This is a genomic window from Chromobacterium subtsugae (assembly GCF_035919665.1).
Taxonomy (GTDB): Bacteria; Pseudomonadota; Gammaproteobacteria; order Burkholderiales; family Chromobacteriaceae; genus Chromobacterium; species Chromobacterium subtsugae.
Genome location: NZ_CP142381.1, coordinates 1,855,644 through 1,911,725, shown reverse-complemented (window position 1 = coordinate 1,911,725; position 56,082 = coordinate 1,855,644). Strand labels below are relative to the sequence as shown.

Genomic DNA, 56,082 nt, shown 5'->3' with positions numbered 1-56,082 from the left:
CTCCAGCACTGCGGCGATCTCCTTGAGACTCAGTTCAAATTCGTAATACAGCTGGATCACCTGCTGCTCGCGCTCGTTCAGCGCGGTCAGCGCGCGCGCCAGCTCGCTCTGCCGCTCCAGCCGCGCCTCCGGCGAATCCTCCGCCGCCAATTCCATGCCGGATGCCACCAATTCGTCGAAGCTGGCCATCGCCTCGGCGTTTTCCGCCAGCAGCGCTTCGCGGTAGGCGTCGGCGTCCAGGCTCAGCAGCGTCATCGCCTCGGCCTCGGACGGTTCGCGCCTGAGCTTGCGCCGCAGCTCGCGCAGGCCGTCACGCACCCGGTGCGCCTCCTGCCTGACCGAACGCGGCCGCCAGTCCAGCCGTCGCAACTCATCCAGGATGGCGCCGCGGATGCGCAGCATGGCGAAGCCGGCGAAGCGCTCGTCCGGCTCGCCGCCGTAGCGGCGCAGGCAATCGAGCAGCGCCATCAGGCCGATCTGCTCCATGTCCTCGCGGTCGAACACCCCGCCGGCCTGGCTGGCCAGCTGGCGCGCCGCCCGCTTCACCAAGGGCGCGTACAAGGCCAGCTGCCGGCTTTCGTCGGCGGCATGGGGAGCGGGTGCGTAGCTTTCGGCGTACATCGGGCTTATTCGATGATCAGCTTGCTGACCATCACTTCGCTGAACGGCAATTCGTTTTGCTCTCGCGCGGCGCTTGCGCGGTAGGCCTTGTCCAGCAGGCGCTGGTAGTCGTCTATGCCCAGCGCGTTGGCGCGCTCGCGCGACAATTGCGACAAGGCGCGCACCGCCACGCTCTTGAGCAGCGGCAGCTGCTCCTTGACCTTGGGCTCGCTCTCCGGGCTGCTGCGGAACACCAGGTCCACCGCCATGTAGCGCGGGTCGCCGCCGGCTTCGCTGCGCAGCATCACCACGATCTTGTCCAGGCTGACGAAACGGTAGTCCATCGGCTTGGGCTTGGCCGGCGCCGCATGGGCGGATTGCTGGTAGTACCACCAGCCGCCGACGCCGGCGCTCGCCGCCAGCGCGGCGACCAGCGCCGCGACGATCAGAGTCTTGCTATTCATTCACTTCCTTCCTTGTCCGGCTTTCAGCCCTGATCCAGCTCAAAGGCTTCCGCCGTCTGCCAGCCCTGCTCGCGCAAGGCGCGGCCCGGATTCTGCTGCGGCTGCTGCTCGCGGTTCTGTCTGCCGCCCTGGCCGTAGCCGGAAGGCGCGCCCTCCTTCACCTCCACCGCCACCTGGGTGTACTGGCGGTTGCCCAGGTCCTGGCGCAGGCTGTCGCCTATGGTTTGCAGCTGCTTGACCACCTCGCTGTGCGAAGCCGTCAGCTCCACCGTCAGCGCGCCGGCCTGATGGCGGATGGCGATCTCCAGCGTGCCCAGCGCCGGCGGGTCCAGGCGCAGGGTGGCGCGGTCCTGGTTCTGGCTGGACAGCACCTGCAGGCGCTCGCCCAGCGCCGCCTGCAGCTTGCCGCTCCAGCTGTCCGGCTGCGACGCCGGCAGTTGCAGGCTGAACGTGTCCGCCGGCTTGGCATTGTCCGCCGCGTGCGGGGCCGGCAACGGCAACGCCGCCAGCAGCGCCGTTTGCTGCGCGTCGGCCCGCGGCGCGGCGACGTCTGCCGTCAACGCGGCCAGCGCCTTGGCGTCAAGCAAGCTCGGCGCCGCCGCCGCGATGGCGCGCGGCGCGGGCTCCGATGGCTGCGGCTGCGCGTCCGCCGCCACCGCCGGGAGCGGCGCCGGCTGCAATTGCGGCCAGACCAGCGGCGGCTGCATCGCCGGGCTGAGCGCGGCAACATCGACCTGAGCCACTCCGCCCTCGTCTTGGTCCTGCTTGCCGTCGCTCGGCTTGGCCTCGTCGGCCACGGCGGCGGCAAGCGCCGGCGCGGCAGGCTGCGCGGCTTGGCTTGGCGCCAGTTGCGGCTGCGCAGCGTCCGCCGGCGGCGCTTGCCGCAGCGCCAGCAGCGCGCTGGCGAAATCCTGCGCCGGCTGGCCGGCCGGCAGCGACAGGCTGTCGATATCCAGCGCCTGGCCTACGACATCGTCAGCCATCGCTGGCAAGGCATTGCCGGCTTGCGGCGGGGCCACTCTGCTCATGCTTGTTCCCATTCACTGAATTGCGCGTAGGCCATCTGGCCTTCGCGCTGTTGGCCCATCGCGGCGAGCTTGTGCCGCAGCGCGTCGATTTCGGCCTGGCTGCAATCCAGCGCAGCGCGGTAGGCGTCGGTCAGCAAGCGGCGCTGGCCGGCGTCCAACGCTGGCTCGCCCTCCGACAGCAGCCGGCGCAGCGCCTGGTCGAGCTGCGCCAGCTTCCGCCAGTCTTGCTCGCGCCCGGCCTGGCTGATCGCCTGGCTCCAGGCGGCGGCGTCAAACGGCGGCATCTTGGTCCCGCACGCCTATCCAGCCGCCCTTGAGCTTGACCAGCAGCGCCTCGGCCTCATCCAGCGCCGCCACGTCCATCTCCACGCTGGCCTGGTACAGCTTGTGCGCGCAGTAGTCGTACAAGCGCGCCAGGCTGGTCACCACCTCGCCGCCGTTGTCGAAGTCCAGCGCGCTGGACAGGCCGTTGAGGATATTGATGCACTTGTTGATGCTCTCGCCCTTCTGCTCGAAACGGCGGTGCTGCAGATGGCCGCGCGCGCGCGCGATTTCCTCCAGCAGGCCGTCGAACAGCACCAGCACCAGGTCGACCTGGCTGGCGGAGTGGGTCTGGGCTTCCAGGTTCACCGCGTGGTAGCTGCGATAGGCTTCGTAATCCACTGTCTAGATCCTGCTTTCTTGCTCAGTTGTAACCCAGCATGCCCATGGTCTGGGTCATTTGGGTCTGCATGTTCTGCAGTTGGGTGAATTGGGCCAGATAGCGCTGGTAGGTCTGCTGATACTGCTGCTGCAGTGCGTCCTGGCGGCGGTTCAGATCCTGCTGCGCGCGGTCGGCGCTGTCCTTGCGCTGCTTGATCAGGCCATTGCTGTAGTTCAGCCACTTATCCAGGTAATCGCTGCTTTGCTTGAGCGCGCCGCTCTGGCCGACGCCGTTGAAATAGCGGTCCAGCGCGTCCGGCGTGTTCTTCAGCGCGTCGCCCAGCTTCTTGCTGTCCAGCGTCAGGCTGCCGTCGCGGCTGGCGCTGATGCCCAGCTGGCCCAGCGTGATGCCGTCGAAAGACTGGCGCAGGATGGCGTTGAGCTGGCTTTTCAGTCCGCGGATGCTGGAGTCGTCGGCGAAGGGGCCGGCGGTGGCGCCGTTGATGCCCGGCTGCGACAGGTCGGAAATCGCCTTGTAGATCTTGTTGTAGCCGTCGACGAAGGCCTGCACGTTGGCGGTGGTGTCGTTGTCGCTGCGGCTGACCGCCAGTTGCAGCGGCGCGTCGCCGTCCTTCATCGCCTTGTTGACGGTGAAGCTGACGCCGTCGATGTTGTCGAAGGTATTGGAGGCCTGCTGCATGCGCACGCCGCTGGCCTTGCCGCCCAGCCATACCACCGCGTCCTGCGCCTGGGTCAGCTGGCGCGAAGCGGACAGGCCGGTTTTCAGGCCGGCGTCGCTCACTTGCGACAGGTCCAGCGAGATGGCGCCGTTCAGGCCGGTCTTGCCGGCGGACAGCACCAGCTGGCTCGCGCCGTTGTTGTTCAGCACCATGGCGTTGACTTTGCCGCCGTTGCCGCTGGCGCGGTTGATCGCCAGCGCCAGTTCGCTGGCGGACAGCTTGCCGTCGCCGTCGCGGTCGGCCCCGGACATCGAGACGTCGAAAGTGTCGCCACCGGCCAGTTTGACGGTGAACTTGTCGCCGGCCTGCGCGGTGGCGCCGGACAGATCGCCCATCGCCAGTTGCTGCGCGCTGGCCAGCTGCTCGACGAACAGGCTGTAGTTGCCGGGCTGGGCATTGCCCTTGGCGGTGACCGTGGCCGCACCGTCGGGCAGCGCCGTGGCGTTCATCGCCACCAGGCTCTTCTTGTTGGTCAGCGCGCCCAGGCTGGTCTTGTAGTCCTGCAGCGCCTTTTGCAGCTGGCCCAGCGCGTCGCTGCGCGCCTTGGCGGCCTTGGTCTGGTTGTCCAGCTGGGTCTGCATATTGCCCAGGCTGTTCTTGGCCAGGTTGTCGGCCCAGGTGCTGGGAGGCATCGCATTGAAATCAATCGCCATCGCTATTCCTTTCGTCGGCTAACGGTATCCATCACTCAATGGCGACCGCGCGCGGCCATCCCTGAAACGCCGTGAATATTCACCACCCCGCCGCTCCCCGCAGCCAGGCTTGGCCGGCGGCTTCGTCGGTGCGCTTTTGCTCTGCCCGCGTCTGTTCGTCGCGCCAGGCCTGCAGGCTTTGGTCGCGCAGCAGTTCCGCCTGCTCCTGGCGCTGGCGCGCGGCCAGCAGCTGGCGCTGGCTGACCGCGGCGTCGGCCTCCGCCAGCTGCAGATCCTGCCGCTGCGACTGGCTCAGCCCCGCCAGATGGCTCTTGTAGCCGGCGCAATTGAGCGCCAGGGCCGGGTGTCCGGCGGCGGCGCTGGCGCCGCTGGCGGCGTTCAGTTCCTCCAGCCGCGCGATATTGCGGCGGTAGCGCTCCTGCAGCCGGCGCTTGCCGGCCAGCTCGGTTTCCAACTGCCGGCTGTCGCGCTCGCGCAGCTGCAGCAGCAGATTCAGTTGCTGGATGGCGGTATTCATGCGCGCGCCAGCTCCTGCATTCGGCCGCGCGTATCCGCAAACGAGGCCGCCTCGGCGGCATCCTGGCGCAGCAGCGCTTCGATGCCGGGCTGCAGGCGCAGCGCGCGGTCGGTGGCGGGGTCGGCGCCGGGCACGTAGGCGCCCAGCGGCAGCAGGCCGCGCACTTCCTGATAACGGCCCCAGGCGGCGCGCAGCTCGCGCGCGGCGGCGGCGTGCTCGGCGTCCACCAGCTGGCTCATGCAGCGGCTGACCGAGCGGGAGATGTCTATCGCCGGATAGTGGCCGCGTTCGGCCAGTTCGCGGCTCAATACGATGTGGCCGTCCAGAATGGCCCGGGCGGTGTCTGCCACCGGGTCTTGCTGGTCGTCGCCTTCGGCCAGCACAGTGTAGATGGCGCTCATGCTGCCCTCGCCCTTCTCGCCGTTGCCGGCGCTCTCGGCCAGGCTGGGCAGCAGGCCGAACACCGACGGCGGATAGCCGCGGGTGGCCGGCGGCTCGCCCAGCGCCAGCGCCATTTCGCGCTGCGCCATCGCGTAGCGGGTCAGCGAATCGACCAACAGCAGCACGTTGCGGCCCTGGTCGCGGAAATGGGCGGCGATGGCGTGGCACAGCTCGGTGGCCTTCAACCGCATCAGCGGCGATTCATCGGCCGGCGCCACCACCAGCACCGCCTTGGCCAGGCCCTGCGGCCCCAGCGCGTGCTCGACGAATTCGCGCACTTCGCGGCCGCGCTCACCTATCAGGCCGACCACCACCACTTCGGCCTCGGTATGGCGGGTGATCATGCCCAGCAGCACGCTCTTGCCGACGCCGGAGCCGGCAAACAAGCCGACGCGCTGGCCGCGGCCTATGGTCAGCATGCCGTTGATGGCGCGCACGCCGACGTCCAGCGGCATGTCGACCGGTTTTTTCCTGAGCGGGTTGATCTGCGGCGGATGCGCGGCCAGCGGCGCGTCGCCGCCTAGCCTGCCCTTGTCGTCCAGCGGCTCGCCCAGGCCGTTGACGATGCGGCCCAGCCAGCCATCGCCTATGCTGAGGCCGCCGCTTTCCGGCGCCGGCAGCACCCGCGCGCCGGTGGCGAGGCCGACAGGCTTCTTGAACGGCATCAGGAAGGAAACTTCGCGCTTGAAGCCCACCACCTGCGCCTGCAGCCAGCCGCCGGAGGCGGTTTCCACCAGGCAGCGCTGGCCGGTTTCCAGCGGGCAGCCGACGCTCTCGAGCAGCAGGCCGCTCACGCCCACCAGCCGGCCGCTGACGGTGGCGACAGGCGCGTCCGGCACCGACAGCTGGCTGAGCGCCTGGCGCAGCATCGCTTAAGCCTCGCCCTGCGCGGCCGGCTCGGCCTGCAGTTGCTCGCGCAGGCTGTCCACGCAATGCGCCAGCCGCTGCTGGCAGCCGGCGTCGGCCTCGAATTCGGCGCCGCGCACCCGGCACTCGCCCGGCGCCAGACCGGAATCGGCCAGCAGCCGCCACTTGGCGGCGCGCTCCGGCGCCAGCTCGCGGATGCGCTGGCATTCTTCGGGGTTGAGCAGCACTTCCACCTCGCCCTGGCTGTGGGAGGCGGCAGGCAGCGCGGCCAGCGTCTCCTCCACCAGGTCGAGGATCTGCACCGGCTTCAAGGTCAGCTCGCAGCGGATCACCTGGCGCGCCACCTTGGCCACCAGTTCCACCACCTCGTCGCGCTGGGCAGCCTGGTAGTCGCGACACAAGCGCCGCAATTGCTCGATGGCGGCGTCCAGCGGCTCGGCCAGGCTGGAGAAGCGCGCCAGCTCCTCGGCGCGCGCAGCGGCCACGCCCTCCTGCCGGCCCAGCGCGACGCCTGCCTGGTAGCCGGCGTCGCGGCCGGCGGCTTCGCCGCTGTCAAAACCTTCGCGGTAGCCGGCGTCCATGCCCTGGCGGAAACCGTCGGCGGCGGAGGCCTGCGCCTCGGCCGCCGCCAGCGGCTCCAGCGGCGCGCCGTCGATCAACGGCGGAAAACGGAAGGGGCGCCAGTGTTTCACTCGACCACTTCCTCGGGGAACAGCTGCAGGTCGATCTCGCCGCCGTCGGCCAATTGCCGCACCTGGGCCATGATCTCGCGCCGCGCCTCTTCCACCCGGCTTTTCGGCACCGGGCCGGAGCGGCGCATGGTGGCGTCGAAGTTTTGCGCCTGGCGGCGCGGCATGGTCTGGGTGATGGCGTCGCGCACCGCGGGCTCGGCGCCCTTCAGCGCGATCGCCCACTGCTCCAGCGACACGTCTTCGCAGATGCGGGTCAGCACGGTTTCGGTCTGGCGCGACAGGATGAAGAAGTCGTACATCCTCACCTCGATCTCGTCGACGATTTCCGGGTCGTGCGCGCGCAGCAGCTCCATCATGCGGCTGCGGTCGCCCGGCAGGCGGTTGATGATGTCGGCGGTCTGCTGCATGCCCTGCACCGCGGTGCTTTGCGTGTGCAGGCTTTCCAGGCAGCGGTTGACCAGCTCTTCCAATTCCTGCAGCAGCTCGCGGTCCACATCGGTGAGGCGGGCCACGTTGACCAGCACGCTGTCGCGGCTGGCGGCCGGCAAGGCGTCCACCACCTGGCCGGCCAGCGCCGGCGGCAGGAAGGCGAGGAACACCGCCTGCATCCGCACGTGTTCGGCGGCGATGCGGTCGGCCAGCCATTGCGGCGACACCCACTGCAAACGCGCCATCTTGGGACGGATGGCGTCGCCGTAGATGGTGTCCAGCACGCTGCCGGCGATGTCGCCACCCAGCGCCAGCTCCAGCGAACGCTTGAGGAAGCTGCGGCTGGCGCCGTGCACGCCGCTTTGCTCGCGGTATTCGTCGAAGAATTTCTGCATGGTGGTCTTGACCGCGTCCACCTTGATGCCGCTCATGCCGCTCATCGCCTGGGTCACCTGCAGCAGCTCTTCGCGGCTGAGGCAGCGCAGCACCGCCGCCGCCGGCTCTTCGCCCATGCACAGCAGCAGCACCGCCGCCTGCTCGATGGCGCTCATCTGGCCGTTGCCGGCTGCCGCCGCGGGGACGTAAGGCGCCGCTTCCGGCGCGAAATTATTGCTTGCGTCCATTGTTCTGCACCCATTGTTTGACCACTTCCGCCACCCGCTCCGGCTCCTTGGCCGCCAGCACCTTCAGGTGGTCCACCAGCACGTCCACCGGCGAACCGGCGGGCGGCAGGTCGTAATTTTCCAGCAGCGGCACCACCGGGCTGTCGCCCGGCGCGGCCGCCAGCGCGGCCTGGCGCTGGCCGGCCGCCTCGCGCAGCGGACGGTTGTCCAGCAGCGGATCTTCCGGCGTCACGTCCACCTCGCCCGGCGCGTAGTCGCCCAGCTTGCGCTCCGCCAACTGGCGGGCGATCTTCAAAAGCGGACGGGCCAGCAACAGGTAAGCCAGCAACAGCGCGATCGCGTAGCCCAGCCAGCGCGCGCCCTCGAACCAGGTTTCCGGCTGCTGCCAGAACGCTTCTTCCGCTACCGGGGCGGCGAAGTTCAGCGTGGACACCGCCAGCACGTCGCCGCGCTCGGCGCTGATGCCCAGGCCGTTGCGCAGCAGCTTGTCGATATTGGCCAGCTCGGTCGGCTGCCATCCCTTCTTGGTCGGCGCGGCGGCCTGGTTCAGCACCACCGCCACGCTGAGGCGGCGCAGCGTGCCGCGCGCCTTCTTGATGTTCATGATGTTGCGGTCGTAGGCGTACTGGCGGGTGACCGCGTTCTTGCTGTTGCCGGACTTTTCATTGGCCGGGCCGGAGGAGTCGGTGTTGACCGGCCGGTTGCTCAGCGAGCCGGGCACGCCCAGCGCCATCCGCTCGGTGCTGGTTTCCTCGCGCGAGGCCTCGTTGGTGACCTTGGGCGCCTCGCCGTATTTCTCGCGGGTTTCCTCGACGCGGTCATTGTCGACGTCGGCGGTGACGCTCACCTTGAAGTTGCCCGCGCCCAGCGCTGGCGACAGCAGGTCGCGCGCGTTCTGCAGCGCCTGCTCGCGGAAGCGGCGCGCCGCCTCGTTGTCGGAACCCACCATGCCGCCGTCGGACAGGTCGACATGGGCGGACAGCAGATTGCCGGCCTGGTCCACCAGGGTCACCTGCGCCGGGTCCAGCGTGGAGACGCTGCCGGCCACCAGCTTGACCACCGCGGCGATCTGCTCGCTGGACAGCTGCTGGCCGGGCTTTAGCGTCACCACCACCGATGCCGAGCCCTTGTCGGTGCCGGCGGTGACGAAGGAAGTGCTGCGCGGCAAGGACAGATGCACGCGGGCGGCGCGCACCGGATCCAGCGCCAGGATGCTCTGCACCAGCTCGCCTTCCAGGCCGCGGCGGAAGCGCACGTCCTGCACGAACTGGCTGACGCCCAGCGGGTCGTTCTTGTCCAGCAGCTCCAAGCCGGCCGGCAGCTGCGCCACCACGCCTTTGGCCGCCAGCTGCATGCGCACGCGGCCCAGCTGGTCTTCTGGCACCAATACCTGGCCGGTTTGCGGATGGATGCGGTAGGGAGTCTTGTCGGCGTCGAGCGCCGCCATCATATCGGCGCTGTTGACCTTTTCCTGCGCGCCGAACACCGGCTTGTAGCTGGCGTCGTCGCGCCACAGCCACAGGGTCAGCGCCAGGCTCAGGCCGATGGCCAGGATCACCATCGGCAGCAGGTAGCGCCAGGCGTTCGCCGGCAGCAGACGGCGGCCGGCCATTTTTTCTTGTACGGCGGCAAAGCCGCTCCGCAATTGCTTGACCACGTCGCCTCCCGGCTTACAGCTGCATCTTGATCAGGTCGTCGACGGCGCCGACCACCTTGTTGCGCACCTGCATCAGCATCGAGAAGGACAGGCTGGCCTCCTGGCTCATCAGCATCGCGCCGACCAGATCGTCGCTCTGGCCGCTGTCCACCTCGGTCATCTTGTCCGAGGCCAGGCGGTTCTGCTGGTCGACATCGCGCACCGCCGACACCAGGGCCTGGCTGAAGCTTTGCGCGGCCGGCGCGTCGTCCGCGGCCGGACGGGGGGCCGCCACGGCGCCCTGGCCCAGCTTGGCCATCTCGCCCAGCAATTGGCTGCGATCGGCGTGGATCATCAAACCCAGATTGGCCATCACTACATCCTTAAATCAACAGGTATCAAAACGCGGCGCGCCCAGCGCAGGCATCCACCAGCAATGCTTACATGCAAGCTGGCGGATTTTAAACTCAACGCTTTATTACTCAGTTGGTATTTTTCACATTCGCAACCGTGAATTTTCCCCCTTTACCACTGGCGGACAGCCAGTAAGATGCACACTCCCAGCAATTGCCGGGGGCTGTCCGACCGCCTCCGGCCACGAACGAAAATCGCCATGCCCAAAGCCAAAATCGTTGCGCCGCAGGAAGGCGCCCGCCTGCAGGCCTTGGATCTGCGAACCCTGGGGCGCCCGATACACCTGCTGCCGCTGTTCGCCCGCGCATTGCAGCAAGAGCTGGGCGACTTCCTGGAGCGGGAACTCAACCGCCGCTACCACGCCGCTTTCCGCATCACCGCCCTGCGCCAAAACCTGCCCGCCGCCGACGAGCTGCGCTGGCAATGGCACGCGCTGGGCGACTGGCAGCTGGGCAGCCATTTCGACCGCAGCCTGCTGCTGGGCATCCTGGATTACCGCTTCGGCGCCAGCGCCGCGCCGATCGCCAAAGACTTGCCGGCGGAAACCGAAACCGAGCGCCGGCTGGCCCGCAACCTGGCCGAACGGCTGCTGCCGCGCCTGGCCGCCGCCATCCTCCAGCTGGAACAGGCGCCGGGCGCCTACGGCGACAAGCCGCGCCCGCAGCCCTTCGCCGGCCAGCCTGCCTGGCAGCTGGAAATCGAACTCTCCGACGGCGACGCGCCGCGCGGCGCGCTGCGCCTGCGCCTGGGCGAGTCAGCCTTCGAAACCCTGCTGCAAAACCTGTCCGGCCAGCGCCGCAAGCTGGCCGGCGACCGCGCCCCGGGCAGCTTCCGCGACCGGCTGACGCTGCGGCTGGACGCGCGCCTGCTGCAGCAGGAGCTGCCGCTGGGCGCCATCCTCGACTTGAAGCCCGGTTCGGTGCTGCCGGTGACGCTGCCGCCGCAAGCCGAAGTGTGCGTGCGCGGCGCGGCCTTGTTCCGCGCCCACGTGGCGGAGCGCCAGGGCAAGCTGTGCCTGAGCGGCTTCGCCGATACCGAATGACCCCCATCGCACTGGACGACTACGCATGGACCTGAAACAAGATTTCGACCTGGACGGCATCCTGGACAGCCTGGAGCCGGAAGCCGCCGCCGCGCCCGCTCCCGCGCCGCGCGACATGACGCCCTTTCTGCGCAAGATACCCGTCAAGCTGACGCTGGAAGTGGGCAGCGCCGACGTCAGCCTGGCCGACCTGTGCCAGATCGGCGCGGGCTCGGTGATCGAGCTGGACAAGCTCGCCGGCGAGCCGCTGGACATCAAGGTGAACGGCACCGTGATCGGCCGCGCCGAAGTGGTGGTGTCCGGCGAAAACTACGGCCTGAGGGTGGTGGAATTGAACGACCTGGAACTGGACAGCCTGGCCTGATGAAACGGTACAAGCTTTACGCCCCGCTGCTGGCCGGCCTGCTGCTGGCCAGCCCCTGCGGCTGGGCCGATTCGCTGAAGCTGCTGACCGCCACCTCCGGCGGCGCGGCGGTGGACTTCACCGTCAAGACCCAGATCCTGATCCTGATGACGGCGCTGGGCCTGTTGCCGGTGCTGGCGCTGATGATGACCAGCTTCACCCGCTTCGTCATCGTGCTGTCGCTGCTCAGGCAGGCGCTGGGCCTGCAGCAGGGCCTGCCCAACCGCCTGATCACCGGCGTGGCGCTGATCCTGACCCTGCTGGTGATGCGGCCGGTGGGGCTGCAAGTATGGAACGAGGCGATGGTGCCCTTCGACCAGGACAAGATCACCATGCCGCAGGCGCTGGAGATCGCCTCCAAGCCGGTCAGCCGCTTCATGCTGGCGCAAACCAGCAAAACCGCGCTGTCCCAGGTGGCCCGGCTGTCCGGCGAAGGCGACGTCGCCCGCCCGGAAGACCACGCCTTCACCGTCAAGCTGGCAGCCTTCGTGCTGTCCGAATTGAAAACGGCGTTTCAGATCGGCTGCATGCTGTTCATCCCCTTCCTGGTGATAGACCTGGTGGTGTCCAGCGTGCTGATGGCGATGGGCATGATGATGCTGTCGCCGCTGGTGATCTCGCTGCCCTTGAAGCTGCTGTTGTTCGTGCTGGTGGACGGCTGGTCGCTGACCGTCAACACGCTGGTCACGTCGATCCAGGCCTATTAGAAGGACGGGAAGCATGCTGACTCCGGACATCGCGGTAGACATCGTCAACGACAGCCTGCGGGTGGTGGTGACGCTGGTGACGCTGCTGGTGCTGCCCAGCCTGATCGTCGGCGTGGTGGTCAGCCTGATCCAGGCCGCCACCCAGATCAACGAGCAGACGCTGTCCTTCCTGCCCCGGTTGCTGATCGTGCTCTTGACCATCGCGCTGGCCGGCCACTGGATCACCGGCTACCTGATGGACTTCTGCGTCGCCATGTTCCAGCGCGCCGCCAGCCAGGTGGGCTAGGCGATGAGCCAGGGCCTGTTCGCCCAGTTGCTGCAGCTGCTGCCGGCCATCTGGTGGCCGTTCTGCCGGCTGATGGCCGCCTTCAGCGTCGCGCCCTTCATCGGCGACGCCATGGTGCCGCTGCGCGCCCGCATCGCCCTGGCGCTGCTGCTGGCGGTGGCCTGCGTGCCCGGCATGCCGGCCCACTCCCCGATCGACCCCTTTTCGCTGCACGGCGTCGCCGCCAGCCTGGAGCAGGCGGTGATAGGCTTGTTGTTCGGCTTCGCCTTCCAGCTGACCATGTCCATCCTGTCGCTGCTGGGCTTTTTGCTGTCCTCGCAAATGGGCTTGTCGATGGCGGTGATGAACGACCCCGGCAGCGGCAATACTTCCGACGTGGTGTCCAACCTGCTCTACCTGCTGGCGGCGCTGCTGTTCTTCGCCATGGACGGCCACCTGGTGCTGGTGCAGGTGGTGTACGCCAGCTTCCGCGCCTGGCCGCTGGGCGGCGGCATTCCGCAGGCGGCGCTGCCGGTGCTGGCGGGCAGCGTGGCCTGGGTGATGGCCGCCGCGGTCGCGCTGGCGCTGCCGGTGGTGTTCGCCACCTTCCTGGTGCAGGCCGGCTTCGGCATGATCAACCGGGTGGCGCCGGCGCTGAACCTGTTTTCCTTGGGTTTTCCGGTGGTGACGCTGTTCGGCCTGTCCACGCTGACCCTGCTGATGCAGGTGCTGCCGCCGCAATACCTGAGCCTGAGCGAACAGACGCTGCGGCTATTGAACCGCCTGCTGGAGCTGGGCCATGGCTGAGACGCGGCAGGGCGACAAGACCGAAAAAGCCACCCCGCAGCGGCTGCGCAAGGCGCGCGAGCAAGGCCAGGTGCCGCGCTCCAAGGACCTGGCCGCCGCGCTGGGCCTGATCCTGGCGCTGAAGCTGATGTTCTGGCTGGCGCCGGACTGGCTGGATGATTTCCGCGAGCTGTTCGCGCTGGCCTTCGCCCCGCTTGCCGGCCAGGGCGCGCTGGAGAACAGCTGGTCCAAGCTGTTCGGCGGCACCTTGCTGCTGTTGCTGAAAATGCTGGCGCCGCTGGCCGTCATCCCGATCACCATGCTGCTGATCAGCCTGTTTCCCGGCGGCTGGGTGTTCGTGCTGTCCCAGCTCAGCCCCAAGTTCGAGCGGATGAACCCGCTGGCCCACCTGTCCCGGCTGGCCTCGCCCAAGCACGCCAGCGAAATCGGCAAATCCATCGCCAAGGCGCTGCTTTTGGGCTGGCTGCTGTACCGCATCGCCTCGTCCGCGCTGCAGGACTTCTTCGCGCTGCACGGCATGCCGCTGCTGCCCACGCTGGCCGGCGCGGCCGACCTGCTCTTGTCCTGCCTGCTCAAGCTGTCCGCGGTGTTCCTGCTGTTCGCGCTGGCCGACCTGCCGCTGCAGGTCTACCTGTTCATGAAACAGCAAAAGATGAGCAAGCAGGAAATCAAGGAAGAATACAAGAATACCGAAGGCCGGCCCGAAGTGCGCCAGCGCATCCGCCAGCTGCAGCAGCAGATCGCGCAGCGCGGCGTGCGCAAGGTCCTGCCCGGCGCCGACGTCATCATCGTCAACCCCAGCCACTACGCGGTGGCGCTGAAATACGACGAGAACCGCGCCGAAGCGCCGTTCATCATCGCCAAGGGCGTGGATGAGATGGCGCTGTACATCCGCCGGCAGGCGGAAGAACTGGAAATCGCCGTGCTGCCGCTGCCGCCCCTGGCCCGCGCGGTCTACCACACTACACAGGTCAACCAGCAGATCCCCGCGCCGCTGTACCGCGCGGTGGCCCAGGTGTTGACTTATGTCTTGCAACTCAAGGCTTTCCAGACGGGCAGCCGCGCCAACCGGCCGATATTGCCGGAACTGGCCGTGCCCCAGGAATTGTCCGATCCCAAGCCCGCATCATGAACTCGCTGACCAAACTGCTCGCCGACATCGGCCGCCACAAGCTGGCCGCCCCGCTCTTCCTCTTGGCCATCCTGGCCATGGTGATGCTGCCCCTGCCGCCTCTGGCGCTGGACATGCTGTTCACCTTCAACATCGTGCTGGCCATCATCGTGATCCTGGTCAGCGTGTCGGCGCGGCGGCCGCTGGATTTCTCGGTGTTCCCCACCATCATCCTCGCCACCACGCTGATGCGCTTGTCGCTGAACGTGGCGTCGACGCGGGTGGTGCTGCTGCACGGCCATGAGGGGACGCACGCCGCCGGCCGGGTGATCGAGGCCTTCGGCAATGTGGTGATAGGCGGCAACTTCGTGGTCGGCATGGTGGTGTTCGTCATCCTGATGATCATCAACTTCATGGTGGTGACCAAGGGCGCCGAGCGCATCTCCGAAGTGTCGGCCCGCTTCACGCTGGACGCGCTGCCGGGCAAGCAAATGGCGATCGACGCCGACCTCAACGCCGGCCTGATCAACCAGGAGCAGGCGCAGCAGCGCCGCCGCGACATCGCCACCGAAGCCGATTTCTACGGCGCGATGGACGGCGCCTCCAAGTTCGTCCGCGGCGACGCCATCGCCGGCATCCTGATCCTGATCATCAACCTGTTCGGCGGCGTGGCCATCGGCGCGCTGATGCACAATCTGTCGATGGGCGACGCCTTCCGCCAGTACGCGCTGATGACCATAGGCGACGGCCTGGTGGCGCAGATTCCGGCGTTGCTGCTGTCGTCCGCCGCCGCCATCATCGTCACCCGCATCAGCGACGACGGCGACATGCAGCAGCAGGTGGGCAGCCAGATGCTGGCCTCGCCGGTGGTGCTGATGAGCGCGGCCGGCATGATGCTGGTGCTGGCCATCATCCCCGGCATGCCGTGGCCGACTTTCCTCGGCTTCGCCGCGCTGCTGGCCTATGTGGCCTGGCGCATGCACGCGCGCCGGCCGGTCGCCGCCAGCGCGCTCAACCAGACCGCGATCAAGGCGGCGCTGCAGGGCGAGGCGGAAATCGAGCTGGAATGGAGCACTCTGCCCTATTCCGATGTGCTGGGCATCACGCTGGGCTACCGGCTGGTGGCCCTGCTGGACCAAGGCCAGGGCGCGCCGCTGCTCAAACGCGTCAAGGGCGTGCGCCAGAGCCTGTCCGAGCAGATGGGCCTGTTGCTGCCGATGGTGAGCCTGCGCGACGACCTCAGGCTCAAGCCTTCGCAATACGCGATCCAGCTGTCCGGCAACACCGTGGCCGAGGCCGAAGTCTACGCCGACCGGCTGATGGCCATTCCTTCGCCGGAAGTTTACGGCGACATCGACGGCATTCCCGGCATCGACCCGGCCTTCAACATGCCGGTCACCTGGATCGCCCAAGCCGACAAGAGCAAGGCGCTGGGCCTGGGCTACCAGGTGGTGGATTGCGCCAGCGTGATGGCCACCCACCTGAACAAGGTGATGCGCGAGCACCTGTCCGAGCTGTTCCGCCACGACGACGTGGCGGCGCTGGGCGAGCGGCTGACCGCGCTGTCGCCCAAGCTGGGCGCGGCGCTGGCCGCCGCGCTGCCGCCGGTGCAGCAATTGAAGGTCTATCGCCAGCTGTTGCAGGACCACGTATCGCTGAAGGACATCGTGCCGGTGGCCAGCGCGCTCTTGGAAGCCAGCGAAACCACCAAGGACCCGATCATGCTGGCGGCCGAGGTGCGCTGCGCGCTGAAGCGCCAGATCGTGCAGGCCATCGCCGGCCCGCGCGACGAGATCCGCGCCTTCAATCTGTCAGCGGAACTGGAAAACCTGCTGCTGGCGGCGCTGAGCCAGGCGCAGCAAACCGGCAAGCCGCAGCTGGACAGCTTCCCGATCGACCCCAACGTGCTGCAGCAGCTGCAGGCCAATATGCCGGTGGTGCGCGATCAGATGAAACAGATGGGCCAGCCGCCGGTGCTGCTGGTGATGCCGCAGATCCGCCCGCTGCTGGCGCGCTACGGCCGGCTGTTCGCTCCCGGCCTCAACGTGCTGTCCTACAACGAAGTGCCGGAAAACCGCCAGGTCAGCCTGACCGGCACTTTAGGCTGAACCAGTCGCATTTCTTGCGCCGGATCACGATATCCGGCGCGGCTCCCTCGCTTTGCGCCAAGCGGCACCCCCGCGTAAAAAGCTTGCCGCACGGTCTTTTCCGCGTGCCGACTATACGCGCAGGGTAGAATCTTTCTCGGATAAAATGCCAATGTTATTTTTCGCATGTTGTGAAAATGCAAACGCATGATTTGCAAATTAAGAAAATGCGCAAAATCTGACACTTTGGCCACCCATGTCGGCCGCATGAGTGATAGCATCCCATATATGAATATCATGTGACGGCATAAGCCCATGGCAAACCTGAAAACCGCCAACCAGATCATCTGCGACAATATCCGCATCCAGCTGGAGCAATTCCGCTGGCCGGAAGCGCAACAGGCCGGCCTGATCGAGCAGATCCTCGGCCTGAGCACCTCGCAGGCCTACCGCAAGCTCAACGGCAGCAGCCCGTGGCAGCTGTCCCAGGTGGAAAGGCTGGCGCAGTACCTGAACGTGCCGACTTCCAACCTGCTGGTCGACCACAGCCAGCAGGACAGCCAGACTCCGGTGGACAATGAGCTGATCCCGGCCATCCTGCATCTGAACAATCAAAGCGGCGAAGCCCATTGCTGGATCCAGCTCGGCGAACCGCTGGCCGACGACTCCTGCGCGCCGCTGCTGCTGGCCAAGCGCCTTCACGACTGCTGGCATGTATTCCCCGGCACCCAATTCGACGCCGAGGACGGCTACGAAGTCACCTACCTGACCATCCGCCCGCCCAAACGCGCCAACACCAAGCGCCTGCTGGTGGCGGTGCTGGACGACAATGACGCTGATCTGCTGTCCGCCATCCTGGTGCAGCAAGGCCTATTCTCCCTGCCCTACCACCACCCGAAAGATTTGCTGGAAGCGCTGCCGCGCGAGGATTTCGATGCCTTCGTGCTGGACTGGGTGCTGGGCGAGCCGACCAGCTGCATGGACGTGATCGAGGCCATCCGCCGCCACAACCCCAATGTCCCCATCGTGGTGCTGACCGGCTACGCGCTGGAGCATGAGAGCGAGCTATCCAAAGCCTTGCAGATGCGCGGCGTCTACTACATCGGCAAGCCGACGCCCGGCTCCATCCTGGCGCTGCAGATCAAGAACATGGTCACCAACGGGCTGGAGCACGCATAAGCGGAGCGAGCCGCGGCCGCATGGGAAACAGGCGCCCGAGCTTATATGCGCTTGCATGCCCATGACTTTCATCTGTTTGAAGCCCGCCTTGCTGACTCGAGGCGGGCTTTTTGCTGCCGTCTTGCCGGGGGATAGAACGCCCTAAGATGGCCGCCCGGCGCTTCTGCCGCGCAATAAGCTGTCACCTTCTCGACGTCCCGCATGCCCGCTGCTGATGCGGCCGCCGGCAGGCCGGCGACGCCTTCGCGCGCGCGGGAAAGACGCCGCCCGCAAACCATAAGCTTGCAGGCGGCATGAGGCGTGCGCTTAAGCTTCCGCCGCTTCCGCCTGGGCGGCGCGCGCCGTTTCCCGCGGCATGGCCAGGTCGCGGCGGACTTCCTCCGCGCTCATCACATGATGGCCGCGCCGCTCAAGCTCTTCGCGCAAGGCTTTCACCTGTTCGGCGCTGCGGGCCTTGCGAATGCCGCCGGGCGCTTGGGGATCGATCAGGTTCAACCCATCTTCAAGGCCGACGCGGATGCCATCCAGGTCCAGAGCGACGGCGACGTCGACCAGGATGGCGTGCAACGCGCCCGGCAGCAGCAAGGAAATCCGGCAGTCGCGGAAATGCTGGCGCAATTGCTTGACGGTGGGACGCAAACATTCCGCGGCAAGCTTGGCGGCGGCGACGGTGTCCTGCTGCTGCAGAAACGCCTGTATCTGTTTGCGGGAAGCGGTGTCGATCAGCGAGTCGTCATCCATTTCGCCGCTGACCGGATCGCGCCTATGCTGGTCCACGCCGGCCACCAGCATGAACAAGACCGGCGCCCCGCTGGCCAGCAGAGGCTGGCGGTATAAGGTGACCGCGTTTTCGGTGATGATGTGGTTGAACACTTCGATTTCCGGACGAACACCGGCATGTTGGAAATGCTCGAGCTGCGCCTGAAGAAAACCATTCGGATTGTCATAGCCGCCGCCGGTCTGGAAAACCACGGGGCCTGGGCTGAGGGAGGCGATCTCCGGCGCCGCGTAGCCGGCATAGTGCTTCAGGTGGGCGCGCCGCAAGGCGCTTTGCGAAGCCGCGCGGTCGCCGCGAGCGCTGGTGGACAAATTCAGCAGGACCGAGGGGGCGGACAGGCGCAGGGCCGGCACGATGTTCTCGTATTGGTCCAGCACGATTTGATTGCGTTGCTGGCCGGCGCTGATCGGCGCGCCCAGGCCGGGGATCGTCAGCTTGGCCTGGTCTGCGAGATCGCGCGTATGCAGGTGGATGACCGCGGCGCCTTCGCGCGCGCAGTGCAGCGATTCTGCGACGATGCGCTCCGCGGTGATCGGCAGGTGCGGGCTGCGCGCCTTGCCCGGTTGCCACATGCCGGCCTCGCTCGCATGCCACCCGCAAGCGAGGAAGCGGGAGGCGGCCTCGGACGATTGCGCCTCGATTTCCGCCGCCATTTCCGGCGGGAGATAGCTGCTCAGACGCGGATGCGTCCAAACCAGATCGCCTCGCTCATCGCACTCCCAGCCATGCGTGGTCAATTGCTGCACCAATTGGCGAACCAGCGCCTGTGAGGGCAAGAGATCGAACAGCGCGCGGGGCAGGCGGCGGGCGGAGGCAGCATGGCCGGAGGGCTGCGGCCGCCAGACGCCATTGTCCAGCCGCCATCCCGCGGCCAGCAGCGCCTTGATGCTTTGCGCCTGCTGAGTCGCGCTAAGCGCGCAGATATCTTCTCGGCTCGCCGCTTGCTCATAGCCGTCCTGCAATAGCCAGCCGCCGGCGGCTACGGATTCCCACCCTTCGCGTTTCAACAATTGCAGCGCTTCAGGCAGCGCATCGTTGGGAACCAGATTATCCAGCAACAGGCCAGGAATGAATTTTGGCTCTTGCGGGTCCAGATACTTGGGCACGGCGCCAACCGGAGCCGCCGTGATGTAAAAAGCTTTACTCATGAATCGCTCCCTGGGTTTGGCATGCGGACATTTCCTGGCATGCTCAACCGCGTATCGTTGATGGTGTGTCAATCACTAGCTTGTTTCGCCCAAAGGCGAAACAGCCTTGCGCCATGTCTTGGTCTTCTTGGTTTCATCGCAAGCGAAGGAAGGGTATAAATTCTTGCCTGTTCAGAATGGCATTGTGAGTCGCGATCTTTTAATCCAATAACAAGAATTGTCGATATCGGCATGGATTGTTTTTTGAAAATCCATGTCAGTATTTTCTGCAATAGACTCTGATTGACTGACAGAAATGCCGCGCCACCGTGTTTTCAGGCTTAGGCGGAAAATCGTCGTTTGGCGGATGGGATTATGAGGGGGCGCGAGCGAGGAAGCGACAATAAAATGCAAATAGCATATCAATGCCAACTCAAGTGTGTTTTTTATCCAAATGGAAATATTTAATGTTTGCCGCAGTTTAATATGATTGAGTAATTTTATTTATTTGACTGTCTTGGTTGCTTCACCAAGCTTGGCAATAAAAATAGAATGGTGTTTGTTTTTTTGGCAGTTTCCATAGATTGAAAATGAATTTTTCGCCTCCAATGGAGAATATATTTTCTTTATCTGGATTATTCAATTCAGAATGATATTGAAAAGTATAATTGCAATATCAATTAAATCAGCATCGATTCACATCATGAAAATCGACACCCCGGTCAGTTGGCTTTCTGGCGGACAGTGCGTCCAAGCAAGCAGCGGAAGGGAGTAAAAGCAAAAGAAGGATATAATTTCGCGCGGACAATTAAAAAACACATGGCGATGAAAGCTTGCCCGATGCCATTGCTCCCACGCATTGCGTCTGCTTTTTCCGTGCAGATTCTGCCTGTTCTGGGCGCCTTGATAACAGGACACAGCCATTGGGCTGGGCGGGAGGCGAGCGGAACCGCCGTGCAAGCAAGCAGGGACGATCAATCTACCCGGCGGGCTTCATGACAGCATTGCGGAAGGCGCTTGAGGCTCGTGGCGAGGCTTAGCCGCTGACAATACAACCCACCTTGCGTCACAAGGTGGGCTGCCATGCCACTATTACATCTGACAAGTAGGCCTGTAGCGGCAAACCGCGCTGCGGCTCACCCGCATCCTAATTTGTCAGGACTTCCACTCCGAACGACATCCGGAGCCTGTTTTGTTTTCCGCGCGGCGCTGAGGCCGGATCACAAAGGCAGGTCGGCCAACGCGGCCCTGAGGGTGTCGCCGTCGAAGGGCTTGTCCAGCCGGGCGGCGAACCAGGCGGCGCGCACATCGGCGAATTCCTCGGGGTCGGCGCTCATCGCCAGCATCAGCGGCCGCTGCGGCTGCTTGCGCGCCAGCTCCGCCAGCCGGTAGCCGCTATCCTCGCCCAATTGCATGTCCAACAGCAGGATGTCGAAACGCTGCCGGGCCAGGCAGTCGGCCGCCTGGCTCAGCGTGGACGCGCAGGCGATCTGAAAACCGTCCTGCGCCAGCAACTGCGCCACCGACGCCCGGATCACCTCGTCGTCGTCTACCAGCAGCAGGCTGCGGCTGGCGCTCGCCTCCTGCACTTCCCGCAGCGGCAGCCGCACGGTGAAGACGCTGCCGACGCCGACCGCGCTTTCCAGCTCGATGCTGCCGCCGAACAGCCGCACCAGCTCCTTGACGATGGACAGGCCCAGGCCGCTGCTGCCCGGACGGCGGTTGCGCCCCTGGCTGAACGGCTGGAACACCCGCTGCTTGTCCTCCTCGGCGATGCCGATGCCGCTATCGCTGATCTGCAGCCACAATTCGAGATGCTCCTGGCACATCTGGCCGCGCGCCTTCACCGCCACCGCGCCCTGATCGGTGTAGCGTATCGCGTTGGACACCAGGTTGCCGACGATCTGGCGCAGGCGGATCTCGTCCATCAGCACCATCTCCGGCAGTCCCTCGCTCTCATAGCGCAGCGCCAGCCCCTTGGCGTCGGCCAAGGGCTGCATCACGTCGACCACGGTGCGCAGCGCGCCGGCCAGCCGCACCCGTCCCGGATTGAGGCGCAGCTGCATGTTCTTGATCGCCGACACGTCCATGATGTCGTGCACCTGGGAGGTCAGCTGGGCCATACCCGCCTTCAGGCGCTTGAGCGCCAGCTGCGCCGGGCCGTGCGGCGACACCGCCGGCTCCACCAGTTCCAGGCACATCTGCATCGATTGCAGCGGCGAGCGTATCTCGTGCCCCAGCGTGCCGAGGAAAGTGGTGCGATCCAGCTCCAGCGCCACCGTGGCCTGGTGCGCCAGCCTCTCCTGCTCCAGCAGCGACTGGCGCGCCTTGGCCAGATCGCTGACCTCGCGGTAGCGCATCAGCATCAGCAGCACGCCGCAGATGCCGCCGCACAGCACCAGCTGCAGAATCAGCATCTGCGAGCGCTGGCTGGCCAGCGCGCTGCTGCGCGCCACCCGCGCCGTCACTTCGGCCTCGCGGGTCTGCACCGCGAAATTGGCCAGCACCGGCCGCAATGCGTCGATGCGCACCACCATCTTGCGCGCCTGCGCCTGCGTCAGATGCGGCCAGGCCTTGTCGCCCAGCAACGGGCCCAGCGCGCCGACCAGCGCGTCGAAACCGCTGACCCGGCTGAGCAGCCGGTGCACCAGCACGCTGTCCGGCGCCTCGAACACCTGGTAACGGCTTTGCAACACCTGCAGCTGCTGCTGCAAGTCGGGAAATTGCTTTTCATCGGCCGCGTAGCCGATCAGCTCGGCGCGCGTCCGCTCCAGCTCCACGTGCAGTTGGGCGACAGTCCAATATTGCTGCTCGCTCTTGCCGTTGCCTATCAGCGCTTCGCTGGCGCGGTCCATCCGGTAGAAATTCCAGCCGGCGGCCAGCAACAGCAACAGCAGCGAGGCGACCAGCCACCACGGCGCCTGCACGCATTTTCGGATCCGGGCGAGCGTCACATCACCTCCATCGCTTCCACCTGCCACACCAGCTTGGCGTCCAGCGGCGGCCCCTTGTCGGCGTCGGGCATGTCCGGCAGCGGATACATCAGCCACAGCGGCCCGTAGTGAGCGACGTCAAACGGCTTGTTGTCGATGCGCCGCGCCAGCACCACCTTGCCGCGCACCAGCTCCGCCACGGAAATGTCGTAACGGTAATAGTTGATCGCCAGCACCCTCACCGTGGCGCCTTTGGCCTCCACCTTGGCCAGGATGTCCCGCACCAGAGGACCGCTGAAAGTCACCGACGGCGTCCAGCTGGTGGCCGTGGTGAAACTCATCTGCCGCAGGCGGGCCAGGTCGCTGTCGCGAAACTGGTAGACGCCGCGCTTGGCGTCGGTGAACCGCCCTATCTTGCCGGACACCGTCAGCACCACCGGGTCCGAATCGGCCAAAACGCAGGCGCTCAAACACAGGCCTATCCATGCCAACCAGGCCTTTCGCATAGCCATCCTCATCGTCACGCGTAAAAAATGGCCAATTATATTCATCCAGCGGGGCCGACAACCAGCCTTGTATGGACAAATCGACGCGCGCGCCAGCTGCGCAGCGCGTTTTAGCCAACGTCAAAAGCAAAAAAGCCAGTGGGATGCCCACTGGCTTGCATGGTGGCGGCGCGCGGCCGCCGGCTGCGGTTACTGCAGCAAGGACATGGCCAGGCTGTTCATGCTGCCGCTTTGCTTCAGCATCGAGGTGCTGGCTTGCATCAGCATCTGCTTGGCGGTCATGGTGGAGCTTTCGCTGGCGTAGTCGGTGTCCATGATGCGGCCCTTGGCTGCCAGCGTGTTGTTGTTCACGTTGTTCAGGTTGTTGACCACGTGGTCCAGACGGTTGGAGTTGGCGCCCAGGGCGGAGCGCACGGCGCCGACGCTGTCCAGAGCGGTATTCAGCAGGTCAATCGTGGCGGCCGAACCGATTTCGCCGCCGGCAGTGGCGCTCGGAGTCTTGTACTGGGCGGAAGCGGCTTGCAGCGCGGTATCCAGCCCGGTGATCTGGGTGGATACGTCGGTGGACATCACTTCGGAAGAGCTGGCGCCGATCTGGAAGTTCACCGCCGCGGCCAGCTTGCCGCCGGTCTTGGCCAGCAGCTTCTCGCCGCCGAAAGTGGTGTTGCTGACGATGTTGTTCAGTTCCTTGCCCAGCGCGTCGTACTCGGACTGCATCGCGGTCTTGTCGTTGGCGGTGGCGGTGCCGTTGGCGCCTTCGGTGGACAGGTCCTTCATCCGTTGCAGGATGTTGGTCACTTCGTTCAGCGCGCCTTCCGCGGTCTGCATCATGGAGATGCCGTTTTGGGCGTTCTTCATCGCTACGGTCATGCCGCGGCTTTGCGCGTCCAGACGGGTGGCGATCTGCAGGCCGGCGGCGTCGTCCATCGCGGAGTTGATGCGCTGGCCGGTGCCCAGACGCGTCATCGAAGTCGACAGCGCGTTCTGGGTGGAGTTCATGTTGGACTTGGTGTTCAGTGCGGCGATATTGGTGTACAGGCTCAGCATGGAAATGCTCCGTCTAGGTTGGTCGAAACCGGCATCGTCTGCCGTTACCCACACAAGGCGGCACGCCGCGCGCGCAACTTAAGCTCCAACAATTTGTGAATAATCACAGCGCTTTTCTTAAACTAAACATCTCTGCCAGTTTGTTCGCCGCCGTCTATAACTGATGAATACAGAATGACCCCGTGATATTTCCCCGCCAGGGAGGGCACAGGCCATGAACGCTCAATCGAATCCCTTTCTGTTTGAAAGCGCGGCGCTCACTCACCTTCCCAACTACGGCGTCGTCAAGACCACCCAGTTGGCCGGCTATCTGTCGGTCGGCGACGCCGCCGGCGGCTGGCTGTATTTCTGCTTCAGCGAAGCCAGCGCCAACCCTGCCCAGGCGCCGCTGCTGCTGTGGGTCAACAGCCACCCGCGGGACAGCGCGCCGGCCAGCCTGTTCGACGAGCACGGCCCCTATCTGCTGGACGGCAACGGCCGCGTCTACGGCAATCCGTTCAGCTGGCACCACCATGTCAATTACCTGGTCATCGATCAGCCGCTGGGCCGCGGCCTGTCGTTTTCGATTCACCCGCGCTACCTGCCGGAAAGCCACGACGAGGCCTGCCAGCAGCTGTACCACGCGCTGCAGGAATTCCTGTTGCGCTGGCCCGCCTACCGCCAGCAGGATTTCTACCTGTTCGGCAGCGGCGCGGCCGGCCACACCATCGCGCGCCTGGCCAACTGCATCCTGGACGGCAACGGCTGCGGCCAGCCGGAAATCCGGCTGAAGGGGCTGGGCCTGGGCAATGGGCAGGTGTCGCCGAAAATCCAGCTGCCCAGCCACATCGAATACGCCCGTCAGCACCGGCTGATCAATGCCGAGGAAGAAAAACGCGCGCTGGAAATGCTGGCGGACTTCCACGACGCCCACGCCTCGCCGATACCGCTGCGGCGCAGCCAGGCCAGCCGCAGCGCGCGGGAAATCGAGGACTACATCCAGCAATGCTCGGGGCGCGACAAGCACGATATCCGCCATCCGCCGGGCGATGGCCGCCAGCGCGTGGACGAGTACCTGGCCAAGCCTTCCGCCCATCAGGCGCTGCACATCGATCCGCGTTCGCGCAACGAGCTGCAGCCGGCGCCGCAGCAACTGAGCGAGGCGGCATGGCTGGACGACTCCTCCCACTTGTTCCCCCGCTTGCTGGATCAGCTCAAGGTACTGCTCTATCACGGCGAATGCTGCATGGAAGGCAATTACCTGGGCATGGACGCCTGGCTGAACACGCTGCTGTGGCAGCAGGCGCCGGACTTCCGCGAACAGAAACGCCAGCCCTGGCGGCCATACGGGCTGCCGGCCGGCCTGATCCGCCGCCACCGGCGCTTGTCGCAGGTCATCATCCAGAACGCCGGGTTGCGGGTGGCGCGCGACCAGCCCGCCATCGCGCTGGCGATGCTGAAGAACTTTCTTGGCGAGGAAACGGACGACGCCGAGCCCTGAGCCGCGTTAACCGGCCAAGCGCCGCAGGTTCAGGCTGGCCGGAATGCGGATATCGGCCGCCGGCAAAGGCTCGCCATGCAGCAATGCCAGCGTTTGGCGCAGGCTGGCGTCGGCCAGCGCCTGACTGTCCTGGCGGATGGCGTCCACCGCCAGCGGCAGGCAGTCCAGCAAGGGATGATCGTCGAAAGTGAGCAGGTAGCGCGGCGCCTCGCGCATGCGGTGGCGTTCGCGGATGAAGGACAACACGCCTTCCAGCAGGGTGATGGAGGCGGTGAACAAGGCCTGCGGATAACGGCCGTGGCGCTGATGCCAGTCAGCCATCAGCCGATAGCCGGATTCGCGCTGGAAGTCGCGCTCCGCCACCCAGCCTGGCTGCGGCGCCATGCCTTGCGCCCGCAACGCCTGGTGATAGCCCGCCAGGCGTTCGCGGCTGGCCGACAGGTCGGGCTGGCCGCCGAAATAGGCCAGCTCGGCCACATCACGCTCCAGCAGCGGCGCCAGCAATCTGGCCACGCTGTCGGCGGCGTCGGTGACCGTGGATGGGATGCCGCTGCCGGGAATATGGCGGTCGGCGAAAACCAGCGGCAAGCGCCGGGTCCACGGCTGGTAGCGGCCGGCGTCGCCGCTGCACGGCACCACGATCATGCCGTCCACCTGGCGCGCCGCCAGTTGGCCGATGCCGGCGCTTTCCCGTTCCGGGTCCTCGTCGCTGGTCACCATCAACAGCTGGTAGCCCAGCGCGCGGCAGCCGTTTTCCAGCGCCTGCGCCAGCGCCGCGTGGGTGGAGTTGGTCAGATCGGGAATCACCAGGCCTATGCTGCTGCTGCGCCGGCTGCGCAGGCTGCGCGCCTGTTGCGAGGGATTGAAGTGGTGCTCGCGCGCCACCGCTTCCACCCGGTCCACCGTGGCTTGGGAGATGCGGTAGCGGCCGGCATGGCCGTTGAGCACCATGCTGGCGGTAGTGCGCGATACGCCGGCCAGCGCGGCGATATCGTCTATGGTGAGGCGTTTGAAGCTGCTCATGGAAACCTGCCGCGAAACGCGAGGGGGGACATGATAAACGCGATAGGGAAAAACGGGGCCGGCTTGCCGCCGGCCCGCGCCCGTCCGAAGCTTATTGCTTGACCAGATTGAGCGGCACCGGGATGAACTTGTCCACCTTCTGGCCGTCCAGCAGCCGCTTGGCGGTCTGCACGCCGTACTGGCCGATCAGCGCCGGCTGCTGCTGCACCGTGGCCGACAGCGTGCCGGCCTTGACCGAAGCCACCGCGTCCGGGGTGGCGTCGAAGCCGACCACCACCACGTTCTTCAGGCCGGCCGCCTGGATCGCCTTCAGCGCGCCCAGCGCCATTTCGTCATTGTGCGCAAACACGCCCTGGATGTCCTTGTTGCCCTGGATGATGTTCTCCATCACCGACAAGCCCTTGGCGCGGTCGAAATCGGCCGGCTGCTTGGCCAGCAGCTCCACGCCCGCCTTCTTGTCCACCACGTGGTGGAAGCCTTCGCCGCGCTCGCGGGCGGCGGAAGAGCCGGCGATGCCTTCCAGTTCGACGATGCGGCCCTTGCCGCCCAGCTTGCCCAGCAGGTACTGGCCGGCCATCATGCCGCCGGCGATGTTGTCGGAGGCGATGTGGGAGCTGACTTCCGCGCCGTTGACGCTGCGGTCCAGCGACACCACCTTGATGCCCTTGGCGGTCGCCTCCTTCACCACATTGGCCACCGCGGCGGAATCGGTGGGGTTGATCAGGATCACGCCCACTTTTTTCTGGATCAGGTCTTCCACGCTGGCCTGCTGCTTGGCCGGATCGTCCTGGGCGTCCACGGTGATCAGGTTGATGCCTTCCTTGCCGGCTTCGGCGGCCGCGCCGTCGCGCAGCGCCACGAAGAAGGGATTGTTGAGCGTGGACACCGCCAGGCCGACGGTGGCCTTGCCGGCGGCCGCCGGCGCGCTGGCTTCGCCGCCGCTTGCGCCGGGCCCCTGCTTGGAGCAGGCGGCGATGCCGAACGCCAGCATGCCGGCCATCAACGGGGTGAGAATGCGTTTCATGCCAAAACTCCTTGAGAATATAGACAGATTGCACTGCGGATGGCGGCTGCCGCCGCCGGATTCATTTCTTGCCGCTGCGGTCCAGCAGCACCGCCAGCAGGATCACCGCGCCCTTGATCACCTGCTGGTAGAACGACGACACCCCCAGCAGATTCAGGCCGTTGTTGAGCACGCCGATCAGTAGCGCGCCGATCAGGGTGCCGAAGATCCAGCCGCGGCCGCCGGTCAGGCTGGTGCCGCCCAGCACCACCGCGGCGATGGCGTCCAGTTCGTAGCCGGCGCCGGCGGTGGGCTGCGCCGAATTGAGGCGCGAGGTCAGCACCACGCCGGCCATCGCCGACATCGCGCCGGAAGCGGTGTACACCCACAACTTGACCCTGTCGACCTTGACGCCGGACAGCCGCGCCGCCTCCTCGTTGCCGCCGGTGGCGTACAGGTGGCGGCCGAACACGGTTTTCTTCAGCAGGAACCAGAAGCCGGCGAACAGGATCAGCATCCACGCCACCGGCACCGGCACCAGGCCGGCGATGTAGCCGCCGCCCAGCATCGAGAACAGTTCGCTGTCGAAGCCGGTGATCGGGCTGCCGTTGGAAAACACCAGCGCCAGGCCGCGCAGAATGGTCATCGTCGCCAGCGTGGCGATGAACGGCGCCACCTTGCCCTTGCTGATCACCAGGCCGTTGAACAGGCCCATCGCCGCGCCGGCCAGGATGCCCAGCAAGGTCGCCAGCATAGGGTCGACGCCGGCTTGCAGCAAGCTGGCCGTCAACACCGACGACAGCGCCAGGATGGAGCCCACCGACAGATCGATGCCGCCCAGCAGGATCACCAGCGTCATGCCGAAGGCGATCAGCGCGTTGATCGACACCTGGCGCATCACGTTCAGCAGGTTGTTGACGGTGAGAAAGTCCGGGCTCATCACGGACAGGCCGATGGCCACCAGCACCAGCGCGATGAAGGGGCCCAGGCGTTGCAGATTGGCTTTTTGTTGCGGGGTCATGCTTGTTTCCTGATTTCGGTGGGAACGGCGCCGCCGGTCGCGGCCGCCATCAAGATTTCCTGCGTGCAGCCGGCGGCGTCGAAGATGCCGGCCTGCCGGCCTTCGTGCAGCACCAGGATGCGGTTGCTCAGCGCCAGCACTTCCGGCAATTCGGACGACACCATCACGATGGCGGCGCCGGCGGCGGCCAGCTGGTTGACGATGTGGTAGATCTCGGCCTTGCCGCCGACATCGACGCCGCGCGTCGGCTCGTCCAGCAGCAGCACCTTGGGCGGATTGGCCAGCCATTTGGCGAACACCACCTTCTGCTGGTTGCCGCCGGACAAGGACTTGACGTCCAGCTCGGCGTCGCGGGCGCGGATGTGCAGCTGCGCGATCAAGCCGTCCACCGCCCGCTTCTCGTCGGCAGCCTGCACCACGCCCAGGCGCGCGTACTGGTCCAAATGCACCAGCGTGGCGTTTTCGCGCAGCGACATGCCCAGCACCAGGCCCTTGCTCTTGCGGTCTTCCGGCACGAAGCCGAGGCCGGCGGCGATGGCGTCGCCCGGCGCGGCCACTTTCAATTCCTCGCCATCCAGCTCGACGCGGCCGGCGGTGCGGCGCTTGGCGCCGAACAGCGTCTTCAGGATGTCGCTGCGGCCCGAGCCCATCAGCCCGGCGATGCCCAGCACCTCGCCGGCGCGCACCTCGAAACGGATACCGGCGATCATGTTCTCGTCGGCCAGGTTTTCCACCTTCAGCCGCACCGCGCCCGGAACGGCTTCACGCTTGGGATAGCGGTCGCCGATCTCGCGGCCCACCATCATCCGCACCACCTCGTCGAAATCGGTGCCGGCGATCTCGCGCTCACCGACGAAGCGGCCGTCGCGCAGCACGCTGATGCGGTCGCAAATGCGGAAGATCTCCTCCATCCGGTGCGAGACGTAGACTATGGCCACGCCGTTCGCCTTCAGTTGCGCCATCAGCGCGAACAGCGCGTCGATCTCGCGCTCGGTCAGCGCCGCCGTCGGCTCGTCCATGATCAGCACGCGGGCGTTCAGCGCCAGCGCCTTGGCGATTTCCACCATCTGCTGCTGGCCGATGGACAGGCTGCCGGCCTCTTGCTCGGGGTCGATGCCCTCGGCGCCCAGCGCCGACAGCTGCGCCCTCGCCTCGCGCCGCATGCGGCCGTAGTCGATCAGGCCGAAGCGCGACGGCTCGCGGCCGAGAAACAGGTTTTCCATCACCGACAGTTGCGGGATCAGGTTCAATTCCTGGTGAATGATGGCGATGCCGGCCGCTTCCGCCGCCGCGGTGTCGCGCAGCTCGGCCTGGCGGCCGTCCAGCAGAATCTCGCCGGCATCGGCGCGGTGCACGCCGCTGAGTATCTTCATCAGCGTCGACTTGCCGGCGCCGTTTTCGCCCATCAACGCGTGGATCTCGCCGCCGCGCAGCGTGAATTCCACATTTTCCAGCACCGTCACCGGCCCGAAGGCCTTGCGGATGCCGCGCATGGTCACTTGCATGGTCCTGCTCCTCAGAAAATCACGCCGGAGTGCAGGATCACGTTGGCGTACGGCGCGCATTCGCCAGTGCGTATCACCGCCCGCGCCGCCTGGCAGCGCTGCTTGAATTCCTCGTGGCTGACGAAATCCAGCGCCACGCCGGACTGCGCCATTTCCTCGGCCTTGTCTTGCACCGCCTGGTTATGCCGACGGCATTCTATGGCAAATACCGCCCGCTCGCACTGGAAGTCGGCCAGAACGCTGTCCAGCACCGCGGCAAAACCCGGCTCTCCCAGCCGCAACGCCAGATCGACGCACTCCACGCCGGGCGGAATCGGCAGGCCGCAGTCGGCGATCACCAGGCTGTCGGTATGGCCCATGCCGGCCAGGATGCGGGCGATGTCGCGGTTCAAATGGCCATGCTTCTTCATGCCCGCGCCTCCAGAAAAGCGTCCAGCTCGGCCAGCGTCGGCATGCCGCCCTGCGCGCCCGGACGAGTGACCGACAAGGCGCCCGCGGCGGCGGCGCGGCGCACCGCCTCTTCCAGCCCCAGCGGCAAAAACGCCGCCAGCGCGCCGTTGAAGGTATCGCCGGCGCCGGTGCTGTCCACCGCCTTGACCTCAAAGCCCGGCTGATGGCGCAACTGGCCGCGGGCCAGCGCGAAATAGGCGCCATGCTCGCCATGGGTCATCACCAGCTTGCCGGGCCGCTCGGCCAGCAGCGCGCGCCAGTCGGCGTCAGGCTGGGCCAGCATGGTCAGGAATTCGTGCTCGTTCGGGGTCAGCAAGGCCACCCGCTGCAGCAGCTCTTCCGGCAGCGGCACCGCCGGCGCAGGGTTCAACAGCAGCGGCTTCTTGTGGCGGGCGGCCAGTTCTGCGGCGCGGCGCACCGTCGCCAGCGGAATCTCCAGCTGGGTCAACACCACATCGGCGTCGATGAAGGCCTGTTCGGCGGCGTCCAGATCCGCGGGCGTCAACTGGTGATTGGCGCCGGGCGCCACCAGGATGGCGTTGTCGCCGCCGCTGACAGTGATGGCGGCGATGCCGGTGGAGCCAGCCACGCTTCGCACGCGGCGGCAATCCACGCCCTCGCTTGCCAGGTGGGCAAGCAGCTCGCGGCCGAAGGCGTCGTCGCCGACGCAGCCCAGCAGCGCCACGCTGGCGCCCAGCCGCGCGGCGGCCACCGCCTGGTTGGCGCCCTTGCCGCCCGGGTAGGTGGCGAAGCCGTCGCCCAGCAGGGTTTCACCCAGCTGCGGCATGCGCTTGGCTGTCACCACCAGATCCATATTGATACTGCCGACCACCAGCACCCGAGTCATGCACCCTCCTTGTATCTTCGCTACATTGCAGTGCGAAAACGGAAAATATTTAGCTAAAACGTAATCAGCACCCAGTTATAACAGAGTTTTCGCCCGAATTGAAAGGGGCAACCGGCAAGAATGTAGTGAATCGACTACATATTTCCACTTGAAAATATCTGCAAAAAACAATCCATCTCCGCCTCTCCGGCTCCAGGATCGCGCCATGGCGCTGGGTTGGCCGCCGCCGATATGGGATGATGTCCGCACATCGCTCCCTAGCGCGAAAAATTCCAATAGCATACACGGAGATAGCTTGAAAATGGACTGGCAACAACTGTTCGATCTTTACTGGAGCGCGGTGAAGTGGCAGGTCAATCTGCTGGTGGTGGGCAATCTGCTGGGCGGGCTTTGCCTGGGCAGCCTGCTGGGCTATGAGCGCTGGTACAACGGCCGCGCCGCCGGCATGCGCACCTACGGCCTGGTCTGCATGGCGTCCGCCGCGGCCATCACCATCATCGGCTACGCCGGCTACTGGTACGGCGGCGCCGCGCCGGCCGCCGCGCCGCCGGACATGACCCGGGTGGCGCAAGGCGTGCTGACCGGCATCGGTTTTCTCGGCGCCGGCATGATCATGAAGGAAGGCCTGAGCATCAGCGGCCTGACCTCCGCCGCCTCGGTGTGGATGTCGTCGGTGATAGGCATCCTGATCGGCGTCGGCTTCTACGCCGCGGCCATCGCGCTGACGCTGATGTGCATGATCTTCGTCACCGTGGTCAACCGCATAGAAAACGTGCTGCCGCGCCGGGTCAGCCTGTTCGTCACCGTGCGGCTGCACCCCGAGCACAACTGGACGGTGGAGGCGCTGTCCGACCGGCTGACGCCTTTCGGCCTGCAACTGCACGACGAAAGCATCAGCATCAAGGCCGGCCCCGACTGTACCGAGTGGAATTTCATGATTTCGGCGCAGAACCGCCGCACCTTCATCAACGTGGTGGACCTGGCGCGCGACATCATGGCCGCCGACCACATCCTGGAGTTGGATGTGCAGCCGGCGCGCAACTAAGCGCTTACAGCGCCACGCCCGGCGGCGGCTGGTCGTGGCTTTGCGCCATCGACTGGTGCGGCAGCTCCAGATAGCTCTTCGACTGCATCTCGGTCAGGCGGCTGGCGGTGCGGAAGAATTCCCCGGCCTGCACGCCGTCGGTGTAGATCTCCTCCGGCGCGGCGGCGGCCGAGGCGATCAACTTGACGCGATTGTCGTAGAACACGTCCACCAGCCAGGTGAAGCGGCGCGCCACCGAGGCCTGCTTGGCCGTGAGCCTGGGAATGCCGGACAAGAACACCGTGTGGTATTCGCTGGCGATTTCCAGGTAGTCGGTCTGCGCGCGCGGGCCATCGCACAGCGCGGCGAAGTCGAACCAGATCACGCCGGGCGACATCCGCTTCACCGCGATCTCGCGGCCCAGCACCTGGATGGATTTTTGCGGCAGCTCGGCGCCGGTGGCGACGCGCTTGAACAGCTGCGCCATCCGGCGCTCGCTGTCGGCGTCGGCCGGCACCATGAACAGCGGCTCGCGCGTCAGCTCGCGCAGCCGGTAATCGTTGCCGCCATCCACGTTGAGCACGTCCAGCTCGCGCTTGATCAACTCTATCGTCGGCAGGAAGTTCTGCCGTTGCAAGCCGTTCGGGTACAGGCCGTCCGGCTCGTAATTGGAGGTGGTCACCACCACCACGCCGCGCTCCAGCAACGCCGACAGCAGCCTCCCCAGCATCATCGCGTCGGCGATGTCGGACACGTGGAATTCATCGAAGCACAGCAGCCGGGTGGCCCTGGCGATCTGGTCGGCGTAAGCCAGCAACGGGTCCGGGCTGCCGGCCAGCTTGCGCAGCTCGCGATGGGTTTCGGCCATGAAGTTGTGGAAATGGATGCGGCGCTTGCGGCGATACGGCACGCAGGCGTAGAAGGCGTCCATCAGGAAGCTCTTGCCGCGCCCCACCCCGCCCCAGAAATACAGGCCGCGCGGCACTTGCGGGCTGCGCAGGCTGCGGCCGAGGAAACGGTTGCGTTTGGATTTGAAATCCACCAGCTGGTGCCACAGGCTGTCCAGCCGCTCTATCGCCGCCGCCTGGGCCTCGTCGTGGATGAAGCCCGGCTTTTCGCTGGCCATCCGATACCAGTCCTTGGGGCTGCAGTGGACGTTCTCGTCCGGAGAGAATGTGTGTTGCGACATGGTTATGCTTGTTCTGCGCTGCGTTTGGCGCCGCCGCCGGGCGGCAAGGGAATGTCTGCATGATAACCGCTTTGACCGCCCCTTGCCGCATTCAGCGGCAAGTCGCCAGCCGGATGCCGGACGGCGCGGCCAGCCGCGCCAGGCTGCCGTCGCGGCACATGTCGTCCAGCACGCGGTTGAAGGTTTCCAGCATGCCGGGCTTCAACCGGCTGCGGGTGAAGCCGTAAAGATAGGCCAGCGGCTTCACCTCGGCCAGCTTGCGCACATTCCCCAAGCCGTCGCGCTTGATCCAGTAGCGGGCTACGTCGTCATTGGAGAACGCCACCGCGTCCGCGCCGTAGCGGCCCGCCGCCAACTTGCGCAGCACCGTTTCCGGGTCCAGCTCCACCGCCAGGCTGACGCCGGACACGCCCTGGACCAGCCGCTCGCTACTGGCCTGCGACAATGACGGGCCATACACCGCCATGGTCTTGCCGGCCAGATCGCCGGGCTGGCGGTAGCGCAGCGCGCTGCCGGACTGCACGTAGAGGCCGTAGCTGCTGGCCAGCACCGGCTTGGACAACTCCATCACCGCCCGCCGCTCCGGCGCGTCCTGCGCCAGCACCAGGCCGTCGGCGCCGCCCTGGCCGACGGTGAGCAAAGCGCGCTTCCACACCATCGCCTGCACCTTGCAGTTCCAGTCCGCCCGCCGGCAGGCCTCGCGCAGAATGGCGATCAAAGCGCCATCCAGCTTGCCATCGGCGCTATCGGTAATGAAGGGGGGAAACAGCTGGGTGACGAAATACAGATCGCGCGGCGCCGCCTGAGCCTGCGCGCCGGCGCAGGCCAGCAGCAGGCCGGCCCACAGCCTGGCGCCCGTTTTCGCAACGCTCATCGCATCCGCCCCCGCCCACTTTTTGCCAGTATAGAGCGCGAGGCCGCGGCGCAGCGAGCCCGCCCGGCGCGCGATAAACCGGCTCAGCCAAACAAACCGGTGGACAGGTAACGGTCGCCGCGATCGCATACCACCGACACGATCACCGCGCCGGTCAACTGCGCGTCCAGCCGCAGCGCCACCGCCAGCGCGCCGCCGGACGACGGCCCGGCCAGAATGCCCTCGCGCCGCGCCAGCAGGCGGGCGGTGTCTTCCGCGTCCTGCTGGTTGACATGCTGAATCTCGTCTATGCGCTCGAAATCGCAGATCTTGGGCACATACGGGTCTTCCCATTTGCGGATGCCGGCGATCTGGCTGCCCGGCTCCGGGTGGACGCCGATGATGCGGATGGCAGGATTTCTTTCCTTCAGGAAACGGCCGGTGCCCATGATGGTGCCGGTGGTGCCCATGCTGGAAACGAAGTGGGTGATCTTGCCGCCGGTCTGCTCCCAGATTTCCGGGCCGGTGGTTTCATAATGCGCCAGCGGATTGTCCGGGTTGGAGAACTGGTCGAGGATGCGGCCCTCGCCTGCCGCCTCCATGCTGCGCGCCAAGTCTATCGCCGCCGGCATCGAACCCGCGGCCGGCGTCAGGATCACTTCCGCGCCGTAGGCGCGCATCGCCTGCACCCGCTCGGCGCTGGAGTTCTCCGGCATGATCAGCACCATGCGGTAGCCCATCATCGCCGCCGCCATCGCCAGCGCGATGCCGGTGTTGCCGCTGGTGGGCTCGATCAAAGTGTCGCCGGGCCGGATGTCGCCGCGCCGCTCGGCGCGGCGGATCATCGACAGCGCCGGCCGGTCTTTCACCGACCCGGCCGGATTGTTGCCTTCCAGCTTCAGCAGAATCACATTGCCGTTGTCGCCCGGCAGGCGCTTGAGACGGACCAGCGGCGTGCCGCCGACGAAATCTTCCAGATGCTTGTACACAAAGAATCTCCCTGAACTGGCCCCATTATATCGATTGGCTATCAGCAGATGCGAAATCGTTATTTCTAATCTAATAACCGGCGGTAAGGGCGGGGGCAGGCGCGGGATGGCTGAATACATTTTCCTCTCTCGCCCTCTCCCTTCCGGGAAAGGGCTAGGCGAGATGTAAGCGCCGTAACGCGGGCTGGCCGCTAGGCCATGCCCGCGAAGGGCGCGACAATGCGCCACTCGGCGGATCGCCCCGCCAGCGGGGCATCCGCCCTACCCCATATGCGCCATCAGCCAGGTCATGGCGCCGACGAAGCTGCAGAAGATCAGGCTGTGCTTCAGCGTGAAGCGGAACAGATCCGCCTCCTTGCCTATCAGCCCCACCGCCGCGCAAGCGACCGCGATGGACTGCGGCGAAATCATCTTGCCGGTGACGCCGCCGGTGGTGTTGGCCGCCACCAGGAGCACATCCGACACGCCCAGCTGGTGCGCGGTGGCCGCCTGCAGGGCCGAGAACAGCGCGTTAGACGAGGTGTCGGAGCCGGTCAGGAACACGCCCAGCCAACCCAAAAACGGCGAGAAGAACGGAAAAGCCTGGCCGGTGCCGGCCAGACACAGCGCCAGCGTGCTGGACATGCCCGAATAGTTGGCGACGAAGGCGAAGGCCAGCACCATGCCTATCGACAATATCGGCCGGCGCAGCTCGGCCAGGGTCTCGGCGAAGGCGCGCGCGCCTTCGGCCGGACGGAATTTCAACAAGGCCATGGACAGCAGCGCGGCCAGGAAGATGGCGCTGCCGACAGCGGAGACGATGTCGAACTTATACAGCGCCTCGTAAGGCGTGTCATGCGCGACGATGGGCGCCGTCTTCAACACTAGCTTGTCCAGCCCCGGCACATGCAGCTTCCAGATCCAGCCTTCCAGCGCGCCGCCCTTGGCGAACATGGCCTTGAACGGTTTGACGCTCCACACCGTCACCAACGCGGTCAGGATCAGAAACGGGCTCCAGGCGCGGATGACCTGGCCCAGGCTGAAGCCGCTGGCCTGGCGCGCGGACGGCGCGCGGCGGCCGTCGAACGTGAAGATTTCACTTGGCTGCCATACCTTCAGGAACAGCGTCAGGCACACCAGGCTGACCAGGGCCGAAGTGATGTCCGGCAGCTCCGGCCCGATATAGTTGGACGTGAAAAACTGGGTGACGGCGAACGAGACGCCGGCCACCAGGATGGCGGGCCAGGTCTGGCGCACGCCCTTGAGGCCATCCATCATCATCACCAGCCAGAACGGCACGATCACCGACAAGATGGGCAGCTGATGGCCGGCCTTGGCGCCGATCAGGAACGGATCCAGCCCGGTCACCTGCCCGGCGACGATGATCGGTATCCCCATCGCGCCGAACGCCACCGGCGCGGTGTTGGCGATCAAGCACAGCCCGGCCGCGTACAGCGGATTGAAGCCCAACCCCACCAGCAGCGCGGCGGTGATGGCCACCGGCGCGCCGAAACCGGCCGCGCCTTCCAGAAAGGCGCCGAAGGAGAAGCCCACCAGCAGCATCTGCAGCCGCTGGTCCTCGGTCACCGACAACACCGAAGCGCGGATGATGTCGAACTGCCCGGTCTTGACGGTGATCTTGTACAGGAACACCGCGGCGATGATGATCCAGGCGATGGGCCACAAGCCATAGCCGAAGCCGAAGGCCGCCGCCGCCAGCGCCATCTTGGCGGGCATACCGTAAAACAATATGGCCACCGCCAGCGCGATCAGCACCGTCAAGGTGCCGGCGACGTGCCCCTTCAGCCGCAGCACCGCCAGCGCGACGAAGAAAAAGACGATGGGCAGCGCGGCCATCAATGCCGACAGCGCGGGGCCGCCGGCCGGGAAATACTGCTGGGTCCAGATTTCATGCATGTTCAGCTTCTCCTCATTCGGGTTTCGCCGGCGCAGCCGCTCCCCTGCCGGTCAACGGAACCGTTGCGGCATGGCGGGGCTGGCTGGCGTTTCTTAGGTTGACTTCAGCGTTGAAAAGGCGGCCTTCATGACGGGCCGTTGATGGGGGTGGAGCAGAAATCCAGCAACGCCTCGATGCTGGCATAGGGAATCCCGCCATGCTCAGTCAGACCGATCTGGCAGGTGCGGCTCATCGACACGCCGTGGCGGCAGGCGTCCGGCAAAGCCGGCTTCAGTCTCCTCAGGCTGTGGGCGTTCAGCTCCGGCGCGGTGAAGCCCTTGTCGCCGGCGAAGCCGCAGCAGGCGATATCCGGCACGGTCAGCTCATCGCAGCAGCTGGCGGCCAGTTGTTTCAAGCTTCCAGCCGCGCCCATCGCCGTCGCGCTGCAGGGAATATGCAGCGCCAGTTGCGGCAGGCGCCGGACGATGCTCAGCCGCGGCAGAACTTTTTCCGCCAGAAAACCGGCGGCGTCGAACAGCTGCAAGCGCGGGTCCAGCAAGCCCTCGGCCTGCGCCTGTTTGACCCGCGCCGCGCACGGACTGTTGTCGAGATAAACCGGATGGCGGCCCTGCCCGCTCGCCTGCAGCAAGGCGTCATTCAACGATGCCTGACTGATGGCCAATGCGTCCGCGGCATTGGCCGAGGCGAACGGCTGGCCGCAGCACAGTCCGTCATGGCCGGGCGGATAGACCGGCGCGAAACCGGCGCGGCGCAGCAGATTGATCGTATGCGCCGCGACGGACTCGCCGCCCTCGCCTTCGGCCAAGGTCCGGTTGACGCAGCTGACGAACAGCGCCACCGGCTCGCCCTCGCCTCCCGGCTTCGGCAGCAGCGCGGCGGCGCGCGGCAAGGCCGCCGGGATCAGCGGAATGATCTTGCGCTCGCCCGGCCGGCGGCGCGTCAGCGCGTTCAAGCGCCGCGCGCCGGCGAAATGCGCCAGCCGCAAGCCGGTCCGCGCCGCCGCCGTCATCCAGCCCATATGCCGCGCGGCGAAGCCGGCCAGAACCGGACGCCGGCTGGGGCCCTGCAGCTGCTTCATCAGCAGGCCGGTGTTGATGCCCACCGGGCAGCGCGTGGCGCACATGCCGGTGGCAGCGCAGGTGTCGATGGCGCGGTAGCGATAGCCGGACTTCAGCGCCGCCAGCTCCCTCGCCCCCTCGCCGTCGCGCTCCAGCTGGCGGATGCGCCGCCAGGCGACGATGCGCTGGCGCGGGCTCAGCGTCAGGCCATGCGAGGGGCAGGCCGGCTCGCAAAAGCCGCATTCGGTGCAGCGGTCGACCAGATCGTCCGCCGCCGGCATCGGCTTCAGGTTCTCCAGATGCAGCCTGTCGTTGTCGGTGATGATCACGCCGGGATTGAGCAGACCTTCCGGATCGAACAGCGCCTTGATGCGGCGCATGATGCGCCAGGCGGCATCGCCCCACTCCTGGCGCACAAAGGGCGCCACATTGCGGCCGGTGCCGTGCTCGGCCTTCAGCGATCCGTCGTATTCGCCGGCCACCAAGTCGCTGACGTCCTGCATGAAAGCATCGTAGCGGCTGACTTCAGCCGGGCTTTCGAAGCCGGGCGCGAACACGAAATGCAGATTGCCGTCCAGCGCGTGGCCGAACAGCAGCGCCTCGTCGTAGCCGTGCTTGTCGAACAGCGCGGTCAGCCTGGCCACGCCATCGGCCAGTTGATGGATGGGAAAGGCCACGTCCTCTATCACCACCGTGGTCCCCAACGGCCGGGCCGCGCCCACCGCGGGGAACAACCCCTTGCGCAAAGCCCAGTAGGTCTCGCACTCGCGTGCGTCGCGGCTGAAGCCGCTGGAGACTTTGGGCTGGAAACCGGCCAGCAGCATCTCTATCTGGACCGAACATTCGTCCAACCTGGCTTCGCTCTCCGTCCGCAGCTCGATCAGTAGACAAGCGCTGTCCAGCCCCACCGGCTGATACAGGAAATCCGGCAGTCCCGGCTTGCCCTGCACCGCGCGGATGCTGCGGCTGTCTATCAGCTCCACCGCCGACACGCCGCTAGCGTCGCGCGCCGCGCTCAGCGCCGACACCGCGCGGCAGCAGCGATCCAGATCATCGAACAACACCAGCGCCGACGCCTTGTGCGGATGCTCGGCCACGGTGTGGAAAGTAATCTCTGAGATGAAGCCCAAAGTCCCTTCGGAGCCGATCATCAAGTGCGCCAGCATGTCCAACGGGTCGGCGAAATCCAGCAAGGCGTTGATGCCGTAGCCAGTGGTGTTCTTCAGCCGATACTTGCGGCGCACCCGCTCGGCCAGTTGCGGATCGCCGGCCAGTTGGCGCGACAGCTGCGCCAGGCCATCGAGCAGATCGGCTTGCGATTCGCGGAAGGCCGCCACGCTGGCCGGGTCGGCGGTATCCAGCGCGGCACCGTCGAGCAGCAGCAGCCGGATCGCCTGCATGGTGTGGTAGCTGTTGTCGCGGGTGCCGCAGCACATGCCACTGGAGTTGTTGGCGGCGATGCCGCCTATCTTGGCGGTGTTGATCGACGCCGGATCGGGGCCGATCTTGCGGCCGAACGGCGCCAGCAGCGCGTTGGCGTGCGCGCCTATCATGCCCGGCATCAGCCGGATGCGCGCGCCGCCGTCCAACACTTGCCCGCGGTTGAAGCCATCGCCCAGCACCGCCAGCACCGAATCGCTGACCGCCTGGCCGGACAGGCTGGTGCCGGCGGCGCGGAAGGTGACGGCGACGCCATGCAGGCGCGCCAGCCGCAGCAGCTCGGCCACCTCGCCCTCGCTCTCCACCCGGGCGACGATTTGCGGCCGCAGGCGGTAGAAGCTGGCGTCGGTACCGTAGGCCAGCGTGGATAGCGGATCGGTATAGATGCGCTTGTCCGGCATGACGCGGCGCAAGTCCGCCAAAAAAGCGGCATGGGCTGGGGTCATGCTTTGCCTCCTTGCTTCGCCTCGCGCTCGCGCACCAGCTCATGCAGCGTCTTGGGCGCAGGCGTCAGCGGCAGGTGGTTCTGCGTCCAGCCCGGCTGGTTCTTGGGCGCGTGCTTGCGCAGCCGTGTCGCCGCCCAGCCGAACATCCGGTACAGATTGGGCGAGGCGTTGACCAGCCGCCATCCGGCCCAGGCCATCCGTTCCGCGCCGCTGGCCGCCGCGCCCTGGCCGCGCAGCGGATGCGCCACCCGCTCGCCGGCCGGCCGCTGGCTTTCCTCGCGCAGCCGCATCAGCATTTCCGGAATGGGGATGCGCACTGGGCACACCTCGCCGCAGGCGCCGCACAAGCTGGACGCGGTCGGCAGATCGCTCGTATTTTCCAGCCCCATCAGGTGCGGCGAGATGATCTCGCCTATCGGCCCCGGATAGGTAGTGCCGTAGGCGTGGCCGCCGATGCGGGTGTAGACCGGACAATGGTTCATGCAGGCGCCGCAGCGTATGCATTGCAGCGTCTTGCGCAGCTGCTCGTCGGCATAGGCCTGGCTGCGACCGTTGTCCAGCAGCACCAGGTGCACCTCGCGCGGGCCGTCCTTCTCGCCCGGCTTCCTTGGGCCGCTGATCATGTTGAAGTAGGTGGTGATGGGCTGACCGATGGCGGAACGGGTCAACAGGCTGTACAGCGGCACCACGTCTTCCAGCTTTTCCACCACCTTTTCTATGCCGGTAATGGCGACGTGCACGTCCGGCACGGTGGTGCACATTCGGCCGTTGCCCTCGTTTTCCACCAGGCACAGCGTGCCGGTTTCGGCCACGGCGAAGTTGACGCCGGACAGGCCGACGTCGGCGTCCAGAAACTTGCGGCGCAGCACGCGGCGGCCGATCTGGATCAGCGCGTCCACATCCTCGGTATACGGCGTGTCCGGCAACTGTTCATGGAACAGTTTGGCGATGTCCTGCTTGGTCTTGTGGATGGCCGGCATGATGATGTGGGTGGGTTTCTCGCCCGCCAGCTGGACGATGTACTCGCCCATATCGCTCTCCACCGCCTCTACGCCTTGGTCCGCCAGGTAATGATTGAGCTCCACCTCCTCGCTGACCATCGATTTGCCCTTGACCATCAGCTTGCCGTTCCGGGCGGCGACAATGCGGTGGATGATGCGGTTCGCCTCCTCGGCCGTTTCCGCCCAGTGCACCTTCACGCCATTTGCCGCGAGCTTGTCCTCCAGCTGCTCCAGCAAATCCGGCAGCCGGGACAGGCAGCGCTGGCGTATGCCCTCGCCCAGGGTGCGCAGTGCGGACAGCTCCGCCTCGTCCGGAAACTCCGCCAACCGCTTGGCCATCAAAAAGTCCATCGATCCGCGCAGGCTTTGCCGCAGCTTGCCATCCGTCAGCGCCAGTCTGGCGTTGTCCTTGAAGGCGCGCGACGGGTAAACGGTGATCTTGCTCTCGCTCATCGCCCGTCTCCTTCCACGTCATGGATGGCGATATGCGGCGGCAGCAGCGCCAACACCAGCAGGTCGCGCGGGCCATGGGCGCCGTAGGCCAAGGTTTGCTGGATGTCGGCGGTTTTCGACGGCCCGGAAATCAGCAAAGCGTTGGTGGGCATGCCGGCGGACCAGTTTTCGCCCTGCAGCGCCGAATAAAAGTCCGGGTACAGCGTGGCGGCGTCGAACAAGGCGATGTGCAAGGGCGGCACCAAGCTCATGGTGCGCGGCTCGGCCTCGTCCGGCCACAGCGCCAGGGTGCCGGTGGCGGCTATGCCGCAGCGCGCGACAGTGAAGCCGGCAGCGATGTCGAACAGCTCCGCCTTCCAGCCATCGACTTCGCGGTCGAACCAGACGATGTGCGGCGCTTCGTCCACGCCCTCCAGCCTGCGCGCCAGCCGGCGGCCATGCGGCGTGTCCGACAGCAGCAGCGAGTCTTGCGGATGCACGGCCAGCCAGTCGGCCAGGGCGGCGTCCCACTCCGCCTCGCGCGTCCACAGAATGTCGGTTTTCACCGAACGCATCATCGCCGCCCAATGGCGCAGGCGGGCGATTTCATCGTCCTTGGCCGCGAAATGCTGGAAATGGCCGGCCAAATCCGGCCGCGCGCGCTCCTGCCGCGGCGCGGCGCGCAGCTTTTGCAAGATGGAGGCGCGGGCGCTCATCGCTTGCCCCCGGTGCGCTCCAGCAGAAAGCTGGCCAGATGGCGGCCCTGGAAGCCGCTGCCGCACTGTCCCAGCTTGCCGTTGATATTGAGCAGGCAGCCGCCGTCGGCGGTGACGAACTCCACCGCGCCGCTGTCCTGCAAGGACTGGGCCTTGTCCGCCACCATCGCGCCGGCGATGTCCGGATGCTTGATGGAGAAAGTGCCGCCAAAACCGCAACATTCGGCTTCATGGTCTTGCACCACGCGCTCGACGTTTTGCAGCCTATCGACCAGCGCCCAGCTGCTCTTGTGCACGTTCATCTCGCGCCGCGCCGAACAGGAGGTATGCACCGCCACCTTGGTGGGCGGGCCCAAGTCTTGCGGCTGCCAGTCCAGATGGTTGAGCAGGAAATCGGAAAACTCCACCACCCGCGCGGCGATGGCGCAGGCCTCCATCTCGTCCGCCTCGCCGACGAACAACTTGGGCCAATGGTGCTGGATCATGCCGCCGCAGGAGCCGGACGGCACCACCACCGGCCAGTCCTCGGGAAAACAGCCCAGCTGCGCGCGCGCCACCGCCAGCGCCTCCTTGGAATGGCCGCTGGTATAGGCCGGCTGGCCGCAGCAGCTCTGGGCCTGGGGGAAATGCACCCGCACGCCCAGGCCTTCCAGCAGGGCGATGGCGTCTAGGCCAGCTTCCGGCAGGAATAGGTCGAGCAGACAGGTGCCGAACAGGTAAACGTCGGCAGGCGTCTTCATGGCTTCCTTTGTAAATTGGTAAGACCAATTATTTTTATAAATTCACTTTAGAGTGAATGCTTGAGTTCGTCAATATGACAAGCGCGCCCGAAACGTACAGAAGCGCCTCTGTCATCACTCGCTCACGCCGCCGTCCATGAGGCAAGCGGAATCGCGCCGACTTGGCCATGTGGTTTTTTTGGAAAAAGAGGAAGGCACGCAAATAAGAAAGATGGCGCAAAACACGGTCTGACAGACCTCGCGAAACCAAGCGCCGCGGACACCCGGCTGACGCTGCGCCGGCAGGCCGCGCGGCCTGCATCGCATCAACAGGCCTTGCCTCAGACGCTTAGCTGGAGGAAGTCGGCGGCGCCAAGGCGGCTGGCGATCATGCGCGATTCGCAGGTCGAAACGCCTTTTTCAGGCGCGCAGCGGAGTCGCTCGCGCATCATGTCCTGGCATTGAATCAATATTTCCATAATAATGGAAATATGGAAACTTTAACCGCCGCCGAACGCCTGGCCGCCCTGGGACATGAGTCCCGGCTATCGATCTACCGTCTGCTAGTCGAAGCCGGCCAACAGGGCATGATCGCCAGCGCCATTGCCGACAAGCTGAGCCTGCCCGCCGCCACGCTGTCGTTCCATCTGTCGCATCTGAGCCGCGTCCAGCTGGTCCGGAGCGAGCGCGAAAGCCGCTTCATCCGCTATTTCGCCGAATTCGACACCATGGACGCCCTGCTCGGCTTCCTCACCCGCAATTGCTGCCAGGGCCAGCCCTGCCTGCCAAGCGCGTCCGCCTGTTCGCCGCGAAACGCGGCGAGCGCGAAAGGAGAAGACCAATCATGAGCCGGCTGAAAACCGTATTGGTGCTGTGCACCGGCAATTCCTGCCGTTCGCAGATGGGCGAAGCCATCCTCAACCATGAGCTGGCGGGCCTGGCGCGCGCGCTGTCCGCCGGCACCGCGCCGCAGCCCAAGGTCGCCGACGGCGCCATCGAGGCTTTGCGCCTGGCCGGCCTGCCCACCGGCGATCTTTATCCCAAGCCAGTGGAAGCGGTGATGCACGAGGAGATCGACCTGGTGGTCAGCGTCTGCGACAACGCCAGGGAAAGCTGCCCGGTGTTTCCCCGGCCGGTCAAACGCATCCATGTCGGTTTCCACGACCCGCACGGCGAGCCCTTGGACAGTTTCATCCGCGTGCGCGACGACATCCGCGAACGGCTGGTGCCGGCCGTCCGCGAAGCCTTGGGCATCTGAGGAGACATCATGGCTACCCGTCAACACGCGGCTGCAACGCCAGCCGCCCAAAGCGCCGCCATGGGCCGGTTCGAACGCTATCTGACAGTGTGGGTGCTGCTCTGCATCGCGGCCGGCATCGCCGCGGGCCAATGGGCGCCCGGCCTGTTCCATGCCATAAGCCGGCTGGAGATCGCCCGCGTCAACCTGCCGGTGGGCGCGCTGATCTGGGTGATGATCATCCCGATGCTGATGAAGGTGGACTTCGGCGCGCTGCATCAGCTTAAGCAGCACGCGCGCGGCATCGCCGTCACCCTGCTGATCAACTGGCTGGTCAAGCCGTTCTCGATGGCGCTGCTGGGCTGGCTGTTCATCCGCCAGCTATTCGCTCCCTGGCTGCCCGCCGAACAGCTGGACAGCTATGTCGCCGGCCTGATCTTGCTGGCCGCCGCGCCCTGCACTGCCATGGTGTTCGTCTGGAGCCGGCTGAGCGGCGGCGACCCGCTGTTCACGCTGTCGCAGGTGGCGCTGAACGACGCCATCATGCTGTTCGCCTTCGCGCCCATTGTCGGCCTGCTGCTGGGCATCTCCGCCATCGCCGTGCCGTGGGACACGCTGCTGGCTTCGGTCGTCCTTTACATCCTGATCCCCGTCATCCTGGCGCAGCTGTGGCGCAAGGCGCTGCTGGCCAGGGGCCAGGCCGCCTTCGACGCAGCCATGGCCAGCATAGGCCCATGGTCGATGGCGGCGCTGCTGGCGACGCTGGTGCTGTTGTTCGCCTTCCAGGGCGAAGCCATCCTGCGCCAGCCGCTGGTGATCGCGCTATTGGCAGTACCCATCCTGATCCAGGTGTTTTTCAACTCGGCGCTGGCTTACTGGCTGAACAAGAAAGCCGGCGAGCAGCACTGCGTAGCCTGCCCGTCGGCGCTGATAGGCGCATCCAATTTCTTCGAGCTGGCGGTCGCCGCCGCCATCAGCCTGTTTGGCTTCCACTCCGGCGCGGCGCTCGCCACCGTGGTCGGCGTGCTGGTGGAAGTCCCCGCCATGCTGCTGGTGGTGAAGGCGGTGAAGGCGAGCAAGGGCTGGTATGAGGGCGCGTCCGGCCAGCGCCGCGATGAGCGATGACAGGGCGCCAGGGCCTCTGCTATCCTTGGCCATCTGGTCAGACCAATCTTAGCAAACCATGGCCTATCCGAAAGTCTCTCTGCCCAAGCTGTCCGACGTCATCGTCCAGCAGCTGGAAAAACGCATACTCGACGGCGTGCTCAAGCCCGGCGACCGCCTGCCGCCGGAGCGGCAGCTGGCCGAGGAATTCGGCGTGTCGCGGCCGTCGCTGCGCGAGGCGATCCAGCAACTGGCGTCGCGCGGGCTGCTGTCCAGCCGCCAGGGCGGCGGCACCTGGGTGACTGACAGACTGGAAACCGCCTTCTCCGACCCCTGGGAGAAACTGCTGGGCCAGCACGAGGAACTGCGCGGCGACCTGCTGGAGTTTCGCCGCGTGCTGGAAGGCACGGTGGCGCGCTGCGCCGCCAGCCGCGCCACCCAGGCCGACCTGGAGCGGCTGCAGCGCTGCGTGGACCGGCTGCAGCAAGCCTATCGAGGCGGCGATCTGGCCGAGCAGGCCCAAGCCGACGTGGAATTCCACCAGGCGGTGGCGGAGGCCTCGCACAACGCGCTGTTCGCCCACCTGTCCGGCAGCCTGCTGGCGATGCTGCATCGCCACGTGAAGGACAATATCGCCAACCTGTTCGCGGTCGGCGAAGTGGCGGAGGCGCTGCGCGGCCAGCACCTGGCCATCTGGCAGGCGATACGCGACGGCCGGCCGGACGAGGCCCAACTGGCTGCCGAACGCCACCTGGACTTCGTCTCCGACACCCTGCAGAACCAGCGCCAGCAGGCCGAGCGCGACGCGCGCGCGCGGATGCGGCTGGCGCAGGACGACGCCGGGCGCTAAGCCGGCAATCCGCTGCGGCATGAAAAAAGCCGCGCGTCTTGCGACGGCGCGGCTTTGGTTTCGCCCACCCGATGGGTGGCCCGGCGATCAGCCCTGGCGGCTGATCAGCCAATCCACGTAACGGTCCACGCCTTCGCCGACCGACAGCATCGGCGCGGTGTAGCCCGCCTCGCGCAGCTTGCCGATGTCGGCCTGGGTGAAGCTCTGGTACTTGCCTTTCAGCGCGTCCGGGAACGGAATGTACTCGACGATGCCTTGGGCGATCATCTCGGCCAAGGTCAGCGCCGGCTTGCCTTCATGGCGGCGGCAGGCATTGACGGCGGCTTCGGCCACATCGTTGAACGGCTGAGAGCGGCCGCTGCCCAGATTGTAGATGCCGCTCTTGCCCGGATTGTCCAGGAAGTACAGGTTGACCTTGACCACATCCTCCACCGACACGAAATCGCGGCTTTGCATGCCGTCGCCCCAGCCGTCCCAGCCGCCGAACAGCTTGACCTTGCCGTGCTCGCGGTACTGGTTGAAATGGTGGAAGGCGACAGAAGCCATCCGGCCCTTGTGCTGCTCCTGCGGGCCATAGACGTTGAAGTAGCGGAAACCCACCGCCTGCGAAGCCAGGCCTTCCTTCATGCGCTGGCGCAGCACCTGGTCGAACAGGAATTTGGAATAGCCGTAGACATTGAGCGGGCCCTCGTACTGGCGCTCTTCCTTGAACACGGTGCCCTTGCCGTAAGTGGCGGCGCTGGAGGCGAACAGGAACTGGATTTCCTCGTGCTGACAGTAGTCGAACAGCGCCAGCGTGTACTGATAGTTGTTGTCCATCATGTACTTGCCGTCGTGATTCATCGTGTCCGAGCAGGCGCCCTGGTGCAGGATGGCGGTCAACTCGCCCTCGTATTCGCCATCCAGCAGCAGGTGCAGGAATTCGTGCTTGTCGAGGTAGTGGCTGATTTCGCAATCGACCAGATTATGGAATTTGTCGCCGCTGGAAAGATTGTCGACGGCGATGATGTCGGTGATGCCGCGCTGGTTCAGTCCCTTGACCAGGTTGGAGCCGATGAAGCCGGCGGCGCCGGTAACGACGATAGTCATGTGTTTGTCCTTGTTCTGCAATGGGCCGTCCGGCCCGAAAATGAATGGATTCAGAACCCCGCGCCCGGCGCGGCGAGATATTCCAGCTCCGCGGCGCTGCTGCTGCGGCCCAAGGCGGCATTGCGGTGCGGAAAGCGGCCGAAGCGCGCGATCACCTGATGATGGCGCCGCGCGTAATCCAGGTAATTGCCGCCGGCCTCGGCGTCCAGCGCCTCGAACAGCCGCAGCGACAGTTCCTGATCGGCCAGCGACTCGCTGTGCTCGAAAGGAAGATAAAGAAAGATCCGCGCCACCGCCGGCAAGCCGCCATCCAGCCCCTGCTCCAGCGCGCGCCGCGCGCCCTGGCGCGCCGCCGCGTCGCAAGCGAAAGCCCGCGCCTCGCCGCGAAACAGATTGCGCGGAAACTGGTCGGCCGCCAGCAGCCAGGCCAGCGCGGCGCGGGCATCGCCGTCGGCCATCTCCAGCTCGCCATCGGCCAATTGCCGGCACAAGGGCGCGAACCGCTGGCGGATGGCCGCGTCGAAAGCCTCGTCGCGGCGGAACCACGCCTCGCGCGGCGCGGCCAGGCTGGCATCGTCGGACCCGCCAAACCAGAATTCCAGCACGGCCTCGACTTGCGCCGGCGTCAGTGTCGCCATCCCAGCCTCCCCATTAGCGAATGGACCCGGCAGCTGCCGGGGCGTTCCCATCAAAGCGCGAACAGCTCCTGCTGCGAGCAGACCGCGGTGCCCAGCTTGCCGACCACCACGCCGGCGGCGGCATTGGCCAGGCTCATCGCCACCGGCAGGCTTTGCCCGGCGGCCAGCGCCAGGCCCAGCGTGCCGATCACCGTGTCGCCGGCGCCGGACACGTCATACACCTCGCGGGCGAAAGTAGGCTGATGCAGCGCGCCGTCGGCGCGGAACAGCGTCATGCCCTCTTCGCTGCGCGTCACCAGCAGCGCGTCCAGATTCAATTCCTCGCGCAGTTTCTGCGCCTTGCGCACCAATACATCCTCGTCGCGCCAGGAGCCCGCCACCTGGCTGAACTCGCTGCGATTCGGCGTCAGCAGCGTGGCGCCGGCGTACTTGCTGTAATCGTCGCCCTTGGGGTCGATCAGCACCGGCTTGCCGGCGGCGCGCGCCAGCTCGATCATCCGCGCCACATGGGTCAGGCCGCCCTTGCCGTAGTCGGACAGAATCACCACGTCGTGATCGGCGACGATAGCCGAGAATTCCTGCAGTTTGTCGGCCAGTATCTCGTGACTGGGCGAATCTTCGAAGTCCAGGCGGATCAGTTGCTGCTGCCTGGCCACCACCCGCAGCTTGACCGTGGTGGCGATCTTGGCGTCGCGCTTGAACGAGGTGGCGATGCCGTCATCGCGCAGCAGCCGCTCCAGCACACCGGCCGCCTCGTCGTCGCCGACCACCGACAAAATGGTCGCCTTCCCGCCCAGGCCGGCGATATTGCGCGCCACGTTGGCCGCGCCGCCGGCGCGCTCCTCGCTGCGGCCTATCTTGGCCACCGGCACCGGCGCCTCTGGAGAAATGCGCGACACATCGCCGAACCAGTAACGGTCCAGCATCACATCGCCCACCACCAGCACCCGCGCGCGCGCCAGGCTTTCCGCCAGCCTGACGGCATCCAGCTCCAGCTCTTGCATCAAACCCATAGCTCTGCCCCCTTATCGGCCAATGGCCAGGTAATCGAAGCCCTGCTCGCGCAGCCATGACGGGTCGTACATATTGCGGCCGTCGAAAATCAATGGCTGCTTCAGGCTGGCCTTGATCGCGTCGAAATCCGGCGCCCGGAACATTTTCCACTCCGTCACGATCAGCAAGGCGTCGGCGCCTTCCAGCGCCGCCATCATATCGTCGGCGAAGCGCAGCCGCGCATTGCAGCCCATCACGCGGCTGGCTTCGTGGGTGGCCACCGGATCGAAAGCCACCACTTCGGCGCCCCGCCGAGTCAGTTCGTCCACAATCACCCGGCTCGGCGCTTCGCGCATATCGTCGGTATTGGGCTTGAACGCCAGGCCCCACAACGCGAAGCGGCGGCCGGCCAGATCGCTGCCGAAGCGGCCCACCACCTTGTCCACCAACCGCAGCTTCTGGATATCGTTGGCCTCTTCCACCGCGGTCAGCACGCGCAACGTATGGCCGTGCTCCTTGCCGGTCTGCACCAGCGCCTTGACGTCCTTGGGGAAGCAGGAGCCGCCGTAGCCGACGCCGGGATACAGGAACTGATAGCCGATGCGCGGATCCGAGCCCATGCCCAGCCGCACCTGCTCGATGTCGGCGCCCATGGTCTCGGCCAGATTGGCCAACTCGTTCATGAAGGAAATGCGGGTGGCCAACATCGCGTTGGCGGCGTACTTGGTCAGTTCGGCCGAGCGCACGTCCATCAGCAGCACGCGCTCGTGGTTGCGCTGGAACGGCTTGTACAGCCGGCGCATGATCTCGGCGGCGCGCTCGTCGTCCACGCCTATCACCACCCGGTCCGGCCGCATGAAGTCGTCGATCGCCGCGCCTTCCTTCAGGAATTCCGGATTCGACACCACGCTGAACGGCAGCGCCGCGCCGCGGGCGGCCAGTTCTTCCGCTATCGCCGCGCGCACCTTGTCGGCGGTGCCGACCGGCACCGTGGACTTGTCCACCACCACCCGGTAATCCGCCATGTGGCGGGCGATATTGCGCGCCGCGCCCAGCACGTATTGCAGGTCGGCGGAGCCGTCCTCATCCGGCGGCGTGCCGACGGCGATGAACTGCACCTCGCCGAAAGCGACCGACTCGGCCACGTCGGTGGTGAAATGCAGGCGGCCGGCGGCCACGTTGCGTTTCACCATCTCTTCCAGGCCAGGCTCGAAAATGGGGATGCCGCCGTTTTGCAGAATTTCGATCTTGCGCGGGTCCACGTCCAGGCAGCACACCTGGTAGCCGGTTTCCGCCAGGCAGGTGCCGGTGACCAGGCCGACATAGCCGGAACCAATGACAGTGACTTTCATGGCTTCTGATTCCGGTATTGCTGAATGTCTTGATTGATCTGGCGCAGCGTGGCCAGCGGATCGGCGGAGCCGGTGATGGAGCGGCCGATCACCAGGTAGTCGGCGCCGGCTTGCAGCGCCGCCAGCGGCGTCATCACGCGGCGCTGGTCGTCATTGCCGCTTTCGGCCAGGCGGATGCCCGGCGTCACCAGCTTGAAATCCTGGCCCAGCGCCTGCTTCAGCATCGAAGCCTCCTGCGCGGAGCACACCACGCCGTCCAGGCCGCAATCGCGGGTCAGCGTCGCCAGGCGGCGCACATGCTCTTCCGGCGACACGGCGATGCCGATTTCCGCGAGGTCAGACGCATCCATGCTGGTCAGCACCGTCACCGCGATCAGCAGCGGGCGCTGGCTGTAGCCGGCCAGCGCTTCGCGCGCGGCTTCCATCATGCGGCGGCCGCCCGAGGCGTGCACATTGACCATCCACACGCCGGCGTCGGCCGCCGCCTTGCAGGCGTGGGCGACCGTGTTGGGAATATCGTGGAACTTCATGTCCAGGAACACCTGGAAGCCGCGCGCGCTCAGGGTTTCCACCAGATTGCGGCCGCTGGAGGTGAACAGCTCCTTGCCCACTTTCAGCCGGCATTCGGACGGGTCAAGCCGGCTGGCGAAGTCCAGCGCCTTGGCGGCGTTGTCGAAATCCAGCGCCACCAACACCGGCGAATCGATCCGCGCATCCGCAGCTGCGATCAAAGGGTTCATGCATGCTCCATCATTCTATTTATATGTGCGAAGCGCCGTCCAGGGTCAGCGGCGGCGCGAAGTTCAAGACGGCGTCAGGCTTCCGAACGGTTGGCGGTGAAGCTTTCCCATTCGCCGCAGGCGGGGCAATGCCAGAAGAAGGCCCGCGAGCGGAAATTGCAGCATTTGCAGCGATGCACGCTCAAACGCTGGGAATGTTTGAGTATCAGCGCGCGCGCCACCTCGGCGTCCATCCGGCCCTCCGGCGACAGCTCGTCCATCTGCGCCTCTATCATCCGGTAGACGCCGGACAGGCTGGGACGCGCATGCACCGCCTCGCGCACGCCTTCCAGCGCGCGCGCCTCGCCCTCGTAAGTGGCGATTTTCTGGTACAGCAGGTCGGTCAGTTCCAACTGCGGGAAAGTGCGCTGGTAGCCGCGCAGCAGGGCGATGCCCTCCGACGGCTTGCCCAGTTTCTCATAGGCGTCGAACAGACGCTCGGCCGCCATCGCCAGGTATTCGTAGTTCTGCTTCTCTATGCCCTGCCAGGCCGCCATCGCCGCTTCGACATGGCCTTCGGCGAATTCGATGTCGCCGAGGATCAGGCTGGCGCGCACGCATTTGCGGTTGGCGGCGATCGCCTCCGCCACGTACTGGCGCGCCTGCTCGTAATGGGATTGGTACAGCTCGCCCTGCGCCAGTTCGCAATAGAACTGCGCCACTTCATGCTGGAAGGAATGCGCGTCGCTGCGCAGCTCGCGGGCGGTTTCAATCGCCTTTTTCCAGTCGCGGTCCTGCTGGTAGATGTCGAGCAGCTGCCGCCGCGCCGCCAGCGCCATATTGCCGTCCAGCAGCTTCAGCAGGATTTCCTCGGCGCGATCGACCAGGCCCGCCTTGCGGAAGTCCTGCGCCAATTCGTTGCGCACCAGATCGCGGTGCTCGCCGGGCAGATCGGACGAGTCCAGCATTTGCTGGTGCAGGCGGATGGCGCGGTCGTTCTCGCCGCGCTTGCGGTAGAGCTTGCCCAGCACGTGCTGCAATTCCAGCGCCGCGCCCTGCTGGCGCGCCACCTCGGACAAAGCCTGCGCGGCGACGTCGGTCTTGTCGTCGACCAGCGCGTCCAGGCCGCGAAAATACGAAATCGGCACCGCTTTCGCCTGCTTCAGCACGGTGCGCATATCCACCCGGGCCGCAAACCAGCCCAGGCCGAAAAAGGCTGGAAACAGCAGCAGCCACCACAAATCGAGTTCCAACAGCAATCCTTTCGGGATAATAGAATCCGGGCCGCGGACGCGGCCGGCAGGCTAGGCGGCCATCAATCGGCGATGGCGTCGCTGGGATCGCTGACAACCTTGCTGGCAGGCGGGCGATTGCGCAGCTCTTTCTTCAGTTGCGAAAGCTCGCGGCGGGTTCTCAGATAGAAGCTGAAAGTGGCCAGCAGGCCTACCACCGCGCCGGCGACGAAGAACAGCAACAGGAAGACGATGAACGGCGCCGACCACGATTGGCCGAAGAACAGTTTGAATTCGACCGCGTGGCTGTTCTGCACGGTGACCGCGACCAGCAGCAACAGCAGGGCCAGTTCGACGATACGCAACAAATATCGCATGGGTTCGCTCGATGGGTTTGCCGGAGTGCAATTTTAAACGATAGCCAGCCACAACCCAAGCCGCCGCGGGCTCCGAATACGAAAAAAGCGCCGCAAAATGCGGCGCTTTTGGCACGACAGGCGTCAAAGAACTGCCATCAGGCCTGGGTCTGCTCCAACAGGGACAGATCCACGCGCTCCCGCAGCTCCTTGCCAGCCTTGAAATGAGGCACGTATTTCTCAGGAACCGAGACGCTGGTGCCCGACTTAGGGTTGCGGCCGACGCGCGGCGGACGGTAGTTCAAATCGAAGCTACCGAAGCCGCGGATTTCGATCCGGCTTCCCTGAGCCAGGTTGTTGGCCATCGCGTCCAGAATGGTCTTGACGGCCAACTCAGCATCTTTGTAGACCAACTGAGAATTGCGCTCGGCGAGTCTCTCGGACAGCCGCGCGATCAGCTCAGATTTGGTCATGACGCAATTACTCGTTGGAACCGGACAGTTTTGCCTTCAGCAGGGCACCCAGGTTGGTGGTGCCGGCGGAAGCGCTGTCAACGGTGGACAGGTTCTTCATCGCGGCATTCTCTTCCTGAGCGTCCTTGGCCTTGATCGACAGGCTGATGTTGCGCGACTTGCGGTCAACGGCAACGATCACGGCTTCCACTTCTTCGCCATCCTTCAGGACGGAGCGAGCGTCTTCCACGCGGTCGCGGGACAGCTCGGAAGCGCGCAGGTAGCCTTCAACGTCGGTATCCAGAGCGATTACGGCGCCCTTGGCGTCAACGGACTTCACGGTGCCCTTGACAAGGGCGCCCTTGTCGTTCATCGCAACGAAGTTGTTGAACGGATCGCCTTCCAGTTGCTTGATGCCCAGGGAGATGCGTTCTTTTTCCACGTCGATGGACAGAACAACGGCTTCAACCTCGTCGCCCTTCTTGAACTTGCGCACGGCTTCTTCGCCAGCTTCGTTCCAAGACAGGTCGGACAGGTGAACCAGGCCATCGATGCCGCCCGGCAGACCAACGAACACGCCGAAGTCGGTGATGGACTTGATCGCGCCCTTCAGCTTGTCGCCCTTGTGGAAGTTGTCGGCGAACTCGTTCCACGGGTTGGCCAGGCACTGCTTCATGCCCAGGGAGATGCGACGACGGTCTTCGTCGATTTCCAGGATCATGACTTCCACTTCGTCGCCAACTTGAACTACCTTGGACGGGTGTACGTTCTTGTTGGTCCAGTCCATTTCGGACACGTGCACCAGACCTTCGATGCCTTGTTCGATTTCAACGAACGCGCCGTAGTCGGTCAGGTTGGTCACCTTGCCGAACAGACGGGTGCCGGACGGGTAGCGGCGGGACAGGCCCACCCACGGATCTTCGCCCAGTTGCTTCAGACCCAGGGATACGCGGTTCTTCTCTTGGTCGAACTTCAGTACCTTGGCTTCCACTTCATCGCCAACCGCCAGAACTTCGGACGGGTGCTTCACGCGGCGCCATGCCAGGTCGGTGATGTGCAGCAGGCCATCGATGCCGCCCAGGTCGACGAACGCACCGTAGTCGGTGATGTTCTTGACGATACCCTTGATGACTGCGCCCTCTTTCAGGGTTTCCAGCAGAGCCTTGCGCTCTTCGCCCAGGGTTTCTTCCAGCACGGAGCGGCGGGAAACCACGACGTTGTTGCGCTTGCGATCCAGCTTGATAACCTTGAACTCGATCTGCTTGTTTTCGTACGGGGTGGTGTCTTTCACCGGACGCACGTCAACCAGGGAGCCCGGCAGGAAGGCGCGGATGCCGTTGACCATGACGGTCAGGCCGCCCTTGACCTTGCCGCTGATCAGGCCGGACAGGATGGTGCCGGCTTCCAGAGCTTCTTCCAGCTCAACCCAGGCAGCCATGCGCTTGGCTTTTTCGCGGGACAGCTTGGTCTCGCCGAAGCCGTTTTCCAGCGCGTCGATGGCGACGGTGACGAAGTCGCCGATGGCGACTTCAACGACGCCTTGGTCGTTCTTGAATTCTTCAGCCGGAATCAGGGACTCGGACTTGAGGCCTGCGTTCACGGTTACAAAGTTGGAATCAACTGCCACGACTTCAGCAGTGATCACTTCGCCCACGCGCATATCGTGCAGGGTGAGGCTTTCCTCGAACAGTTGAGCGAAGTTTTCCATGGAGAGGGTAGTCATCAAGCGTACTCTCGGTTGCATGCCTTGCGGCGTGCGGGGTTAGGGTTGAACACGCGGCTGCTTTTGCAACGCAGCAAAAACAGCCGTTAAAAAATCAATGGCCGGAAACCTGTCTTTCCTCAAACCACCCGAGGACCTTGTCGACCGCCTGGTCTATGGTCAGCTCCGTGGTATCGAGCAAAAAGGCGTCCGGCTCCTGGCGCAGCGGCGCTACCGGCCGGGCGGCATCGCGCGCGTCCCGATCGATAATGTCCTGCATAATTCTGGGGAGGTTAGCAGATTCCCCCTTGCCGATCAACTGCTTATAGCGGCGCTCGGCGCGCTCCTCGGCGCTGGCGGTCAGGAATATCTTCAACATGGCGTCCGGAAACACCACCGATCCCATGTCGCGGCCGTCGGTCACCAGGCCCGGCGCCAAGCGAAAATCGCGCTGGCGCTGCAATAGCGCGGCGCGGACTTCAGGCAGCGCCCCCACCTTGGACGCGCCGATGCCGATTTCCTCGGCGCGGATATCCAGGCTGACATCGTTGCCTTCCAGCCACACCGCGCCGTCGGAGAACTCCACCGGCAGGACGATCGCGGCGCCGGCCAGCGCCGCTTCGTCGTCCCAGGCGATGCCATGGCGGCGGGCGTGCAGCGCCAGCAGCCGATACAGCGAGCCGGAGTCGAGGTAGTGGAAATCAAGGCGCGAGGCCACCAGGGCGGCCACCGTGCCCTTGCCGGAAGCGGAAGGCCCGTCGATGGTAATCACCGGAACTGTCATGGGAGTTTGATCCTGTTGCAATCTCAAGCCACCGGCTCCGTCGGCGCGCCGAAAGAAGCCGGTAAAACCGCGCATTGTAGCGCAAGCCGGCGCCTTGCAGGGGAGCGGATGCCGCCGTCCTCGCGCGGCCGGCGATTGCGCGCAGGCGGCGGCGGCGGGTACAGTGTCCGCTCACCCTTTCGTCCAACCCGCGATACGCACCCGAAAATAAAGCGCGCCCCGTCAATATGGAACAACTGCACCTGCTCCCCTGCCCTCGCCTCGCCGGCGCCGTCAAGCTGCCCGGCTCCAAGAGCATCTCCAACCGCACCCTGCTGCTGGCCGCGCTGTCCGGCGGCAGCACGCTGGTGCGCGACCTGCTGGATTCGGACGACATCCGCCACATGCTGGGCGCGCTGAAGCTGCTGGGCGTGAAAATAGAGCAGCAGGGCGACAGCCGCGACTTCCGCGTGCACGGCGCCGGCGGCGCTTTCCCGGTGAAAAACGCCGAGCTGTTCCTCGGCAACGCCGGCACCGCCTTCCGGCCGCTGACCGCCGCGCTGGCGCTGATGGGCGGCCACTACCAGCTGTCCGGCGTGCCGCGCATGCACGAGCGCCCGATCGGCGACCTCGTCGACGCGCTCAACGCCGCCGGCGCCCGCATCGCCTATCTGGGCCAGCCCGGCTTCCCGCCGCTGGCCATCTCCCCGGCCGACGTGCGCTGCGCCCAGCCCATCCAGGTGAAGGGCAATGTCTCCAGCCAG

General features: G+C 65.8%; 55 protein-coding genes (2 of these 55 running past the window's edge). 15 read left to right on the top strand and 40 right to left on the bottom strand.

The genetic code is table 11. The annotated features are described in order from the left end of the window. From U6115_RS09450 to U6115_RS09395, 12 genes are all read right to left on the bottom strand, one after another. Positions 1-621 carry the 5' portion of a FliA/WhiG family RNA polymerase sigma factor gene (locus U6115_RS09450; protein ID WP_043576057.1) on the bottom strand. It extends 75 nt beyond the left edge of the window, so 621 of the gene's 696 nt are visible here — the first part of the coding sequence; it begins with the start codon at positions 619-621; its stop codon lies off the left edge, out of view. 5 nt (positions 622-626) lie between these two features. Further along, entirely contained in the window at positions 627-1,064 is a 438-nt protein-coding gene (locus tag U6115_RS09445; RefSeq protein WP_043576060.1) for a flagellar basal body-associated FliL family protein, read from the bottom strand. A 23-nt stretch (positions 1,065-1,087) separates the two neighbouring features. Next, positions 1,088-2,092 carry a flagellar hook-length control protein FliK gene (locus U6115_RS09440; RefSeq protein WP_052258100.1) on the bottom strand — a complete coding sequence of 335 codons (1,005 nt, stop codon included), beginning with the start codon at positions 2,090-2,092 and terminating at the stop codon, positions 1,088-1,090. Next, positions 2,089-2,376 (bottom strand): hypothetical protein, encoded by a 288-nt coding sequence (locus tag U6115_RS09435; RefSeq protein WP_043576062.1) that lies wholly within the window; start codon positions 2,374-2,376, stop codon positions 2,089-2,091. The genes U6115_RS09440 and U6115_RS09435 overlap by 4 nt, the downstream gene beginning before the upstream one ends. Beyond that, positions 2,363-2,755, bottom strand: coding sequence for a flagellar export chaperone FliS (gene fliS, locus U6115_RS09430; protein ID WP_043576065.1), 393 nt, complete (start codon positions 2,753-2,755; stop codon positions 2,363-2,365). The genes U6115_RS09435 and fliS overlap by 14 nt, the downstream gene beginning before the upstream one ends. Before the next feature lie 22 nt (positions 2,756-2,777). Continuing rightward, the gene (gene fliD / locus U6115_RS09425) at positions 2,778-4,127 is read right to left on the bottom strand and encodes a flagellar filament capping protein FliD (protein ID WP_043576067.1); all 1,350 of its coding nucleotides are present in this window, start codon (positions 4,125-4,127) and stop codon (positions 2,778-2,780) included. A gap of 79 nt (positions 4,128-4,206) precedes the next feature. Further along, entirely contained in the window at positions 4,207-4,644 is a 438-nt protein-coding gene (gene fliJ, locus U6115_RS09420) for a flagellar export protein FliJ (protein WP_043576070.1), read from the bottom strand. Continuing rightward, positions 4,641-5,954 carry a flagellar protein export ATPase FliI gene (gene fliI, locus U6115_RS09415; RefSeq protein ID WP_043576074.1) on the bottom strand — a complete coding sequence of 438 codons (1,314 nt, stop codon included), beginning with the start codon at positions 5,952-5,954 and terminating at the stop codon, positions 4,641-4,643. Before fliI ends, fliJ begins: the two co-directional genes overlap by 4 nt. A 3-nt stretch (positions 5,955-5,957) precedes the next feature. Further along, on the bottom strand, positions 5,958-6,644 hold the full coding sequence (fliH, locus tag U6115_RS09410; RefSeq protein WP_043576077.1) for a flagellar assembly protein FliH: 687 nt from the start codon (positions 6,642-6,644) through the stop codon (positions 5,958-5,960). Next, a complete protein-coding gene (locus U6115_RS09405) occupies positions 6,641-7,696 on the bottom strand; it encodes a flagellar motor switch protein FliG (protein ID WP_043576079.1) in 1,056 nt (351 codons plus the stop codon). The genes fliH and U6115_RS09405 overlap by 4 nt, the downstream gene beginning before the upstream one ends. Further along, entirely contained in the window at positions 7,680-9,308 is a 1,629-nt protein-coding gene (gene fliF, locus U6115_RS09400) for a flagellar basal-body MS-ring/collar protein FliF (RefSeq protein WP_043576081.1), read from the bottom strand. The genes U6115_RS09405 and fliF overlap by 17 nt, the downstream gene beginning before the upstream one ends. Positions 9,309-9,366: 58 nt before the next feature. Next, the gene (locus U6115_RS09395) at positions 9,367-9,705 is read right to left on the bottom strand and encodes a flagellar hook-basal body complex protein FliE (RefSeq protein ID WP_043576084.1); all 339 of its coding nucleotides are present in this window, start codon (positions 9,703-9,705) and stop codon (positions 9,367-9,369) included. Between the two features lie 240 nt (positions 9,706-9,945). On the opposite strand from U6115_RS09395, the gene U6115_RS09390 reads away from it, so the two are divergent. The 8 genes from U6115_RS09390 to U6115_RS09355 all read left to right on the top strand — a co-directional run bounded on the left by U6115_RS09390 (position 9,946) and on the right by U6115_RS09355 (position 17,347). Further along, entirely contained in the window at positions 9,946-10,788 is an 843-nt protein-coding gene (locus U6115_RS09390) for a FliM/FliN family flagellar motor switch protein (protein WP_043576086.1), read from the top strand. Between the two features lie 25 nt (positions 10,789-10,813). Continuing rightward, the gene (gene fliN / locus U6115_RS09385; RefSeq protein WP_043576088.1) at positions 10,814-11,152 is read left to right on the top strand and encodes a flagellar motor switch protein FliN; all 339 of its coding nucleotides are present in this window, start codon (positions 10,814-10,816) and stop codon (positions 11,150-11,152) included. After that, entirely contained in the window at positions 11,152-11,898 is a 747-nt protein-coding gene (gene fliP, locus U6115_RS09380) for a flagellar type III secretion system pore protein FliP (RefSeq protein ID WP_043576090.1), read from the top strand. Before fliN ends, fliP begins: the two co-directional genes overlap by 1 nt. Positions 11,899-11,911: 13 nt before the next feature. Continuing rightward, positions 11,912-12,184: a flagellar biosynthesis protein FliQ gene (gene fliQ, locus U6115_RS09375; protein WP_043576093.1), complete on the top strand. Its 273-nt coding sequence runs from the start codon at positions 11,912-11,914 to the stop codon at positions 12,182-12,184. A 3-nt stretch (positions 12,185-12,187) separates the two neighbouring features. Beyond that, the gene (gene fliR / locus U6115_RS09370) at positions 12,188-12,970 is read left to right on the top strand and encodes a flagellar biosynthetic protein FliR (protein WP_043576096.1); all 783 of its coding nucleotides are present in this window, start codon (positions 12,188-12,190) and stop codon (positions 12,968-12,970) included. Then, complete coding sequence (flhB, locus tag U6115_RS09365) at positions 12,963-14,102, top strand: flagellar type III secretion system protein FlhB (RefSeq protein ID WP_043576098.1); 1,140 nt, start codon at positions 12,963-12,965, stop codon at positions 14,100-14,102. Before fliR ends, flhB begins: the two co-directional genes overlap by 8 nt. Then, positions 14,099-16,189, top strand: coding sequence for a flagellar biosynthesis protein FlhA (locus tag U6115_RS09360; protein WP_043576101.1), 2,091 nt, complete (start codon positions 14,099-14,101; stop codon positions 16,187-16,189). The genes flhB and U6115_RS09360 overlap by 4 nt, the downstream gene beginning before the upstream one ends. Positions 16,190-16,483: 294 nt before the next feature. Further along, positions 16,484-17,347 carry a helix-turn-helix domain-containing protein gene (locus U6115_RS09355; RefSeq protein ID WP_043576103.1) on the top strand — a complete coding sequence of 288 codons (864 nt, stop codon included), beginning with the start codon at positions 16,484-16,486 and terminating at the stop codon, positions 17,345-17,347. Positions 17,348-17,653: 306 nt separating this feature from the next. Here U6115_RS09355 and U6115_RS09350 read toward each other — a convergent pair whose 3' ends face one another. The 4 genes from U6115_RS09350 to U6115_RS09335 form a co-directional block, all read right to left on the bottom strand. Continuing rightward, positions 17,654-19,273 carry a 3-keto-5-aminohexanoate cleavage protein gene (locus tag U6115_RS09350; protein ID WP_043576240.1) on the bottom strand — a complete coding sequence of 540 codons (1,620 nt, stop codon included), beginning with the start codon at positions 19,271-19,273 and terminating at the stop codon, positions 17,654-17,656. 1,199 nt (positions 19,274-20,472) lie between these two features. Next, positions 20,473-22,206 (bottom strand): ATP-binding response regulator, encoded by a 1,734-nt coding sequence (locus tag U6115_RS09345; RefSeq protein ID WP_146008339.1) that lies wholly within the window; start codon positions 22,204-22,206, stop codon positions 20,473-20,475. Then, on the bottom strand, positions 22,203-22,655 hold the full coding sequence (locus U6115_RS09340) for a putative pterin-binding protein (protein ID WP_052258101.1): 453 nt from the start codon (positions 22,653-22,655) through the stop codon (positions 22,203-22,205). The genes U6115_RS09345 and U6115_RS09340 overlap by 4 nt, the downstream gene beginning before the upstream one ends. Positions 22,656-22,880: 225 nt before the next feature. Further along, positions 22,881-23,738: a flagellin N-terminal helical domain-containing protein gene (locus U6115_RS09335; protein ID WP_043576110.1), complete on the bottom strand. Its 858-nt coding sequence runs from the start codon at positions 23,736-23,738 to the stop codon at positions 22,881-22,883. Between the two features lie 214 nt (positions 23,739-23,952). Between U6115_RS09335 and U6115_RS09330 the strand changes: the two genes are divergently transcribed. Next, positions 23,953-25,218 (top strand): S10 family serine carboxypeptidase-like protein, encoded by a 1,266-nt coding sequence (locus U6115_RS09330; RefSeq protein ID WP_043576112.1) that lies wholly within the window; start codon positions 23,953-23,955, stop codon positions 25,216-25,218. Between the two features lie 6 nt (positions 25,219-25,224). Here the strand turns inward: U6115_RS09330 and U6115_RS09325 are convergent, their stop codons facing one another. The 6 genes from U6115_RS09325 to rbsK form a co-directional block, all read right to left on the bottom strand. Next, a complete protein-coding gene (locus U6115_RS09325; protein ID WP_043576115.1) occupies positions 25,225-26,241 on the bottom strand; it encodes a substrate-binding domain-containing protein in 1,017 nt (338 codons plus the stop codon). A 91-nt stretch (positions 26,242-26,332) separates the two neighbouring features. Next, on the bottom strand, positions 26,333-27,265 hold the full coding sequence (gene rbsB / locus U6115_RS09320; protein WP_043576118.1) for a ribose ABC transporter substrate-binding protein RbsB: 933 nt from the start codon (positions 27,263-27,265) through the stop codon (positions 26,333-26,335). A gap of 61 nt (positions 27,266-27,326) precedes the next feature. Next, positions 27,327-28,265, bottom strand: coding sequence for an ABC transporter permease (locus U6115_RS09315; RefSeq protein ID WP_043576122.1), 939 nt, complete (start codon positions 28,263-28,265; stop codon positions 27,327-27,329). Next, positions 28,262-29,770 (bottom strand): sugar ABC transporter ATP-binding protein, encoded by a 1,509-nt coding sequence (locus U6115_RS09310; RefSeq protein ID WP_043576125.1) that lies wholly within the window; start codon positions 29,768-29,770, stop codon positions 28,262-28,264. The genes U6115_RS09315 and U6115_RS09310 overlap by 4 nt, the downstream gene beginning before the upstream one ends. Before the next feature lie 11 nt (positions 29,771-29,781). Next, positions 29,782-30,180: a D-ribose pyranase gene (gene rbsD, locus U6115_RS09305; protein WP_043576128.1), complete on the bottom strand. Its 399-nt coding sequence runs from the start codon at positions 30,178-30,180 to the stop codon at positions 29,782-29,784. Next, positions 30,177-31,067: a ribokinase gene (rbsK, locus tag U6115_RS09300; RefSeq protein WP_043576131.1), complete on the bottom strand. Its 891-nt coding sequence runs from the start codon at positions 31,065-31,067 to the stop codon at positions 30,177-30,179. Before rbsK ends, rbsD begins: the two co-directional genes overlap by 4 nt. Before the next feature lie 301 nt (positions 31,068-31,368). On the opposite strand from rbsK, the gene U6115_RS09295 reads away from it, so the two are divergent. After that, positions 31,369-32,112: an MgtC/SapB family protein gene (locus U6115_RS09295; protein WP_043576134.1), complete on the top strand. Its 744-nt coding sequence runs from the start codon at positions 31,369-31,371 to the stop codon at positions 32,110-32,112. A 4-nt stretch (positions 32,113-32,116) separates the two neighbouring features. Here U6115_RS09295 and zapE read toward each other — a convergent pair whose 3' ends face one another. The 8 genes from zapE to U6115_RS09255 form a co-directional block, all read right to left on the bottom strand. Then, positions 32,117-33,280, bottom strand: coding sequence for a cell division protein ZapE (gene zapE / locus U6115_RS09290; protein WP_047238490.1), 1,164 nt, complete (start codon positions 33,278-33,280; stop codon positions 32,117-32,119). Positions 33,281-33,371: 91 nt separating this feature from the next. Continuing rightward, positions 33,372-34,154 (bottom strand): substrate-binding periplasmic protein, encoded by a 783-nt coding sequence (locus U6115_RS09285; RefSeq protein ID WP_043576138.1) that lies wholly within the window; start codon positions 34,152-34,154, stop codon positions 33,372-33,374. Between the two features lie 83 nt (positions 34,155-34,237). Then, positions 34,238-35,122 (bottom strand): cysteine synthase CysM, encoded by an 885-nt coding sequence (cysM, locus tag U6115_RS09280; protein ID WP_043576141.1) that lies wholly within the window; start codon positions 35,120-35,122, stop codon positions 34,238-34,240. Positions 35,123-35,383: 261 nt separating this feature from the next. After that, positions 35,384-37,018 (bottom strand): lactate permease LctP family transporter, encoded by a 1,635-nt coding sequence (locus tag U6115_RS09275; RefSeq protein ID WP_043576144.1) that lies wholly within the window; start codon positions 37,016-37,018, stop codon positions 35,384-35,386. 125 nt (positions 37,019-37,143) lie between these two features. After that, a complete protein-coding gene (locus tag U6115_RS09270; RefSeq protein ID WP_043576146.1) occupies positions 37,144-39,963 on the bottom strand; it encodes an FAD-binding and (Fe-S)-binding domain-containing protein in 2,820 nt (939 codons plus the stop codon). Further along, positions 39,960-41,417, bottom strand: a complete 1,458-nt coding sequence (locus tag U6115_RS09265) for a LutB/LldF family L-lactate oxidation iron-sulfur protein (RefSeq protein WP_043576149.1) — start codon at positions 41,415-41,417, stop codon at positions 39,960-39,962. Before U6115_RS09265 ends, U6115_RS09270 begins: the two co-directional genes overlap by 4 nt. Continuing rightward, a complete protein-coding gene (locus U6115_RS09260) occupies positions 41,414-42,112 on the bottom strand; it encodes a LutC/YkgG family protein (RefSeq protein WP_043576151.1) in 699 nt (232 codons plus the stop codon). Before U6115_RS09260 ends, U6115_RS09265 begins: the two co-directional genes overlap by 4 nt. Continuing rightward, positions 42,109-42,852, bottom strand: coding sequence for a (Fe-S)-binding protein (locus U6115_RS09255; RefSeq protein ID WP_043576154.1), 744 nt, complete (start codon positions 42,850-42,852; stop codon positions 42,109-42,111). The genes U6115_RS09260 and U6115_RS09255 overlap by 4 nt, the downstream gene beginning before the upstream one ends. A 470-nt stretch (positions 42,853-43,322) precedes the next feature. On the opposite strand from U6115_RS09255, the gene U6115_RS09250 reads away from it, so the two are divergent. The 4 genes from U6115_RS09250 to U6115_RS09235 are packed head-to-tail and all read left to right on the top strand — an operon-like array spanning position 43,323 to position 46,022. Next, entirely contained in the window at positions 43,323-43,679 is a 357-nt protein-coding gene (locus U6115_RS09250) for an ArsR/SmtB family transcription factor (protein ID WP_043576158.1), read from the top strand. Next, positions 43,676-44,089: an arsenate reductase ArsC gene (locus tag U6115_RS09245; RefSeq protein ID WP_043576160.1), complete on the top strand. Its 414-nt coding sequence runs from the start codon at positions 43,676-43,678 to the stop codon at positions 44,087-44,089. The genes U6115_RS09250 and U6115_RS09245 overlap by 4 nt, the downstream gene beginning before the upstream one ends. 9 nt (positions 44,090-44,098) lie before the next feature. Then, entirely contained in the window at positions 44,099-45,193 is a 1,095-nt protein-coding gene (arsB, locus tag U6115_RS09240) for an ACR3 family arsenite efflux transporter (RefSeq protein WP_043576163.1), read from the top strand. 58 nt (positions 45,194-45,251) lie between these two features. Further along, on the top strand, positions 45,252-46,022 hold the full coding sequence (locus tag U6115_RS09235) for an FCD domain-containing protein (RefSeq protein ID WP_043576165.1): 771 nt from the start codon (positions 45,252-45,254) through the stop codon (positions 46,020-46,022). 87 nt (positions 46,023-46,109) lie between these two features. On the opposite strand, the gene rfaD is transcribed toward U6115_RS09235, so the two are convergent. The 10 genes from rfaD to cmk all read right to left on the bottom strand — a co-directional run bounded on the left by rfaD (position 46,110) and on the right by cmk (position 55,339). Next, complete coding sequence (rfaD, locus tag U6115_RS09230) at positions 46,110-47,111, bottom strand: ADP-glyceromanno-heptose 6-epimerase (RefSeq protein WP_043576247.1); 1,002 nt, start codon at positions 47,109-47,111, stop codon at positions 46,110-46,112. A 50-nt stretch (positions 47,112-47,161) separates the two neighbouring features. Then, positions 47,162-47,749 (bottom strand): DUF924 family protein, encoded by a 588-nt coding sequence (locus U6115_RS09225; RefSeq protein ID WP_043576168.1) that lies wholly within the window; start codon positions 47,747-47,749, stop codon positions 47,162-47,164. Positions 47,750-47,799: 50 nt separating this feature from the next. Then, positions 47,800-48,762 carry a D-glycero-beta-D-manno-heptose-7-phosphate kinase gene (rfaE1, locus tag U6115_RS09220; protein WP_052258102.1) on the bottom strand — a complete coding sequence of 321 codons (963 nt, stop codon included), beginning with the start codon at positions 48,760-48,762 and terminating at the stop codon, positions 47,800-47,802. 12 nt (positions 48,763-48,774) lie between these two features. Next, on the bottom strand, positions 48,775-50,094 hold the full coding sequence (locus U6115_RS09215; RefSeq protein WP_043576171.1) for a UDP-glucose dehydrogenase family protein: 1,320 nt from the start codon (positions 50,092-50,094) through the stop codon (positions 48,775-48,777). After that, positions 50,091-50,834: an orotidine-5'-phosphate decarboxylase gene (gene pyrF, locus U6115_RS09210; protein WP_043576173.1), complete on the bottom strand. Its 744-nt coding sequence runs from the start codon at positions 50,832-50,834 to the stop codon at positions 50,091-50,093. Before pyrF ends, U6115_RS09215 begins: the two co-directional genes overlap by 4 nt. 74 nt (positions 50,835-50,908) lie before the next feature. Continuing rightward, on the bottom strand, positions 50,909-52,066 hold the full coding sequence (lapB, locus tag U6115_RS09205; RefSeq protein WP_043576176.1) for a lipopolysaccharide assembly protein LapB: 1,158 nt from the start codon (positions 52,064-52,066) through the stop codon (positions 50,909-50,911). A 62-nt stretch (positions 52,067-52,128) separates the two neighbouring features. After that, positions 52,129-52,422 carry a LapA family protein gene (locus tag U6115_RS09200; protein ID WP_043576178.1) on the bottom strand — a complete coding sequence of 98 codons (294 nt, stop codon included), beginning with the start codon at positions 52,420-52,422 and terminating at the stop codon, positions 52,129-52,131. Positions 52,423-52,559: 137 nt separating this feature from the next. Continuing rightward, complete coding sequence (locus U6115_RS09195; RefSeq protein ID WP_043576179.1) at positions 52,560-52,874, bottom strand: integration host factor subunit beta; 315 nt, start codon at positions 52,872-52,874, stop codon at positions 52,560-52,562. 7 nt (positions 52,875-52,881) lie between these two features. After that, positions 52,882-54,576, bottom strand: coding sequence for a 30S ribosomal protein S1 (rpsA, locus tag U6115_RS09190; protein WP_099049667.1), 1,695 nt, complete (start codon positions 54,574-54,576; stop codon positions 52,882-52,884). 94 nt (positions 54,577-54,670) lie between these two features. Further along, positions 54,671-55,339, bottom strand: coding sequence for a (d)CMP kinase (gene cmk / locus U6115_RS09185; RefSeq protein WP_043576183.1), 669 nt, complete (start codon positions 55,337-55,339; stop codon positions 54,671-54,673). Between the two features lie 227 nt (positions 55,340-55,566). Between cmk and aroA the strand changes: the two genes are divergently transcribed. After that, positions 55,567-56,082: the beginning of a 3-phosphoshikimate 1-carboxyvinyltransferase gene (aroA, locus tag U6115_RS09180; RefSeq protein ID WP_043576185.1), read on the top strand. Its footprint extends 774 nt past the window's final position; the window shows 516 of its 1,290 coding nt (coding positions 1-516); it begins with the start codon at positions 55,567-55,569; the stop codon falls past the right edge of the window.

Coding starts and splice junctions, on each gene's coding strand:
- U6115_RS09445 (WP_043576060.1), bottom strand. CDS start 1,064: ATGAATAGCAAGACTCTGATCGTCGCGGCGCTGGTCGCCGCGCTGGCG.
- U6115_RS09440 (WP_052258100.1), bottom strand. CDS start 2,092: ATGAGCAGAGTGGCCCCGCCGCAAGCCGGCAATGCCTTGCCAGCGATG.
- U6115_RS09435 (WP_043576062.1), bottom strand. CDS start 2,376: ATGCCGCCGTTTGACGCCGCCGCCTGGAGCCAGGCGATCAGCCAGGCC.
- fliD (WP_043576067.1), bottom strand. CDS start 4,127: ATGGCGATTGATTTCAATGCGATGCCTCCCAGCACCTGGGCCGACAAC.
- fliJ (WP_043576070.1), bottom strand. CDS start 4,644: ATGAATACCGCCATCCAGCAACTGAATCTGCTGCTGCAGCTGCGCGAG.
- fliI (WP_043576074.1), bottom strand. CDS start 5,954: ATGCTGCGCCAGGCGCTCAGCCAGCTGTCGGTGCCGGACGCGCCTGTC.
- U6115_RS09405 (WP_043576079.1), bottom strand. CDS start 7,696: ATGGACGCAAGCAATAATTTCGCGCCGGAAGCGGCGCCTTACGTCCCC.
- fliF (WP_043576081.1), bottom strand. CDS start 9,308: ATGGCCGGCCGCCGTCTGCTGCCGGCGAACGCCTGGCGCTACCTGCTG.
- U6115_RS09395 (WP_043576084.1), bottom strand. CDS start 9,705: ATGGCCAATCTGGGTTTGATGATCCACGCCGATCGCAGCCAATTGCTG.
- U6115_RS09390 (WP_043576086.1), top strand. CDS start 9,946: ATGCCCAAAGCCAAAATCGTTGCGCCGCAGGAAGGCGCCCGCCTGCAG.
- fliN (WP_043576088.1), top strand. CDS start 10,814: ATGGACCTGAAACAAGATTTCGACCTGGACGGCATCCTGGACAGCCTG.
- fliP (WP_043576090.1), top strand. CDS start 11,152: ATGAAACGGTACAAGCTTTACGCCCCGCTGCTGGCCGGCCTGCTGCTG.
- fliQ (WP_043576093.1), top strand. CDS start 11,912: ATGCTGACTCCGGACATCGCGGTAGACATCGTCAACGACAGCCTGCGG.
- fliR (WP_043576096.1), top strand. CDS start 12,188: ATGAGCCAGGGCCTGTTCGCCCAGTTGCTGCAGCTGCTGCCGGCCATC.
- flhB (WP_043576098.1), top strand. CDS start 12,963: ATGGCTGAGACGCGGCAGGGCGACAAGACCGAAAAAGCCACCCCGCAG.
- U6115_RS09360 (WP_043576101.1), top strand. CDS start 14,099: ATGAACTCGCTGACCAAACTGCTCGCCGACATCGGCCGCCACAAGCTG.
- U6115_RS09355 (WP_043576103.1), top strand. CDS start 16,484: ATGGCAAACCTGAAAACCGCCAACCAGATCATCTGCGACAATATCCGC.
- U6115_RS09350 (WP_043576240.1), bottom strand. CDS start 19,273: ATGAGTAAAGCTTTTTACATCACGGCGGCTCCGGTTGGCGCCGTGCCC.
- U6115_RS09335 (WP_043576110.1), bottom strand. CDS start 23,738: ATGCTGAGCCTGTACACCAATATCGCCGCACTGAACACCAAGTCCAAC.
- U6115_RS09330 (WP_043576112.1), top strand. CDS start 23,953: ATGAACGCTCAATCGAATCCCTTTCTGTTTGAAAGCGCGGCGCTCACT.
- U6115_RS09325 (WP_043576115.1), bottom strand. CDS start 26,241: ATGAGCAGCTTCAAACGCCTCACCATAGACGATATCGCCGCGCTGGCC.
- rbsB (WP_043576118.1), bottom strand. CDS start 27,265: ATGAAACGCATTCTCACCCCGTTGATGGCCGGCATGCTGGCGTTCGGC.
- U6115_RS09315 (WP_043576122.1), bottom strand. CDS start 28,265: ATGACCCCGCAACAAAAAGCCAATCTGCAACGCCTGGGCCCCTTCATC.
- U6115_RS09310 (WP_043576125.1), bottom strand. CDS start 29,770: ATGCAAGTGACCATGCGCGGCATCCGCAAGGCCTTCGGGCCGGTGACG.
- rbsD (WP_043576128.1), bottom strand. CDS start 30,180: ATGAAGAAGCATGGCCATTTGAACCGCGACATCGCCCGCATCCTGGCC.
- rbsK (WP_043576131.1), bottom strand. CDS start 31,067: ATGACTCGGGTGCTGGTGGTCGGCAGTATCAATATGGATCTGGTGGTG.
- U6115_RS09295 (WP_043576134.1), top strand. CDS start 31,369: ATGGACTGGCAACAACTGTTCGATCTTTACTGGAGCGCGGTGAAGTGG.
- zapE (WP_047238490.1), bottom strand. CDS start 33,280: ATGTCGCAACACACATTCTCTCCGGACGAGAACGTCCACTGCAGCCCC.
- U6115_RS09285 (WP_043576138.1), bottom strand. CDS start 34,154: ATGAGCGTTGCGAAAACGGGCGCCAGGCTGTGGGCCGGCCTGCTGCTG.
- U6115_RS09275 (WP_043576144.1), bottom strand. CDS start 37,018: ATGCATGAAATCTGGACCCAGCAGTATTTCCCGGCCGGCGGCCCCGCG.
- U6115_RS09270 (WP_043576146.1), bottom strand. CDS start 39,963: ATGACCCCAGCCCATGCCGCTTTTTTGGCGGACTTGCGCCGCGTCATG.
- U6115_RS09265 (WP_043576149.1), bottom strand. CDS start 41,417: ATGAGCGAGAGCAAGATCACCGTTTACCCGTCGCGCGCCTTCAAGGAC.
- U6115_RS09260 (WP_043576151.1), bottom strand. CDS start 42,112: ATGAGCGCCCGCGCCTCCATCTTGCAAAAGCTGCGCGCCGCGCCGCGG.
- U6115_RS09255 (WP_043576154.1), bottom strand. CDS start 42,852: ATGAAGACGCCTGCCGACGTTTACCTGTTCGGCACCTGTCTGCTCGAC.
- U6115_RS09250 (WP_043576158.1), top strand. CDS start 43,323: ATGGAAACTTTAACCGCCGCCGAACGCCTGGCCGCCCTGGGACATGAG.
- U6115_RS09245 (WP_043576160.1), top strand. CDS start 43,676: ATGAGCCGGCTGAAAACCGTATTGGTGCTGTGCACCGGCAATTCCTGC.
- arsB (WP_043576163.1), top strand. CDS start 44,099: ATGGCTACCCGTCAACACGCGGCTGCAACGCCAGCCGCCCAAAGCGCC.
- U6115_RS09235 (WP_043576165.1), top strand. CDS start 45,252: ATGGCCTATCCGAAAGTCTCTCTGCCCAAGCTGTCCGACGTCATCGTC.
- rfaD (WP_043576247.1), bottom strand. CDS start 47,111: ATGACTATCGTCGTTACCGGCGCCGCCGGCTTCATCGGCTCCAACCTG.
- U6115_RS09225 (WP_043576168.1), bottom strand. CDS start 47,749: ATGGCGACACTGACGCCGGCGCAAGTCGAGGCCGTGCTGGAATTCTGG.
- rfaE1 (WP_052258102.1), bottom strand. CDS start 48,762: ATGGGTTTGATGCAAGAGCTGGAGCTGGATGCCGTCAGGCTGGCGGAA.
- U6115_RS09215 (WP_043576171.1), bottom strand. CDS start 50,094: ATGAAAGTCACTGTCATTGGTTCCGGCTATGTCGGCCTGGTCACCGGC.
- pyrF (WP_043576173.1), bottom strand. CDS start 50,834: ATGAACCCTTTGATCGCAGCTGCGGATGCGCGGATCGATTCGCCGGTG.
- U6115_RS09200 (WP_043576178.1), bottom strand. CDS start 52,422: ATGCGATATTTGTTGCGTATCGTCGAACTGGCCCTGCTGTTGCTGCTG.
- U6115_RS09195 (WP_043576179.1), bottom strand. CDS start 52,874: ATGACCAAATCTGAGCTGATCGCGCGGCTGTCCGAGAGACTCGCCGAG.
- rpsA (WP_099049667.1), bottom strand. CDS start 54,576: ATGACTACCCTCTCCATGGAAAACTTCGCTCAACTGTTCGAGGAAAGC.
- cmk (WP_043576183.1), bottom strand. CDS start 55,339: ATGACAGTTCCGGTGATTACCATCGACGGGCCTTCCGCTTCCGGCAAG.